Annotated in this window: 59 protein-coding genes and 2 pseudogenes (2 of these 61 running past the window's edge); 14 read left to right on the top strand and 47 right to left on the bottom strand. The window is 68.0% G+C overall.

Going from position 1 to position 56096, the window contains the following annotated elements:
* Positions 1-1055, bottom strand: partial view of a transglycosylase domain-containing protein gene (locus QF034_RS26480; protein WP_307177291.1) — the beginning only. The gene continues 1243 nt to the left of window position 1, outside the view; only the first 1055 of its 2298 coding nucleotides appear in the window; it begins with the start codon at positions 1053-1055; its stop codon lies off the left edge, out of view.
* A gap of 261 nt (positions 1056-1316) precedes the next feature.
* On the opposite strand from QF034_RS26480, the gene QF034_RS26475 reads away from it, so the two are divergent.
* The 5 genes from QF034_RS26475 to QF034_RS26455 all read left to right on the top strand — a co-directional run bounded on the left by QF034_RS26475 (position 1317) and on the right by QF034_RS26455 (position 6153).
* Entirely contained in the window at positions 1317-2252 is a 936-nt protein-coding gene (locus QF034_RS26475) for an SPFH domain-containing protein (protein WP_086563190.1), read from the top strand.
* Positions 2249-2494: a type II toxin-antitoxin system antitoxin gene (locus tag QF034_RS26470; RefSeq protein ID WP_307177290.1), complete on the top strand. Its 246-nt coding sequence runs from the start codon at positions 2249-2251 to the stop codon at positions 2492-2494. Before QF034_RS26475 ends, QF034_RS26470 begins: the two co-directional genes overlap by 4 nt.
* 112 nt (positions 2495-2606) lie before the next feature.
* A complete protein-coding gene (locus QF034_RS26465) occupies positions 2607-3131 on the top strand; it encodes a PadR family transcriptional regulator (protein ID WP_307177288.1) in 525 nt (174 codons plus the stop codon).
* Entirely contained in the window at positions 3128-3817 is a 690-nt protein-coding gene (locus QF034_RS26460) for an ABC transporter ATP-binding protein (protein ID WP_307177287.1), read from the top strand. The genes QF034_RS26465 and QF034_RS26460 overlap by 4 nt, the downstream gene beginning before the upstream one ends.
* Complete coding sequence (locus QF034_RS26455; RefSeq protein ID WP_307177286.1) at positions 3814-6153, top strand: ABC transporter permease; 2340 nt, start codon at positions 3814-3816, stop codon at positions 6151-6153. Before QF034_RS26460 ends, QF034_RS26455 begins: the two co-directional genes overlap by 4 nt.
* Positions 6154-6179: 26 nt before the next feature.
* Here the strand turns inward: QF034_RS26455 and QF034_RS26450 are convergent, their stop codons facing one another.
* Positions 6180-7130 carry a LysR substrate-binding domain-containing protein gene (locus QF034_RS26450; RefSeq protein ID WP_307177285.1) on the bottom strand — a complete coding sequence of 317 codons (951 nt, stop codon included), beginning with the start codon at positions 7128-7130 and terminating at the stop codon, positions 6180-6182.
* A gap of 133 nt (positions 7131-7263) precedes the next feature.
* On the opposite strand from QF034_RS26450, the gene QF034_RS26445 reads away from it, so the two are divergent.
* Together QF034_RS26445 and QF034_RS26440 are read left to right on the top strand one after the other, a co-directional pair.
* The gene (locus QF034_RS26445; RefSeq protein ID WP_020276563.1) at positions 7264-7818 is read left to right on the top strand and encodes a peroxiredoxin; all 555 of its coding nucleotides are present in this window, start codon (positions 7264-7266) and stop codon (positions 7816-7818) included.
* Between the two features lie 6 nt (positions 7819-7824).
* Positions 7825-8358, top strand: coding sequence for an alkyl hydroperoxide reductase (locus tag QF034_RS26440; RefSeq protein WP_307177284.1), 534 nt, complete (start codon positions 7825-7827; stop codon positions 8356-8358).
* A 98-nt stretch (positions 8359-8456) separates the two neighbouring features.
* Here QF034_RS26440 and QF034_RS26435 read toward each other — a convergent pair whose 3' ends face one another.
* The 4 genes from QF034_RS26435 to QF034_RS26420 all read right to left on the bottom strand — a co-directional run bounded on the left by QF034_RS26435 (position 8457) and on the right by QF034_RS26420 (position 13598).
* Positions 8457-9764: an AI-2E family transporter gene (locus tag QF034_RS26435; protein ID WP_307177283.1), complete on the bottom strand. Its 1308-nt coding sequence runs from the start codon at positions 9762-9764 to the stop codon at positions 8457-8459.
* A gap of 139 nt (positions 9765-9903) precedes the next feature.
* A complete protein-coding gene (locus tag QF034_RS26430) occupies positions 9904-10605 on the bottom strand; it encodes an aggregation-promoting factor C-terminal-like domain-containing protein (protein ID WP_306964115.1) in 702 nt (233 codons plus the stop codon).
* Positions 10606-11024: 419 nt separating this feature from the next.
* Complete coding sequence (gene phoH2 / locus QF034_RS26425) at positions 11025-12350, bottom strand: RNA 5'-3' helicase PhoH2 (RefSeq protein WP_307177282.1); 1326 nt, start codon at positions 12348-12350, stop codon at positions 11025-11027.
* A 474-nt stretch (positions 12351-12824) separates the two neighbouring features.
* Positions 12825-13598: an isoprenyl transferase gene (locus QF034_RS26420; protein ID WP_307177281.1), complete on the bottom strand. Its 774-nt coding sequence runs from the start codon at positions 13596-13598 to the stop codon at positions 12825-12827.
* A 706-nt stretch (positions 13599-14304) separates the two neighbouring features.
* Here QF034_RS26420 and QF034_RS26415 point away from each other — a divergent pair.
* Both QF034_RS26415 and QF034_RS41805 read left to right on the top strand, forming a co-directional pair.
* Positions 14305-15414 carry a DNA glycosylase AlkZ-like family protein gene (locus tag QF034_RS26415; protein ID WP_503167805.1) on the top strand — a complete coding sequence of 370 codons (1110 nt, stop codon included), beginning with the start codon at positions 14305-14307 and terminating at the stop codon, positions 15412-15414.
* Positions 15341-15496, top strand: a pseudogene (locus QF034_RS41805) (winged helix DNA-binding domain-containing protein); the annotation flags it as partial. The gene QF034_RS26415 and the pseudogene QF034_RS41805, both read left to right, overlap by 74 nt.
* A gap of 23 nt (positions 15497-15519) precedes the next feature.
* Here the strand turns inward: QF034_RS41805 and QF034_RS26410 are convergent.
* The 10 genes from QF034_RS26410 to QF034_RS26365 form a co-directional block, all read right to left on the bottom strand.
* Positions 15520-16311, bottom strand: a complete 792-nt coding sequence (locus QF034_RS26410; protein ID WP_307177280.1) for a class I SAM-dependent methyltransferase — start codon at positions 16309-16311, stop codon at positions 15520-15522.
* Positions 16308-16763 (bottom strand): GNAT family N-acetyltransferase, encoded by a 456-nt coding sequence (locus tag QF034_RS26405; RefSeq protein ID WP_307177279.1) that lies wholly within the window; start codon positions 16761-16763, stop codon positions 16308-16310. Before QF034_RS26405 ends, QF034_RS26410 begins: the two co-directional genes overlap by 4 nt.
* Before the next feature lie 74 nt (positions 16764-16837).
* On the bottom strand, positions 16838-17716 hold the full coding sequence (locus tag QF034_RS26400) for an LLM class flavin-dependent oxidoreductase (RefSeq protein WP_307177278.1): 879 nt from the start codon (positions 17714-17716) through the stop codon (positions 16838-16840).
* Positions 17717-17794: 78 nt separating this feature from the next.
* A complete protein-coding gene (locus QF034_RS26395) occupies positions 17795-18433 on the bottom strand; it encodes a hypothetical protein (RefSeq protein ID WP_307177277.1) in 639 nt (212 codons plus the stop codon).
* Between the two features lie 170 nt (positions 18434-18603).
* Complete coding sequence (locus QF034_RS26390) at positions 18604-19263, bottom strand: hypothetical protein (protein WP_307177276.1); 660 nt, start codon at positions 19261-19263, stop codon at positions 18604-18606.
* 36 nt (positions 19264-19299) lie between these two features.
* Entirely contained in the window at positions 19300-19965 is a 666-nt protein-coding gene (locus tag QF034_RS26385; RefSeq protein ID WP_307177275.1) for a hypothetical protein, read from the bottom strand.
* Positions 19966-19987: 22 nt separating this feature from the next.
* Entirely contained in the window at positions 19988-21331 is a 1344-nt protein-coding gene (locus QF034_RS26380; RefSeq protein ID WP_307177274.1) for a putative T7SS-secreted protein, read from the bottom strand.
* Entirely contained in the window at positions 21328-21645 is a 318-nt protein-coding gene (locus QF034_RS26375) for a DUF6317 family protein (protein WP_307177273.1), read from the bottom strand. Before QF034_RS26375 ends, QF034_RS26380 begins: the two co-directional genes overlap by 4 nt.
* A 131-nt stretch (positions 21646-21776) precedes the next feature.
* Positions 21777-22826 carry a hypothetical protein gene (locus QF034_RS26370; RefSeq protein WP_307177272.1) on the bottom strand — a complete coding sequence of 350 codons (1050 nt, stop codon included), beginning with the start codon at positions 22824-22826 and terminating at the stop codon, positions 21777-21779.
* A complete protein-coding gene (locus tag QF034_RS26365) occupies positions 22814-23470 on the bottom strand; it encodes a hypothetical protein (protein WP_307177271.1) in 657 nt (218 codons plus the stop codon). The genes QF034_RS26370 and QF034_RS26365 overlap by 13 nt, the downstream gene beginning before the upstream one ends.
* A gap of 319 nt (positions 23471-23789) precedes the next feature.
* On the opposite strand from QF034_RS26365, the gene QF034_RS26360 reads away from it, so the two are divergent.
* Entirely contained in the window at positions 23790-24158 is a 369-nt protein-coding gene (locus QF034_RS26360; protein ID WP_307177270.1) for a DUF192 domain-containing protein, read from the top strand.
* Positions 24159-24692: 534 nt separating this feature from the next.
* On the opposite strand, the gene QF034_RS26355 is transcribed toward QF034_RS26360, so the two are convergent.
* The 18 genes and pseudogenes from QF034_RS26355 to QF034_RS26270 form a co-directional block, all read right to left on the bottom strand.
* The gene (locus QF034_RS26355; RefSeq protein WP_307177269.1) at positions 24693-25412 is read right to left on the bottom strand and encodes a hypothetical protein; all 720 of its coding nucleotides are present in this window, start codon (positions 25410-25412) and stop codon (positions 24693-24695) included.
* Positions 25413-25450: 38 nt separating this feature from the next.
* Positions 25451-25717 (bottom strand): hypothetical protein, encoded by a 267-nt coding sequence (locus QF034_RS26350; RefSeq protein ID WP_307177268.1) that lies wholly within the window; start codon positions 25715-25717, stop codon positions 25451-25453.
* A gap of 400 nt (positions 25718-26117) precedes the next feature.
* Entirely contained in the window at positions 26118-26762 is a 645-nt protein-coding gene (locus QF034_RS26345) for a hypothetical protein (RefSeq protein ID WP_307179978.1), read from the bottom strand.
* A gap of 235 nt (positions 26763-26997) precedes the next feature.
* Positions 26998-27261: a hypothetical protein gene (locus QF034_RS26340; RefSeq protein ID WP_307177267.1), complete on the bottom strand. Its 264-nt coding sequence runs from the start codon at positions 27259-27261 to the stop codon at positions 26998-27000.
* Between the two features lie 145 nt (positions 27262-27406).
* Complete coding sequence (locus tag QF034_RS26335; protein ID WP_307177266.1) at positions 27407-27955, bottom strand: hypothetical protein; 549 nt, start codon at positions 27953-27955, stop codon at positions 27407-27409.
* 671 nt (positions 27956-28626) lie between these two features.
* Positions 28627-29055, bottom strand: coding sequence for a DUF3592 domain-containing protein (locus QF034_RS26330; RefSeq protein ID WP_442480576.1), 429 nt, complete (start codon positions 29053-29055; stop codon positions 28627-28629).
* Between the two features lie 9 nt (positions 29056-29064).
* Complete coding sequence (locus QF034_RS26325) at positions 29065-29658, bottom strand: hypothetical protein (protein WP_307177265.1); 594 nt, start codon at positions 29656-29658, stop codon at positions 29065-29067.
* A 68-nt stretch (positions 29659-29726) separates the two neighbouring features.
* Positions 29727-31253, bottom strand: a complete 1527-nt coding sequence (locus QF034_RS26320) for a hypothetical protein (RefSeq protein WP_307177264.1) — start codon at positions 31251-31253, stop codon at positions 29727-29729.
* Between the two features lie 44 nt (positions 31254-31297).
* Positions 31298-31750 carry a hypothetical protein gene (locus QF034_RS26315; protein WP_307177263.1) on the bottom strand — a complete coding sequence of 151 codons (453 nt, stop codon included), beginning with the start codon at positions 31748-31750 and terminating at the stop codon, positions 31298-31300.
* Between the two features lie 136 nt (positions 31751-31886).
* A complete protein-coding gene (locus QF034_RS26310) occupies positions 31887-32327 on the bottom strand; it encodes a hypothetical protein (protein ID WP_307177262.1) in 441 nt (146 codons plus the stop codon).
* A 213-nt stretch (positions 32328-32540) separates the two neighbouring features.
* Positions 32541-33269 (bottom strand): Imm52 family immunity protein, encoded by a 729-nt coding sequence (locus QF034_RS26305; RefSeq protein ID WP_307177261.1) that lies wholly within the window; start codon positions 33267-33269, stop codon positions 32541-32543.
* Positions 33270-33287: 18 nt separating this feature from the next.
* Positions 33288-33497 (bottom strand): annotated as a pseudogene (locus QF034_RS26300) (hypothetical protein); the annotation flags it as partial.
* 21 nt (positions 33498-33518) lie between these two features.
* Positions 33519-33761 (bottom strand): hypothetical protein, encoded by a 243-nt coding sequence (locus tag QF034_RS26295; protein ID WP_307177259.1) that lies wholly within the window; start codon positions 33759-33761, stop codon positions 33519-33521.
* Between the two features lie 190 nt (positions 33762-33951).
* Positions 33952-34743, bottom strand: a complete 792-nt coding sequence (locus QF034_RS26290) for an Imm52 family immunity protein (RefSeq protein ID WP_307177258.1) — start codon at positions 34741-34743, stop codon at positions 33952-33954.
* Between the two features lie 339 nt (positions 34744-35082).
* Positions 35083-35913 (bottom strand): hypothetical protein, encoded by an 831-nt coding sequence (locus tag QF034_RS26285; protein WP_307177256.1) that lies wholly within the window; start codon positions 35911-35913, stop codon positions 35083-35085.
* Positions 35910-38276, bottom strand: coding sequence for a hypothetical protein (locus QF034_RS26280; RefSeq protein WP_307177254.1), 2367 nt, complete (start codon positions 38274-38276; stop codon positions 35910-35912). Before QF034_RS26280 ends, QF034_RS26285 begins: the two co-directional genes overlap by 4 nt.
* Positions 38277-38707: 431 nt before the next feature.
* The gene (locus tag QF034_RS26275) at positions 38708-38872 is read right to left on the bottom strand and encodes a hypothetical protein (protein WP_307177253.1); all 165 of its coding nucleotides are present in this window, start codon (positions 38870-38872) and stop codon (positions 38708-38710) included.
* A 14-nt stretch (positions 38873-38886) separates the two neighbouring features.
* Positions 38887-39384, bottom strand: a complete 498-nt coding sequence (locus QF034_RS26270; RefSeq protein WP_307177252.1) for an ATP-binding protein — start codon at positions 39382-39384, stop codon at positions 38887-38889.
* A gap of 283 nt (positions 39385-39667) precedes the next feature.
* On the opposite strand from QF034_RS26270, the gene QF034_RS26265 reads away from it, so the two are divergent.
* The 3 genes from QF034_RS26265 to QF034_RS26255 all read left to right on the top strand — a co-directional run bounded on the left by QF034_RS26265 (position 39668) and on the right by QF034_RS26255 (position 41652).
* Positions 39668-40522: a helix-turn-helix domain-containing protein gene (locus tag QF034_RS26265; RefSeq protein ID WP_307177251.1), complete on the top strand. Its 855-nt coding sequence runs from the start codon at positions 39668-39670 to the stop codon at positions 40520-40522.
* Between the two features lie 9 nt (positions 40523-40531).
* Positions 40532-40723 carry a hypothetical protein gene (locus QF034_RS26260; protein WP_307177250.1) on the top strand — a complete coding sequence of 64 codons (192 nt, stop codon included), beginning with the start codon at positions 40532-40534 and terminating at the stop codon, positions 40721-40723.
* Between the two features lie 665 nt (positions 40724-41388).
* Positions 41389-41652, top strand: coding sequence for a hypothetical protein (locus tag QF034_RS26255; protein WP_307177248.1), 264 nt, complete (start codon positions 41389-41391; stop codon positions 41650-41652).
* Between the two features lie 117 nt (positions 41653-41769).
* Here QF034_RS26255 and QF034_RS26250 read toward each other — a convergent pair whose 3' ends face one another.
* From QF034_RS26250 to QF034_RS26240, 3 genes are all read right to left on the bottom strand, one after another.
* Complete coding sequence (locus tag QF034_RS26250; RefSeq protein WP_307177247.1) at positions 41770-42384, bottom strand: hypothetical protein; 615 nt, start codon at positions 42382-42384, stop codon at positions 41770-41772.
* 125 nt (positions 42385-42509) lie between these two features.
* Entirely contained in the window at positions 42510-43340 is an 831-nt protein-coding gene (locus QF034_RS26245) for a hypothetical protein (protein ID WP_307177246.1), read from the bottom strand.
* 218 nt (positions 43341-43558) lie between these two features.
* Positions 43559-44938 carry a hypothetical protein gene (locus tag QF034_RS26240; RefSeq protein ID WP_307177245.1) on the bottom strand — a complete coding sequence of 460 codons (1380 nt, stop codon included), beginning with the start codon at positions 44936-44938 and terminating at the stop codon, positions 43559-43561.
* Between the two features lie 742 nt (positions 44939-45680).
* Here QF034_RS26240 and QF034_RS26235 point away from each other — a divergent pair.
* Positions 45681-46307 (top strand): hypothetical protein, encoded by a 627-nt coding sequence (locus QF034_RS26235; protein ID WP_307177244.1) that lies wholly within the window; start codon positions 45681-45683, stop codon positions 46305-46307.
* 87 nt (positions 46308-46394) lie between these two features.
* On the opposite strand, the gene QF034_RS26230 is transcribed toward QF034_RS26235, so the two are convergent.
* The 10 genes from QF034_RS26230 to QF034_RS26185 form a co-directional block, all read right to left on the bottom strand.
* Positions 46395-48767, bottom strand: coding sequence for a hypothetical protein (locus tag QF034_RS26230; protein ID WP_307177243.1), 2373 nt, complete (start codon positions 48765-48767; stop codon positions 46395-46397).
* Positions 48768-49257: 490 nt separating this feature from the next.
* Positions 49258-49902 carry an OmpA family protein gene (locus QF034_RS26225; RefSeq protein WP_307177242.1) on the bottom strand — a complete coding sequence of 215 codons (645 nt, stop codon included), beginning with the start codon at positions 49900-49902 and terminating at the stop codon, positions 49258-49260.
* 11 nt (positions 49903-49913) lie between these two features.
* Positions 49914-50489 (bottom strand): hypothetical protein, encoded by a 576-nt coding sequence (locus tag QF034_RS26220; RefSeq protein ID WP_307177241.1) that lies wholly within the window; start codon positions 50487-50489, stop codon positions 49914-49916.
* 31 nt (positions 50490-50520) lie between these two features.
* Entirely contained in the window at positions 50521-51132 is a 612-nt protein-coding gene (locus QF034_RS26215) for a pilus assembly protein TadG-related protein (RefSeq protein ID WP_307177240.1), read from the bottom strand.
* The gene (locus tag QF034_RS26210; RefSeq protein ID WP_307177239.1) at positions 51132-51329 is read right to left on the bottom strand and encodes a Flp family type IVb pilin; all 198 of its coding nucleotides are present in this window, start codon (positions 51327-51329) and stop codon (positions 51132-51134) included. Before QF034_RS26210 ends, QF034_RS26215 begins: the two co-directional genes overlap by 1 nt.
* 236 nt (positions 51330-51565) lie before the next feature.
* Positions 51566-52672 (bottom strand): response regulator transcription factor, encoded by a 1107-nt coding sequence (locus QF034_RS26205; RefSeq protein ID WP_307177238.1) that lies wholly within the window; start codon positions 52670-52672, stop codon positions 51566-51568.
* Positions 52673-52726: 54 nt separating this feature from the next.
* The gene (locus tag QF034_RS26200) at positions 52727-54154 is read right to left on the bottom strand and encodes a sensor histidine kinase (RefSeq protein ID WP_370880853.1); all 1428 of its coding nucleotides are present in this window, start codon (positions 54152-54154) and stop codon (positions 52727-52729) included.
* A 7-nt stretch (positions 54155-54161) separates the two neighbouring features.
* Complete coding sequence (locus tag QF034_RS26195) at positions 54162-55049, bottom strand: DUF5936 domain-containing protein (RefSeq protein WP_307177237.1); 888 nt, start codon at positions 55047-55049, stop codon at positions 54162-54164.
* Between the two features lie 36 nt (positions 55050-55085).
* Positions 55086-56027 (bottom strand): type II secretion system F family protein, encoded by a 942-nt coding sequence (locus QF034_RS26190; RefSeq protein WP_307177236.1) that lies wholly within the window; start codon positions 56025-56027, stop codon positions 55086-55088.
* Positions 56028-56037: 10 nt separating this feature from the next.
* Positions 56038-56096, bottom strand: partial view of a TadA family conjugal transfer-associated ATPase gene (locus QF034_RS26185; protein ID WP_307177234.1) — the 3' end only. The gene runs 1279 nt beyond the window's last position; only the last 59 of its 1338 coding nucleotides appear in the window; its start codon lies beyond the right edge, outside the window — the gene reads right to left on this strand; its stop codon occupies positions 56038-56040.

Below are 56096 nucleotides of genomic sequence, written 5' to 3'. Positions count from 1 at the left end.
AGCTGCTGCTTGACGGACTTCTCCAGGGCCGCCTGCTTCTTCTTGTCGATGTTGAGCGTGACGGTCCAGCCGCCGGCGTTGACCATCGCCTCGGCTTCCTTGGCGTCGCTCGCGGTGCCCTCGGCGACGAGCCGCTTCTCCAGTGCCGTGTTGGCCGCGTTGACCAGATAGCCCTTCTGGCCCTCCATGCCGGGGGCGGGCCTGGGCTCCTTCGGCACCGGGAACTTCATGCCGGCGCGCTCGGACTGGCTCAGCCAGCCTTCGTCGACCATGTTGTCCAGGACGTAGTTCCAGCGGGCCTTCACCAGCTTCTTACCCGCCGGGGAGGCGACCGCCCAGTCGTACTGGCTCGGGGCCTGGAGCAGCGCGGCGAGGTAGGCGCCCTGCGCGACCGTGAGCTTCTCGGCGTCGGTGCGGTAGTAGGCCTGGGCGGCGGCCTGGATGCCGTAGGCGTTGCGGCCGTAGTAGCTGGTGTTGATGTAGCCGGCGAGGATGTAGTCCTTGGACTTCTCCCGGTCCAGCTTCAGGGAGATGACCAGTTCCTTCAGCTTGCGGGAGACGGTCTGTTCCTGCGTCAGGTAGTAGTTCTTGACGTACTGCTGGGTGATCGTCGAACCGCCCTGCGCGCCCCGGCCCGAGAGCGTGTTGAACAGGCCGCGGGCGGTGCCCTTGAGGTCGACGCCGGCGTCCTTGTAGAAGGTCTTGTTCTCGGCCGCGACGAAGGTGAGCCGTACGCCCTTGGGGACCCTGGACAGATCGACGACCTCGCGGTTGACCTTGCCGTCGCGGGCCATGATCGCGCCGTCGCTGTACTTGTAGATGTTGCTCTGCCGCTTGGCGTCGGCGTTGCCCTCGGGGATGCCGATCATCATGTACAGCACGATGAAAGCGCCCATGCCGAGCAGGCACAGGCCGAAGAAGGTGCCGAGGATCTTCTTCCAGGTGAAGAGCCTGCGTATGCCGCTCTTCCCGGCCGCGCCCGACGAACGGCGGCGCTTGGGTGCCGCCCGGCGCCCACCGCGCTGTCTGGCGCGTCTTTCTTCCGCTCGTCCCATGGGTCCGATCCGCTCCGCTTCGTTCATGTGTGCTCACAGGTCACACAGGTTCGCCGCTCAGGTCAGCTCAGAAAGCTAACACCGGGAGATAAGAGAGAGGGCTGCCGATCCGGCCCTTTACGGACGTGACAATCAGCACCCATCCCAACGGAACCGACGTTCGAGACACGCGTAGGGTTGCCAGGACCGGGAAAAGTGATATCACTTAGATAGATGGAAGCTAAGCAGGAGTGGCTTCCCGGGAGGAACGGGGGATCATCCATGTCCACACACCAGCCGCAGGTCACCGCCGACGTGCCCGAGATGCCGGCGCCCCGCGTACGGGAGTTCGCCGCGCACAGCATCGGCGGCGGACTCGCCCTGCTGCTCGGCCTGGTCGGTCTGCTGGCCGGCGCCGGGCTGATCGCGGCCGCCACGTCGGTCGACGGGGGCGGGGCCAAGGCCGCCCTGATCATCGGCGGCATCCTGGTCGCGCTCGCGGCGTTCCTGGCCATGTGCGGGCTGAACATGGTGGCGCCCGGCCAGGCCCGGGTCGTCCAGCTTTTCGGCCGCTACCGCGGGACGATCCGGCAGGACGGCCTGCGCTGGGTGAACCCGCTCACCTCGCGCACCAAGATCTCGACGCGCGTGCGCAACCACGAGACCGCCGTCCTGAAGGTCAACGACGCCTACGGCAACCCGATCGAGCTCGCCGCGGTCGTGGTGTGGCGGGTCGAGGACACCGCCCAGGCCATCTTCGAGGTGGACGACTACGTCGAGTTCGTCTCCACGCAGACCGAGGCGGCCGTGCGGCACATCGCCATCGAGTACCCCTACGACGCCCATGAGGAGGACGGCCTCTCGCTGCGCGGCAACGCCGAGGAGATCACCGAGAAGCTCGCCGTCGAACTGCACGCGCGCGTGGAGGCGGCCGGGGTGCAGATCATCGAGTCGCGCTTCACGCACCTCGCCTACGCCCCCGAGATCGCCTCGGCGATGCTCCAGCGGCAGCAGGCGGGAGCGGTCGTCGCAGCCCGGCGGCAGATCGTCGACGGGGCGGTGGGCATGGTGGAGGCCGCGATCGCCCGGATCACCGAACGGGACATCGTGGAGCTGGACTCCGAGCGGAAGGCGGCGATGGTCTCCAACCTGATGGTGGTGCTGTGCGGGGACCGCGCCGCGCAGCCGGTCCTCAACACCGGGTCGCTGTACCAGTGACGGAGCTGCCCGAAGGTCCGGGTTCCCGGCGCCGGCCGCAGCAGCAGCGCAAGCAGGTGCTGCTGCGGCTGGACCCGGCGGTGTACGAGGCGCTGGCGCGGTGGGCCGGGGACGAACTGCGGTCGGCCAACGCGCAGATCGAGTTCCTGTTGCGCAAGGCGCTGGCCGAGGCGGGGCGGCTGCCGCGGGAGACCGGGCCGCTGCCGCGGCGTGGCAGGCCGCCCGGAAGCTCGGAGCAATAGCCTGTTGCACAACCGTGACAACACCCATCGACCTGCGCAGCCGCACCGCCCGCCATGAGCTGCACACTCGGCGTATACATCCGGCGTATACACGGTGTGTAGAGTGCTCGGCATGTCCATCGGTCACACTCTCCTGGGGCTCCTGGAGTCCGGCCCGCGCCACGGTTACGACCTGAAGCGGGCCTTCGACGAGAAGTTCGGTCACGACCGGCCGCTGCACTACGGCCAGGTCTACTCGACGATGTCCCGGCTGCTGAAGAACGGGCTCGTCGAGGTCGACGGCATCGAGGCCGGCGGCGGGCCCGAGCGCAAGCGGTACGCGATCACCGAGGCCGGCATCACCGACGTCGGGCGGTGGCTCGCGACGCCGGAGAAGCCGGAGCCGTACCTCCAGTCGACCCTCTACACCAAGGTCGTCCTCGCGCTGCTCACCCACCGCGACGCCGGCGACATCCTCGACACGCAGCGCTCGGAGCACCTGCGCAGCATGCGGATCCTCACCGACCGCAAGCGCAAGGGCGATCTGGCCGACCAGCTGATCTGCGACCACGCCCTGTTCCACCTGGAGGCGGACCTGCGCTGGCTGGAACTGACCGCGGCCCGGTTGGACAAGCTCCGTGAGGCGGTGACCCGGTGACCATTCCCGCTGGTTCGCTGCTCACCGCCCAGGACCTGCGCAAGGCGTACGGGCCGACCACCGCGCTCGACGGTGCCGAGTTCTCCATCCACCCGGGCGAGGTCGTCGCCGTGATGGGTCCGTCCGGGTCGGGCAAGTCGACGTTGCTGCACTGCCTCGCCGGGATCGTGAGGCCCGACGCGGGCTCGATCACGTACGACGGGCGTGAGGTGACGGCGATGAGCGACGCCGAGCGCAGTGCGCTCAGGCGCTCGGAGTTCGGGTTCGTGTTCCAGTTCGGCCAGCTCGTGCCGGAACTCACCTGCGTGGAGAACGTGGCGCTGCCGCTGCGTCTGAGCGGGTCGTCCCGCAAGGAGGCCGAGCGGACGGCGCTGGCGTGGATGGAGCGGCTGGAGGTCGACGAGCTGCGCAAGAAGCGGCCGGGCGAGGTGTCCGGCGGTCAGGGGCAGCGGGTCGCCGTCGCCCGCGCGCTGGTGACGAACCCGCGTGTGGTGTTCGCCGACGAGCCGACCGGCGCGCTCGACTCCTTCAACGGCGAGCGCGTGATGGAGCTGCTCACGGACGCCGCCCGGTCCGCCAACACGGCCGTGGTGCTCGTGACGCACGAGGCCCGGGTGGCCGCGTACTCCGACCGCGAGATCGTCGTACGCGACGGCAGGTCCCGGGACATGGAGCGCGTCGTATGAGCGCTTCGCAGTGGGGGCGGGATCTGTCCATGGGGGTCCGGTTCGCCTTCGCGGGCGGACGCGAGGGGTGGATCCGGGCGCTGCTGACTGCCGTCGGCGTCGGGCTCGGAGTGGCTCTGCTGCTGCTCACCACCGCCCTCCCGAGCGCGCTGGCGGAACGGGACCGGCGCGAGGAGGCGCGCAGCGACCACACCTTCAGCCAGCAGGAGATACCGAAGTCCGACAACACCCTGGTCATCCTGGACACGGACACCACGTTCCACGACCGGGACGTGCGCGGCCGGATGCTGGAGGCGGAGGGCCCGCGGGCTCCGCTGCCCCCGGGGGTCGCCAAGTTCCCGGCGGCGGGCGAGATGGTCGTCTCCCCCGCGCTGAAGGAGCTGCTCGCCTCCGACAGCGGGAAACTGCTGCGGGAGCGCCTGCCCTACCGGATCACGGGCACCATCGGCGAGCAGGGGCTCGTCGGCTCCCGGGAACTCGCCTACTTCGCGGGCGGCGAGGGGCTCGTGAAGCAGCTGGAGGGCCCCGCGAGCGGCGCGCGGATCAACAGCTTCGGCAACGACGATCTCGGGTCCTCCGATCCCTGGGACCCGGTGCTGCTCCTGCTGGTCCTGGTGGTCTTCGTGGTGCTGCTGATGCCGGTCGCCGTGTTCATCGCCGCGGCCGTGCGGTTCGGCGGCGAGCGGCGCGACCGCAGGCTCGCGGCGCTGCGGCTGGTCGGCTCCGACAGCGCGATGACCCGGCGGATCGCCGCCGGCGAGGCGCTCGCCGGATCCGTGCTGGGGCTCGTCCTCGGCGCCGGGTTCTTCCTGCTGGGACGCCAACTGGCGGCCTCTTTCGAGGTGTTCCACGTCAGCGTGTTCCCGAGCTATCTGAACCCCTCTCCCCTGCTGGCCGCCCTGGTCGCGGTGGCGGTCCCGACGGCCGCGGTGCTGGTGACGATCCTCGCGCTGCGCGGGGTGGTCATCGAGCCGCTCGGCGTGGTGCGTACGGCCAAGCCCGCGCGGCGCCGGCTGTGGTGGCGGCTGCTGCTGCCGCTGGGCGGGCTCGCGATGCTCTTCCCGATGGTCGGGCAGGGAAACGACGACGGGACCTTCAACCAGTACCTCGTCGTGGGCGGGGTGATGCTCCTGCTCGTCGGCGTCACCGCCCTGCTGCCCTGGATCGTGGAGAGGGTCGTCGCCCGGCTCGGCTCCGGCGGGATCGCCTGGCAACTGGCCGTCCGCAGGCTCCAGTTGACCAGTGGCGCGGCGGCCCGCATGGTCAACGGCATCGCGGTGGCGGTGGCCGGGGCGATCGCGCTGCAGATGCTGTTCGCCGGGGTGGAGGGCAACTACACCGCCGCGTCGCAGTACGACGTCTCCCGGGCCCAGATGAGCGTGGACGTGCCGGACAGCGCAGACACCGCGTCCATGGTCAGGGAGTACCGCGACACCGAGGGCGTGCGCAAGGTCACCGCACTGTCCGACGTCCATCTCGGCGACCGGCGCGGCGAGGCGGACGCCTACGTCCAGCTCACCGTGGGCGACTGCACGGCGCTGCGCGAGGTGGCCACGCTCCGGTCCTGCCGCGACGGTGACGCCTTCGCGGTCAGGGGCTCCGAATACGACAGCGAGAACGACCACCTGACCGAGCCCGGCACCACCTTGTGGGCCGACCCGGGCGATACCCCGGAATCCGGCGACCGCTGGGTCTCCTGGACCGTGCCGAAGGACGTCCGGCAGGCCCAGACCCGCGAGGACCCCACCGGGTACGAGCGCGGCGGCATTCTGCTCACCCCCGGCGCGCTCCCCGAGAAGCTCGCGGCGGCCACCTCCGCAAGCCTCTTCCTGAGCGTGGACCGCTCAGTGCCAAACGCGTACGAGTACGTGCGCAACACGGCCGCGCGGCTCAACCCGACGGTACTGCCGATGACCTGGAACAGCACCGAGAGCAATGAACGCTACGCCACCATCCGCACCGGCCTGTCCGTCGGCGCCGCGTGTGTACTGGCGCTGATCGGCGCGAGCCTGCTGGTCTCGCAGCTGGAGCAGTTGCGCGAACGGCGCAAGCTGCTGTCGTCCCTGGTCGCCTTCGGCACCCGGCGCCGCACCCTCAGTCTGTCGGTGCTGTGGCAGACGGCCATCCCGATCGGGCTCGGCCTGCTGCTCGCCGCGACGGTGGGCATGGCCCTGGGCGCGGTCCTGCTGCGGATGACCAACATGTCGATCCGGGTGGACTGGCCGAGCGTGCTGTCGATGACCGGCATCGGCGCGGGCGTCGTCCTCGTGGTGACGCTGCTGAGCCTGCCGCCGCTGCTGAGGATGATGCGGCCGGACGGGCTGCGGACCGAGTAGGACGGAGCAGCCGCCCGCACCGTCCGTCAGGCGTCCTGGTCCAGCACCCGTACGGGCAGGGGCCGGAGCGCCTGCCGCAGGGCGGCCGCCAGTTCCTCGTACTCGGCGCCGCGCGCGGCCCCCGCCCGCATCGCCAGAGCGACCCTGCGAGTGGGGGCCGGGTCGGTGAAGTACCCGGTGAGGAGCTGGCTGCTGCGGGAGATCTCGACCTTCAGGGCGGTGCGCGGCAGCAGCGTGACGCCGAGCCCGCCCGCGACGAGCTGCACCAGTGTGGACAGCCCGGCGGCGGTCGTGGTCACCGGCGCGTCCTCGCGGCCGGCCTCCCGGCAGATGTCGAGGGCCTGGTCGCGCAGGCAGTGCCCCTCGTCCAGCAGCAGCAGGTTCAGCTCGCGCAGCGCCTCGCGCGGGATGCCCTCGCGTCCGCCGAGCGGGTGGTCGAGCGGGGTGACGAGCACGAAGTCCTCGTCGAACAGCGGCAGTTCGGCGACGCCCGGCACGCCCAGCGGTACGGCGAGCAGCAGCAGGTCGAGCCGCCCGCTGGTGAGGCCGTCGAGCAGGCTGGCGGTCTGCTCCTCGTGCACCTGGAGGTCGAGGTGCGGATACCGTTCGTGGACGAGCCGCAGGACGGTGGGCAGCAGATACGGCGCCACGGTCGGGATGACCCCCAGCCGCAGCACGCCCGTGAACGGGGCCCGCACCGCCTCGGCCTCCTCCATGAGCGCGCCCACCTCGGCCAGCACCGCCTTGGCCCGTACGGCGATCCGCTCACCCTCGGGTGAGAGCAGCACCTTGCGCGTCGTACGCTCGAGGAGCGTCACTCCGAGTGTCTCCTCCAGCGCCGAGACGGCGCCCGAGAGGGCGGGCTGGCTCATGCCGATGGCCCCTGCTGCGTCCCGGAAGTGCAGGTGCTCGGCGACGGCTGCGAAGGCCCGCAGCTGGGCGAGGCTGGGCTGCCTGCGCTTATTACCCACAGTCACTAATAACTACCTCCGATCAACCCGACCGAGTGTAGCTATTTCCGTAATCAATCGACCCTGTGCCAACATCAATAACGTCCAACCCATGGGAAACACCCGCAATCCGGGTGTTTCTTCGCTGCAAGGAGAGCGTGTGCTCACTGTCGGTGACAAGTTCCCCGAGTTCGATCTGACCGCCTGCGTCTCGCTGGAGAAGGGCAAGGAGTTCCAGCAGATCAACCACAAGACCTACGAGGGTCAGTGGAAGGTCATCTTCGCGTGGCCCAAGGACTTCACCTTCGTGTGCCCGACCGAGATCGCCGCCTTCGGCAAGCTGAACGACGAGTTCGCCGACCGCGACGCCCAGGTCCTCGGCTTCTCCGGCGACTCCGAGTTCGTCCACCACGCCTGGCGCAAGGACCACGACGACCTGCGTGACCTGCCCTTCCCGATGATGGCCGACTCCAAGCACGAGCTGATGCGCGACCTCGGCATCGAGGGCGAGGACGGCTTCGCCAAGCGCGCGGTGTTCATCGTGGACCAGAACAACGAGATCCAGTTCTCGATGGTGACCGCGGGTTCGGTCGGCCGTAACCCGAAGGAGGTCCTGCGGGTCCTGGACGCCCTCCAGACGGACGAGCTGTGCCCCTGCAACTGGTCGAAGGGCGACGAGACCCTCGACCCGGTCGCGCTGCTCGCCGGAGAGTGATCTGACATGTCCCTCGACGCACTCAAGTCCGCCATACCGGACTACGCCAAGGACCTGAAGCTCAACCTGGGCTCGGTCATCGGCAACTCGGACCTGCCGGCCCAGCAGCTGTGGGGCACGGTCCTCGCGACCGCGATCGCCTCGCGCTCCCCGATCGTGCTGCGCGAGCTGGAGCCGGAGGCGAAGGCCAACCTGTCGGCCGAGGCCTACACGGCCGCCAAGGCCGCCGCCGCGGTGATGGCGATGAACAACGTCTTCTACCGCACGCGGCACCTGCTGTCGGACCACGAGTACGGCAACCTGCGCGCGGGCCTGCGGATGAACGTCATCGGCAACCCGGGCGTCGACAAGGTCGACTTCGAGCTGTGGTCCTTCGCGGTCTCCGCCATCAACGGCTGCGGTATGTGCCTGGACTCCCACGAGCAGGTCCTGCGCAAGGCCGGCCTCGACCGCGAGGTCATCCAGGAGGCGTTCAAGATCGCGTCCGTGATCCAGGCGGTCGGCGTGACGCTGGACGCCGAGGCGGTTCTGGCCGAGTAATCCCCGGCCGTACGCCCCGCATTGCAGGGCCCCTGCCCATCTGACCGGTGGGCAGGGGCCCTGTTGCCTTGCCAGGCAGGCTTCTCGTCAGGTTCGGGCTACTCCGACGGCGCCTCGCGTTCGGGCTCCGCGCTCATCGCCGTCGCACCCCGCGGGCGGACCGGATGCCGCAACGCCGACTTCCTGGAGTACGCCCGCAGATACCCCGCGACCGTGTTCGTCACGGCGACCAACGGCACGGCCACCACCGCGCCCCCGATCCCGGCGACCATCCCCCCGCACGCCACGGACAGCACCACGGCCAGCGGATGCACCCGCACCGCCCGCCCCAGAATGAACGGCTGCAGGATGTGGCCCTCGATCTGCTGCACCGCCAGCACCACCACCAGCGTCATGACAGCCGTGAACACCCCCTGGGTGACCAGGGCCACGACCACCGCCAGCGCCCCGGACACCACCGCACCCACCAGCGGGATGAACGCGAACAGGAAGATGAACACCGCCAGCGGCACGGCCATCGGCACGTCGAGGAAGTAGATCCCCAGCCCGATGAAGATCGCGTCGATCATCGCGACGATCACCGTGCCCCGCACGTACGCCGTCAGCGTCCGCCACGCCGCCGGCCCGGCCCCGGCCACCCCCGGCCGCGCCGCCGCCGGCACCAGCTTCAGCGTCCACTCCCAGATCCGCTTGCCGTCGTAGAGCAGGAACAGCGTCGAGAAGACCGCCAGCAGAATCCCCGTCAGCGACTCGACGACGACCGTCACGCCCTCCAGCCCCGCCGAGGTGATCTGGTCGGTGTTCGCGCCGACCGCCTCCCGCAGGTTCTTGGCGATCTCGTTGATCTGCTTGTCCGTGACGTGGAAGGGGCTGTTCAGCAGCCAGTTCCGCAACTCGTCGATGCCGTCCTGGATCTGGCTGGAGAGGTCGTCGATGTTCTCCATGACCTGCCAGGTCACGAACCAGCCGATGAGTCCCATGACGACGAACCCGAGGATCGCGGTCAGCGCCGTGGCCGGACCGCGCGGTACCCCGAGCCGCCGCAGCCGCGCCACGGTCGGCTGGAGGATCGCGGTGATGAGCAGTGCGCTCACGAACGCCAGCACCACCAGCTGGACGGCGCTGATGATGCGCGTCAGCACCCACAGCGTGCCCGCGAGGACGAGCAGCCGCCAGCCGGCCTCCGCCGCGACCCGCACCCCCCACGGCACGGCCAGCGCGGGATCGGGCCGGGCGGGTACGTCGGGCGCGTAGTCCGGGGGCGGCGGCACGTGGTCGTCGGACGTTGTCCCGGACTCGGTCTCGTCCCGCTCCCGTTCGGCCTCGGCGCGGCGTTCGTTCCACCGCTCGCTCATCTCGGTCAGTCCGGCACCGAGCCGGCCGAGCCACCCTGGCACTCGCGACATGATCCGTCCTTTTCCCCCGTCTCTCCGCACCACTCCCCCCTGGAGAGTCGTCCGTCAAGACCGTACATGCCGCGAGCCCCTCACCCGTACGACGGTGAGGGGCTCGCGCTGCGGATGGCTGCGGCTCAGGGCCGCGGGCTCAGTACCAGTTGTTGGCCTGCCAGAACGACCAGGCGTCACACGGGCTGCCGTAGCGGTCGTTCATGTAGTTCAGGCCCCACTTGATCTGGGTGGCCGGGTTGGTCCGCCAGTCGGCACCGACGGACGACATCTTGGAACCGGGCAGCGCCTGGAACATGCCGTAGGCCCCGGAGGAAGGGTTGACCGCCTTGTAGTTCCAGTCGGACTCGTGGTCCACGATGTTGCTGAAGCACTGGAACTGACCCGCCGGCACCAACTGCCGCGCCATCGCCTGGATCTGCGCGATGGAGTAGGAGGTCGCGACGGGGAAGTCGGAGATGTCCTTGGAGCGGCTGGCGGCCTCCTTGGCCTCCGCGCGCTCCTTGGCGGCCTTCTCGGCCGCGGCGGCCTTCTCGGCGGCTTCCTTCTTCTTGGCGATGGCCGTCTCGGCGGCAGCCTTGCGGGCGGCCTCCTCGGCGTCCTTCTTCGCGCTCGCGTCGGCGGCGATGGCCTGTGCGTCGGCCTGCTGCGTCAGCGACGCGGTCTGCACCTGGGCCTGCTGGCCCGCGGGGATGTCCGCGAGCAGCGTGGTGCCGCTTGCCGTCGCTTCGGCGTCGTTGTTCTGCGCGGTGCTGCCCGAGGCAACGCCGACGACGCTTCCGACAGCGGTGACCGCCGTGGCCGAGGCCACTGCGAATCCCCGGACCGAGATCCGGCTCACACGGGTTTCCTTCCAGCATCGCCCGCTTCGGTGACCCTCGCGGACGCAATCGTGCCCCTGGCACTGGCCTCCCCAACTGCGGGGTCACGGGAGGCGCGGGCCCGGTGGGCAACTCCCTCACGGGAGTGCCGCGTGGTGCTCGGGCGGCATACGACATCGCTATGCAGTTGACGCTGTGCTTTGAGTGGTGCCGTACCGCTGGGGGTACAGGTGTGTCGTATGCGGGGCCTGACAGGAGTGAGACTCTGCCGCAACAGGACGGGGCAAGGCAATTCCGAGTTGCGTGTGAAAGCTCACAGCCCGTTTGACGCGGGAGATTCACAGAAAAGGCCACACACGAAGACGCCGCCCGGCTAGGCTCTTCGCCTTTCCGGACGGCGCCAACTACTGCGTAACCGCCCCCGTTTGGGGCAGGACGGTCAGATGTGTCCGTCTTCGAGCATTTCGGTCACAAGCGCGGCGATCTGCGACCTCTCGGACCGGGTCAGGGTCACGTGCGCGAACAGCGGATGACCCTTCAGCTTCTCGACGACGGCGACGACTCCGTCGTACCGGCCGACCCGCAGATTGTCCCGCTGGGCCACGTCATGGGTGAGAACCACGCGTGAATTGGCTCCGATACGGGACAGAACGGTAAGAAGTACGTTCCGTTCCAGCGACTGTGCCTCGTCGACGATCACGAACGCGTCGTGCAGCGAGCGGCCGCGGATGTGGGTGAGCGGCAGCACCTCCAGCATCCCGCGGGCGGTGACCTCCTCGATGACCTCCCGGCTGGTGACCGCCGACAGCGTGTCGAACACCGCCTGCGCCCAGGGGCTCATCTTCTCCGCCTCGGAGCCGGGCAGATAGCCGAGCTCCTGCCCGCCCACCGCGTACAGCGGACGGAAGACCATCACCTTCTGGTGCTGCCGGCGCTCCAGCACCGCCTCCAGACCGGCGCACAGCGCCAGCGCCGACTTGCCGGTGCCGGCCCGGCCGCCCATCGACACGATCCCGACGTCCTGATCGAGCAACAGGTCCAGCGCGATCCGCTGCTCGGCGCTGCGGCCCTTGATGCCGAACGCCTCACGATCCCCGCGTACGACACGGACGTTGCCCTCGGCCGTGACCCGCCCGAGCGCCTTGCCGCGCTCCGACTGGATCATCAGGCCCGTGTGCACCGGCAGGTCGGCGGCCTCGGGGACATGGAGGTGTCCCTCCTCGAAGAGGATGTCCACCTGCTCGCCGGTCAGGGTCAGTTCGGACATTCCGGTCCAGCCGGAGGAGTCCGTGATGGCGAGTTCCGCGCGGTACTCCTCGGCGAGGAGCCCGACGGAAGACGCCTTGATCCTGAGCGGGAGGTCCTTGGACACGACGGTGACGTCGAACCCCTCGGCCTGGAGGTTGCGGGCGACCGCGAGGATGCGGGAGTCGTTGTCCCCCAGGCGGTAGCCGCTGGGCAGCACGCTGGGGTCCGAGTGATTGAGCTCGACACGGACCGTTCCGCCGAGGTCCCCGGTGGGGATGGGGGCATCGAGGCGGCCGTACCGCACTCGGTAGTCGTCGAGCAGACGCAGGGCCTGCCGGGCGAAGTAGCCGAGTTCGGGATGGTTCCGCTTGGCCTCCAGTTCCGTCACCACGACGATGGGCAGCACGACCTCGTGCTCGTCGAAGCGGCTCAGGGCGTTCGGGTCGGCCAGCAGGACGCTGGTGTCGAGAACATAGGTGCGCCGGTCGGGCTTGTGGCGCTTTGTGCTGGTCACCACGGAAGGACGTACCCCCTCGGATGAGGTCGGGGAGCGACGGAGTGGAGCTGGACCGGTCGTCGGCCGCCCTGCGCGGGCCGAGAACCGGCCCTCCGCCTCTTCGTCCGTGCTGTGACCGCACGATCGGGCTGGTGCAAAGGGCCTCCCGGGCGGACGGCCCCGTGCCGTCCGCTGAGATCCGACACCCGGGGTTCGGGCGTCGACCTGACTGGCTTATGCCCTCGAACGGGCGTCGCCATGCCACGGCATATGACGGCAGGCCGGTGAATTCCGCGTTACGGCCCCCTTCGGAGGGGTACCGGGGAGGGTTACGACGTGCGGTGACCGCGGTACCGGGAGGCCCGCGGGGTCCCGCGAAGTCTCGCGCCCGGCGGCGTACGCCGGAGCGCGGTCCAGCGGTCGCGGCGGGCGGTGGCGGGCGGCGTCACGCGGTTCAGCCGCCCTGGCCGCCGGTGGCGGGCGGCGTCACGCGGTTCAGCCGCCGTAGCGCCGGTGGCGGGCGGCGTAGTCGCGCAGGGCGCGCAGGAAGTCGACCTTGCGGAAGGCCGGCCAGAACACGTCGCAGAAGTAGTACTCGGAGTGCGCGGTCTGCCAGAGCATGAATCCGGACAGGCGCTGCTCGCCGCTGGTGCGGATCACCAGGTCGGGATCGGGCTGGTCGCTCGTGTAGAGGTGACGTCCGATCATGTCGATGTCGACGGCCTCGGCGAGCTCCTCCATCGAGGTGCCCCGGTCCTGCGCGTCGAGCAGCATGGAGCGCACGGCGTCGGCGATCTCCTGGCGGCCGCCATAGCCGATGGCGACGTTGACCACTATCCCGTCGACGTGCGCGGTGGTCTCCTCGGCCTCCTTCAGCACCGTCTGCATCCCGGAGGGCAGCAGATCCGGCGTGCCCACGTGGTGCACGCGCCAGCGGCCGTCGGCCGCCAGGGTGCGCACGACGTCCTCGATGATGCCGAGCAGGGGGACGAGCTCCTCCTGCGGCCGGTCGAAGTTGTCCGTGGACAGCAGCCAGAGGGTGACGACCTCGACGTCCGTCTCGCTGCACCAGCCGAGGAACTCCTCGATCTTCTCGGCACCGGCCCGGTGACCGTGGACGGTGCTGGAACCGGCGGCCTTCGCCCAGCGCCGGTTGCCGTCCATGATGACGCCGATGTGCTTGGGCACCTGAGCGTGGTCCAGGTGGCCTTCCACCCGGCGTGCGTACAGCCTGACCAGCAGGCTGCGCAGCTTGTCGCGCAGGTTCACGTGATCGTCAGCCCCTCCGTACGGATCGGACGGGCCGCGGCATGCGGCCCGGTCGTGGCCGCGGGCGGTCCCCGCCCGTGTGGCAGTCCCCGGAGGCGAAGCCTACCCCCGCTGCCGCCGTCGGCCGCCCGCGGGTGCGGAACGGAGAATTCCGGCCGGTGTTCCGGGCGGCTCCGGCGCACAAAAAAACGGGCCGGTCCGTGGGGGGGATACGGACCGGCCCGAGGGGGGGTTTCCACCATAACCCTTTGTAAGTGATGCTGCGTGCATCGGCGTGCCACAACTACTCTCCGGAGCCGCCCGGCGACGCGGTGATGTCCGCGGAACCTCTCGCTCACGGCTCGCTGCTGGCCGAAACACAGCCCCTGTACGTCCCCCGCGCGGCCCATACGCAGGGGAATCGTGCGCCCTGAGGCCGGCTCCAGCGGATTTGCCGCACTTGGGGCCCGCTGGCCGACTTCTCCCCGTATCCCCCCAACGGGTGACGTCAGCCACCAACACCCGCTTGACCCCCGCGACACCTCACCCCGAGGCCCTGGCGCCGCGCAGCCCCCTCCACTGCGCGGCACCGCCCGCGCAGCATGGTTTGCTCACGCGAATTACCTTGGTCTGAACCTACGCGAACCGTGGCGCGGAGGCGAGCCGCGGACGGGTGACTCCGCTAACTAGGTCAGTTTCTGTCCTCTTTCGGGTCTAGCGTCGTGCCATGACGACGATCTCGAGGATCACGTGGGACGCGGCGAGCGCACGGCGGGCCGAGCGCCAGTTCCTGGCCGGGCCGGCCGGGGGCGGGACGCCGGTCGCCGAGGTGGTCGGGGCGATGATGGGGGCGCACGCGCAGGTGCTGTCCGCGGCGGAGGTGTCGGTGGGCGTGCGGACGTCCGGGCTGACCCGGGCGGGCGTACGGACGGCTCTCTGGGACGAACGGTCACTGGTCAAGACGTACGGTCCGCGCGGAACGGTCCATCTCCTCCCGGCGCGGGAACTTCCGCTCTGGTCGGCCGCGTTGACGGCGATCCCGACCGGGCCGGGCCCTCACCGGGCCGACGTACGGCTCACCGAGGAACAGGCCGCCCAGGTCGTGGCGGCGATCGGGGAAGCGCTCGACGGCACGTGCCTGACACTCGACGAACTGACCGAGGAGATCGTCGCGCGGACGGGCCCGTGGGCCGGCGACCGCGTGATGCCGGCCTTCCAGGACCTGTGGCCGCGCTGGCGGCAGGTGCTGCACCGGGCGGGCTGGGCGGGCACGCTGTGCTTCGGCCCGAACCGCGGCCGGAAGGCGACGTTCACGCGCCCGCCGATCGCGGGAGCGGCCCCGGCCGGGGGGATGGGCGGGGGCACGGTCGGCGGCCCGGACGGGGCGTTGGGGACGTTCGTCCGCCGGTACCTGTACGCGTACGGGCCGGCGACCCCGCAGCACTTCGCGAAGTGGCTGGCGGCGCCGGCCGGCTGGGCCGGCACCGTGTTCCGGGAGCTGGCCGCCGCGGGCGGCATCGAGGAGGTCGACTTCGAGGGCACGCGGGCGTGGGTGGCCGCGGGTGACACCGACTTCCCGGACGGGCCCGCGCGGGGCGTCCGGCTGCTGCCGTACTTCGACGCGTACGTCATCGCCGCGCAGCCCCGCGAGCGGCTGTTCCCCGGTGCGGCCTACGAGCGTGCCCTGGCGGGGCGGCCAGGCGGGCAACCATCCCGTGCTGCTGGTCGACGGTGTGGTGGCGGGCGTCTGGCACCAGCGGCGCCAGGGCCGTCGTACGACCGTCACCGTCGAGCCTCTCGCCCGGCTGACGGCACGACAGGAACGGGAGCTGGGTGAGCAGGTGGGGCGGGTGGGCGAGGTGCTGGAGGCGAAGGCGGAGTTGGTGGTCGGGGAGGTGAGGGTGGGCCCGCACGCGTGAGCGGGCTTGTGGTGCGGGCCTGATCAGAGCTGGTGGGTTCCCGGCTTGCAGGCGTCGAAGAGGTGTCGGGTGCTGTGGGCCACGAAGGGCCCTTCGTCCTGGATCCGCCGATGCAACGCACGGAGCTGCGGCTCGTACGCCTCGACGGTGAAGCCGGGCACCATCCACACCACCTTCCGCAGGAAGTGCACGACCGCGCCGATGTCGTGGAACTCCATGCGGAGCCGCTCCGCCCGCAGATCGACGACGTCGAGCCCCGCGGCCTCGGCGTCGGCCCGCTCGCGCTCGGGGTGCCGACCGGAGAGCACCTCGTCCGGCTGGGGCCCGAGGAAATGCTCGACGAGCTCGAAGACGCTGGCCGGCCCCACGTGCTGGGCGAAGTACGTCCCTCCGGGCTGGAGGACGCGGGCGATCTCGTCCCAGTGCGGACGGACGGGATGCCGGCTCACGACCAGGTCGAAGGCACCGTCGGCGAAGGGCAACGGGGCGTCCTCGGGCGCGGCGACGACCACGACTCCGCGCGGACGGAGCAGGGCGGTCGCCTTGGCCACGTTCGGCGGCCAGCCCTCGGTGGCGACGGCGAGCAGGGGCCGCTCCGGGGCCTGCGCGAGAGCGAAGTCCAGCACTTCCCCGCCGCCGGTCTGGATGTCGAGCACGGCACTCGCCCGCCCCAGCCGCGCGGCCGCCGACATCGCGTACCCCCAGGAGGGCCGGGCCTCGGTGGCCCGCCCCTCGAACCAGGAGAAGTCCCAGCCTTCGGTGGGGACGGAGGCTCCTTCGGCGACGAGGTCTTCGAAGGTGCGGTGCACTGTCACGTCAGAACGAGCAGGACATGCTCGTCGTCGCCGTACTGGACGGTGCCGGCGGGGCGGAAGCCGTGCTTCTCGAGGAGACGCACGGAAGCGGTGTTACCGCTGAAGGGATCGGCGTACAGGGGCCGGTTCTGCTCCCGCTCCAGGAAGAGCTCCAGGGCTTTGCTGCCGATGCCGCGTCCCCAGTACGCGCGCCCGAGCCAGTACCCGAGGAAGCGGCGGTCCTCCTCCCACCAGGCGACGACGTTGCCTGCGACGTCACCGTCCACGGTCACGGTCTGCACGAAGTTGGAGTCGTCCCCGAGGACCCGCTGCTTCCAGTGCGCCATGAAGGCCTCCCGCGGCCGGGGCGTGAACCTCGACCGCAGGGCTGCCTCGGGATCCTGCTCGTAGGCGCAGAACGCTTCGAGATCGTCTTCCACGACATCACGCAGCCGCACGTCTTCGGTAGTCATGCCGACGAGTGTGGCACCGGCCACTGACAACGACGCCGCGCAAGCCGCACCCCGGGCCTGGGAACCCCAGGGACCTACGGAACGAGCGGCCGTACTTCCTCCGCGGCGAACCGTACGAAACCCTCGGGGTCCGGTTCGTCGCCGGTGGGCTGGAGGACCACCGTGTCCGCCCCGGCCTCAGCCAGCCGCTCGACGGCCTCGGCGACGGCTCCGGCGTCCCCGGCGACACCGAGGTCCGGAACGGATGCGAGCCCCTCGTCGGCCAGCTCGGCACGCAGCCGGTCGGCCGCGTCGGCCCCGGTGGCGGTGAGCAGATACACGACGACCGGGTGCGGCCCGGCCCCGCGACCGGCCGTCTCCCGCCCCTCCCCGATGAGCTGCCGCGCCTTGCGCACGCCCTCCGGATTGGTGGAGGCGGTGAGAATCGTCCCGTCGGCGGCCTCTCCGGTCAGCCGCAGCGAACGCGGCCCGGTGGCCCCGGCCAGCACGCCGCCCCCGCCACCCTCGGGCGGCCAGTCGAGGGCCACGTCGTCGAGCCTGACGTACCGCCCGTCGGTGGTCACCCGCTCCCCGCCCAGCAGAGCGCGCAGCGCGACGAGATGCTCCCGCAACAAGGTCACCGGCGACTCGACCCGCGCCCCCACCTGCCCCATCCAGTCCTGCACGCCATGCCCCACACCGACGATGGCCCGCCCCGGAAACATCCGGTGCAGCGAGGCCACCTCCATGGCGGTGATGGCAACGTTCCGCAACGGCACGGGCAGCAGCCCGACCCCGATCCGCACCCGCTCGGTCCAGGCGAGGGCAGCGGCGGCGGTGGAGATACCACCCTCCCGAAAACAGTCCTCCCAGAGCCAGAGCTCTTCGAGGCCTGCACTGTCTGCCACTTCGCAGACCGATCGCAGGCGCTCGGGGGCGAGTTGGGGTCGGAAGACGGCGCCGAGTGTGGTCATGGAGCCCTTCATACCCAGTCCGAAAGGCGACGAACAACGCCTGCATGAGCTGAGGAGATGGTCCGGTGGACGCCGGCGTCAGGCGGTCAGACGGACTCCGGCACGGCGGGCCCGCTCCAGCGCTTCGGGAGAAGCGCTCCGCTCCCCGTCGGTACGGGCGTTCAGCCCGGCGAGCTGGTAAAGCACGAACAGGCGTTTGGGACCGGGTACCGCGATGACTCCGGCGAATCGTGGGTCACCCGCGAACCAGATGTCGGCCACCTGAGCGGTCTTCTCGGTCTCATAGCCCCGCCCGAGACGACGACGCCACCATGCGGACCGCGCATGACCGTGAAGGATGATGTGAACACCATCGTCAGGCCGGTCCGGGTTGGGGAACGCCAGCCAAACGTCGCCGAGCTTCGCTCCGGGAATCTGCCCGATCCCGCTCTCCGGGGTCTTGTGCGTCTGCCAGGGATACACCTTCAGGATGCGGCGTGCCTGCACAGCCGCAACGATGTACTGGCGCTGCAGAAATGAGCGATAAAGGGCATACGCGACGACGGGCAGCATGACCCACATCGTCCATCGCCCCACCAGAATCATGAAAACGAAAGCACCGATACATACCGCAGGCCAGAGAATCTGGCCGACAACGGCGAAGGTGAACAGCTTCTTCCAAGCACTCTGAGTGGCGGAATCGCCCCAGGCAGAAGCCGAACCGGTGGGGTGATGCACGGTATCCATTTCACGCCTCGCCATGTTCCATTGGCAACAAGTGCTCTGGTTCTCGCAGAACGGAGTCGTTCGGAAGTGAGTTGGGGGCGAAAGACACCGCCGAGTCCCGCCTCTCCATTCTGCTCTCCCTACCCGGGCCAGGAGGAGACGGACAAGGCATTTCACGTCACCTACACATCGATCAACGGCGAATCGAAACTCGTGAGTTCCGCGATCTGCCGCAGGATCTCGCGGTACTGCTCGCGCCGCCCGATCTCCGGCGTGCTCATCATCAGGACCGCCATGCGCTTGCAGTCCGGGTGCGGGAGGTAGGCGGAGATCTGGAGCAATGGGGTCGGCGGAAGGCCGGATTCGGAAGTCGGCGTGCGCACCGTCTCGCCCATGGACGCGGGACCACTGGGCAGGTCCAAGTACTCGATGTGGGAGTGCTGCTCAGCTGTGGCCACTGCCCGTGCCGCGCTCACCGATCGTGGCGACCAGGCGATGTCTCGCCAGGACACCGTGAAGATGGAATGGAGGATTCCGCCACTGCCGCCCTCCACGTCGTCGCGGTGCACGCCCAGGGAGCAATGGACCGTGCCCACCTCACGCAATGCACGGAGGAGTTGCTGACCCGATGCCAACTGGGCGATGAACTGCTGACGGGTGACACCGTCCGGCATGGCTTCGACAAGCGGAGCGAGCGCTTCTCTGAGCCGGTCCGCCTCGGCAGAAGCGGGCGGGGCGAGGAGAACGTCGAGCGGCAGCTCAGTGAAGCCGCCGGGCACGGCGAACCAGATACCCGAGCTGGGGTCGTGCACGGAATCAGCGATGACGACGTGAGATGTCATGTGGTGGCATTTCCGGAGGGTTGGCCTGGTGAAGGGTCAGGGCCGGGCCGAACGGACGCCGGCGCGGCGACCACGTTCGATGTCCTCGGCGGTGGCTCCCCAGTCCGCGACAGATCGGCGGCCTCCGTCCGATCCCGTCTGCTGGCTCAGGAAGCGGAAGCGGCGGGGCGTCGACTCGTCGGAGGTCGGCGCGGCGATCACGCCGATGAAGCGAGGGTCTCCCGCGAGCCACACCACGCCGATCTGGGCCTTCAGTTCAGGCTTCGCGCGAGGGGCCATCCGGCGATTCCACCAGCCCACTCCCCAGTGCCGGGGAAACACCATGGGCAGCAGCTCATGTGGGCGGGCGGGGTTCGGGAACTCGAACCACCCGTTCTGCCTACCGACGACGTCGGACCGGTCGGCAAGGCCGTGCGGGGCGTCGCTGTACAGACGCCACGGGTATTCCCGCAGGACGCGCCTCATCCGAAAGACGGCAGGAAGGACGAAGAGCTGGAGGAACGCGCGGTAGAAGCTGTACAGCAAGAACGGCACGAAGAAGATCGTGTACCCGGGGGAGAGAAACACCACCAAGATCGCCAGCAAGGCGACCCACAGGGCGACCCAACCAAAGAGAGCGAGCGCATTCGCAGCCAGCTGCTTCGACCAGGCACGCCGGGTCGGCGGGTGCTCCCAAGCAACGGAAGCGTCCGTGGGGTTCATATGAGCTCTCTTATCCTCCGGGTCAGAACACGTACTGGGCGAGATCGATCAGGGCGCCGCCATCCAGGATGCTCCGTGCGCCGTCAATGCCGGTACCGGTGTCCTTCACTCCGTCATTTTCCAGTGAGTCGATCGCGCTGGACGCCAGACCGTACCCGGCGGTCAGGACGCCGAGGGAGGCCGAACTGATCTCCACGACCTCTCCGGCACGGGCGGAGTCACGAGCCCCGCGCACCACCAGGTTCAGGGCCGGATTACCGAGGTCGGAGATGGCCTTGGCTTCACCGACGGTCTTGCTTCCCAGCGTTGTCAGCACCTTCCCGAGGCTGACCGCTTCCTCACTGGCTTGCAGGGCGCGCATCGTTCCACGGACACCCATGCCGACGGCGCTCACACCCGGGACGGCTCCCAGCACGTCACCACCAAGACTGACGACGTTCCCCCAGAAGTCGGAGTCCAACTCACCTTTGGTGAAGCCATCTTTGAGCGAGGCGCGCACGGTAGGGTCGGACAGTCGCGCGGTGAGCGCAGCGGCGCTCAATGCGGCTGCCGCCAGCAGCAGGACGGCTGCGGCCATACCTCCCGTGGCCACGAAAAGGGCCACCAAGCCGATGACGCCCGCGGTGGCGCTCAGGATGTCGGGCAGGTTTTCGGAGAACCACTCGCCGAATTTCTCAAGCGCCCCCGGCTCATGCGGCGCGAGTTTCTTCGTGGCATCGCGAATCTTGTCGGCACGGTACCGGGCCTTGGCCTCGTGTTCCTCGGCGAGCTTCTTCGCCTTGCCGATGATTTTGTCGAGCTCTGCCTGGGCTTCTTCTACGGCGGTGTTCGCACTGCTCAGGTTCTTCTCTGCCTTGTCGTGGCGACTGCCCTTTTCTTCGAGGTCGGGGGCGTTCTTCACCTTTTCGGCATGCCCCTTTGCCGCGTCTACGGCGTCCTGCGCGTCCTTGGCCTCACGTTCGAGTTTCTTCGCCCGGCGCTGGAAATCCTCGAGTTCGCTCTCCCAGCGGTCGAGCTGCCGAGCGGCCTTGCGTACTGAGTGCGCGGCGTTCTTCAAGTTGAGCGGGAGAGGTCCGTCCTCCAGCTGCTCGCGGAAGGCGACGGCCGCATCGCCCCTCCAGTAGCTGCCGTCCATGAGTTTGGTGACGAGCCCATGCGTCTCTTCCAGGACCTTGGCGCAGTTGGTGAGTTTCTTACCCAGGTCGCGGACGGTGTCGGTGTCACCAGGTGTGGGGTTGAAGCCCAGATGGGGATAGTTGGGGTTGGGAATCGACGGAGAGGACTTGAGGCCCTGCGGCAGGTCACCATTTCGGGCAGCGGGCGAGTTGACGTAGGGCGACTGTTCGATTCCAGGCGTGGCCGTCACTTCTTGCCCCCCGCCTTACCACTCCTGGCCTTCTTCAAAGCCTCTTCCAACGCCTTGTCAACTTCTTCGTAGCTGTCCTTGCTCTGTCCGATGATCTTGGCAAGGTCCTCAGTCTGCTTGCCGATCTCCTCAGTACCGTACTTCCAGTCCTCCTGGAAGTCCTCGCATGCCGAATCCAGATCATCCGTGCCCAGACCGGTGACGGTGGCGTCACTCAGGGCCTTGCGAAGACCCTTCAACGAATCGCTCGATTTCTTCAAAAGCTTCATGAAATGCGCTAGTTCGCCGCCGTCCACAGCCAGCCGGTCAGCCATGTACCGCTACCTTCTCCCCATTCGGCACCGCGTCTATGAGCCAGTGACTTTACCCGTGTCACCTGCGAAGCAAGGCGGCGGGCGACCGCCTCCTGAGGAGAGTGATCGCCCGGCCTGGGGTCTGAAGGCCGTCAGCGGTTGACGGACTGGATCTCCTGGACAACGACGTCCTGGTCAGCGCCGAACGTCCCGTCGGGCAGACGTTGTTGTCCCTGGACACCGGTCCCTGTCCAGTGAATCTTCCAGGTGACGGTTGCCCTGAGTTTGTACGAGCCGTCACCGGATGAGCGCAAATATTTCACTCCACACGGTGGAGTCTGGTCAGCCTTGCCCTTTGCGTACCGTTCACCGATCGAGCCATCCGCGTTGATCCGGCACTCGCCCGAGGCGGGATAGGTGACGGCGTCAGCCGTGCCCGGCTCTATCTTCAGAGAGACCGGTTCAGCGGTGGTCGTCGCCTGGATGTCCAGCAACGGGACGCTGGCCGTCACCGACACCGGCTTGAACTTCGCCGCATCCAGCCAGGCCCAGGTCGGCAGGTTCACCTTCGTGGTTTGCTGGGGTGCGAGTTCGACCGTGGTCGAAGGGACCCGGATCTCGGCGTACGCCAGCTGGGCGAGCATCTCGGGCGTGATGGCCTCCGGGATGTTCGCAGGCGGCGGGTCGCCGTTGTCCACCCAGAAAATCGGCTTGGTGCAGTCGAGTGAGCCCGGGGCACCGACCTGGCTCTCGGGGACGTAGGAGTCCCACCAGTAACCTTCGCCCGTCTTGTCCTTGTTGAAGTCCTTGTACGGATGTCCGTTGACATAGCGGTCACGCTGCTGCGCGTCCCACTGGTACCCCGTCGACTCGGACTCCCAGACGGGCTCCATGGTTTTCTGGAGTTGCTCAGGCGTGTACTTCGGAGCGTAGTAGCAGGGGGGCGGGGTCCACGAACTCGTGGAGGTAACACCCCCGGCGGACTCACCCGAGCCGTTTTTTGAACGATCGAAGACGATCACGCCGCTGGCCGACGACGCGAGCGTGTCACCCTTCACAGACCCCGAGGGCTTCGACGTGCTCGTATCGCTTTCGGTGGTGCCGTCGGGAGTGACTTTGGCCCAGGCGCTCGGTGTGCCCAGACCCACAAGGGCCACAGCCAGGGCGAGGCCTCCGAGCGCTCTCCGCTTCACTTCAGGCACTGCTTCGCTCCTGCCGTCGAAACGATCCGGGCGGTCTGCCAGACCCCGTCGCTGTTCTTCTCCAGCCGCGTGTTGTAAAGGATGAAGTCCTCATCGGAGGGGGTGGTGACCTTGGGCTTGTTCGTCTTGAGGTCCTTGGCGTACCCCTTGCTCTCGTCGGCGCAGAACACGACCGAGGCGGCCTTGCTGCCGTCGAGGGTCACAGTCCGGTCGTAGTACCGGATGGTGCCCGTGATGCCGAGGTTGGCCTTCTTGAACTTGTCCACCCAGATCGCGGCTGCCTCCAACGCCCTGCCGGTGTTGTAGAAGTTCAGCGCCTCCGCCTTGGGATCCGTTCCCGCAATCGCCGCGTTGACCGAGCGCATGCGTTCGGCGTTGTCGGCGAGTACGGCGTCCTTGACGGCGTCACCCGTCTTGCCGCCTTCGAAGGTCATGGTCAGGTCGGACGGCAGCTTGATCTTCGGGCGACCGGCGGCCTGCGGGGCCGATTCGCTGGGCGATGCCTTGCCGGCACCGGCATCGGCTCCCGCGATCTTGTCGTTGTCCTTGCCCTTGGAGCTGTCATCGCTCCCGCACGCGGACAGCGTCAGGGCCGCAGCGGCGGTCAGCGTGAGCGCTGCGAGGAGGGTGGGGCGGCGGTTCACGGTCGGCTCCCGGTAAGAGGCGAGGCTTCTCTTGAGCGAACCAAAGCTATACAGCGGCGTAGAGCCGCACCAGGGTGAAGGTTGTCAACTGGCGAGGTGTATGGGGAGGAATCGGCGATTCGTCGAGCAGTTTCAGCAGTAACAGTTGCATAACGCGCCAATCCGTCCGTCAGGGGTGACGACCATGGCAGGCGTTTCAGTCACGAACCAGCAAAGGGCATGGGCCCGTGGGCCCATGTGGGGCCTAGGCCTCTGCGGATACGTTCGGGTTCGTACAGCCCGTTGTAGGTGACAGATGGCGCGGTCGGAGGTGGCCCGTATGGGGCGGCGCTGGGGGGACGGACGCGGGGAGTTGGTCGTGCACGGGGGTGGTGACGGGCCGTCTGTCACTGTTCCTTTGGAGATCGCCACCTCCTATCGCGCCCGGACGAAGGGGCTGTTGGGGCGGGACTCCGTCGACGGGGCGATCCTGCTCTCCCCCGCCAGCAGCGTGCACACCTTTCGGATGCGTATGCCGATCGATGTCGCCTATCTCGACCGTCACCTTCGCGTCATCGACGTGTGCACCATGCGGCCTGGACGGTTGGGGATGCCGCGGCTGCGTGCCCGGCATGTGGTGGAGGCGGAGGCAGGGGCGATGGCGGCGTGGGGAGTACGGGAGGGTGTGTTCGTCGAGGTCATCACGTAACAAAGGTCTCGCCGGTCCGGATCGAGGCCATGACGAGGCTCGACGGCGCCACTACCTGTCAGCCTTTCTGCGGGCGATCTCCGGCAGTTCACTGACACGAATGTGAGGAAGTTGGGCGACCGCGGATCGAGCGCGTCGATCGTGTACACGGGAGGTTCGTCGTCCGACGCGTACAGCCGCGCGCGGACAGACTCTCCTGACGAGGTTGCCAGCCAGTAAGCCGACGCAAGGTCCTCCTCGGCCGGGTAGAGAACGGGAACGCCCAACGCCAGGGCCAGGCGCCGAGCGAGTTCCGGCTCAGCCGGTGCCTCGTCGACCAGGGCGTCCTCCACGTAGATGTCGAGTTCCAACGACAGGTCGCCGCGCAGCGTGATGTAGCCGCACAGGACAGGTGCGGTCCAGTCGCGTCGACTCTGGTCGCCGTCCCGGTCGGCCACATCGACGTCGGCCCGTTCTGTCTTCACTGCCCCGCCAGGGCCTCGGCGAGCGACATGGACGAAACCGGCGGCCCGACCAAGAGGACGTCATAGATCATCAGCGGATCCCGTCGCTCCACCGGTCGAGGAGCATGCCCTGCGCCGCCTCCGCGTTCTCCCAACTCGCCGGACCGTCCGGCTTCACCGACAGGCGCTCCAGTGCCGCCCTGGCCTCTGGGCCACCCATCGCGCCCAGCAGTTCGATGGCCGAGTCGGCACCGATGTCTTCGGCCACGCAACGCTCGGCCAGGCCCACTGCCCAGTCGGCGAAGCGGCCCGGGGCAGGATCGAGAGCCAGCCAGCGGAAGACCGAGTCGGCGATGTCGTCCCGCAACGACGGGATCATGGCCAGCATCACCGCTTCGACGTGCCGCACGACGTGCCGCTGCAGCGGATAGAGCTGCCGTCGGCTCTGCCACGCGCGGACCAACTCGTCCACACCCGACCATGTCACGTCGCTCGTGCGGGGCATGCTCTTCCCGACGGCCTGGTGGAACTCCTCCCACACATGCCACAACAGGCCGGGCGACGGCGGCTGAGGTACCTGCGGAGTCAGTTCCGGGTCGTCCAGGAGTACGGTCACCACCCGCCCGGCTTCCGCCAGTCGCTCGTCGGTGCGGGGCAGTTCGGCGATCCGTCTCCAGTGGCACTCGTCCCAGGGCTGTGGCAGGGACCGCAGCGCGTGGGGCAGGACGTAGTCGCCCTCCGGCTGGCGCCACCGCGCCATCTGCGGGTCCCACCTCTCCTCGGCACTCGGTTCCGTATCCGGCTCGCTCAACTCTGCCGTCCCGCCGCCGTCTCGTCTCCGTCGTCCACTCAGTCGATGCCCAGGTACGCCTTGGCGCTTTCGGGGTCCTTCATCTTCGACCAGTCCATCGTGCCGTTCGCCGTCCGTTCGTCGATGGCACGCTGCATCCTGCCGAGCTGGCCGGCGGACAAGCCTTGGCCCGCCACGTTCACATTCACGTCGTTCTTCGCCATCTCGCCGGCTGCCGTCCGCGTGTCCTTCGCAGGCTTGCCGTTCCGGGCCGGCTTGAACTCGCTGAAGATCGACGTCCAGCGATCCGTCGTCTCGATCTCCACGGTTGGCCTTGCGGCCGGGCTCCTTGCCCGACCATTTCCTGAGCCGCTCGACCTGGTGGCAGAAGTCCGCCTTGCGCGTGGCCGAGCCGGCATACTTTTTCTTGCCACCTACATCGGCGTCCACCTGGGTACCTGGTGCCGCGTCGGCGGCGGCGCGTCGCACGGCGTTGCCCTCCCGCGCTTCCGCCAGTTTGTTGGCGTCGGGAGCGTTCGTGACCTTGCCCTCCAGCGCCGTGGCGGCGTCACCGTTGGCGTTCTTGCGGCGAGCCAGGTCGGCGATGTCGTCAGTGCGGCGGCCGCATCCATCTTTCCGATCTCGCCCTTGCTCGGGCCCGAGTTGTCCTTCCGGTCGACGAACCCGTCGATCTGGACTACCGCCGGTGCGCCTCCGGGGGACGCATCACGGCTGGCACTTGGGACTCCCGCTCTGCGAAACGATCTTCTGGATCACCCAGACACCTTTGTCGTTCTTCTTGAGCGACGTGTGGTAGATGACGTAGCTCTTGGCAGTGACCTTCGTCCTCTTGACCTTGTCGGTCTTGAGGTACTTCACGTATGCCTTGCCCTGGTCCTCGCAGTAACTGAGCGACGCCGTTCCGTCCTTGTCGACGGCCACTTGAGGGGCGTAGAAGCGGTAGGCGCCCGTGACGGCGGCCTCGTGATCGACGTAGTTCTGAATGAACTTCTGCGTGATGGCGGCGGCTTCGTCCTCGTAGTAGTAGAGGTACGGCTTGTCGAGCGCGTCCTGGTTGACGATCGCCAAGTCCACAGCCTTGATGGACTGCTCGCTGTCCGAAAGGATCGCGTCCTTCTCCTTGTCCCCGGTCTCGGGCCAGTCGAAGGTGTAGGAAAGGTCGGACGGGAGGTCGATCTTCGGGCGTTCGGCGGCGGTCGGGGACGCTGAGGTTTCGCTTCCCGGGTCGGCTCCAGCGATCCTGTCGTTGTCCTTGCCCTTGGAGCTGTCATCGCTCCCGCACGCGGACAGCGTCAGGGCCGCAGCGGCGGTCAGCGTGAGCGCTGCGAGGAGGGTGGGGCGGCGGTTCACGGTCGGCTCCCGGTAAGAGACGAGGCTTGTCTTCAGCGAACCAAAGCTATCCGGCGATGGGAGCAACGGCGCCATGAAATGCCCCGTCGGGGGCGGGGAGCGCGAAGAACCACCGCGCTCAGCGTTCCCGGGGGCCGCATCACTCCATGACGGCCCACCTGTCTCACTTATGCCTGATGCTTCTTGGACCGGACCCACATTCCGAACAGGGGTTTCAGGCAGCCGTGCTTCGCTCCTAGTCAGGGAACCCCTCATCGGAACCGGTCACCCCGGCGAACAGCACGACCGGCTCCTCTTTGTCCTCATGACCGACGCTCGCCGCGACCAGACGGTCGCCGACCCGCCAGTACAGGAGGTCGCCGACTTCCCGCAGGACACGGTGGGTCCCCTCGGTCGCCGTCAGCCGCAGATCCACCTGCTCGGAGCCGTAGGTGGCGGCGAGGTGGTAGCCGAAGAGAGCCGGCCAGGTTTCTGTCTGCTCTCCTGCCGGGCCGACCACTCCAGGATCCCTCGCAACTGGGCACGCTTCCCGCGGCCCACGGCAGCCCGGCGGAGGAGGGAGTACAACCCGAACACGCGTTCGTTCGGCCGCCGGGCGGCCCAGACCAGCAGGGCCTTCAGCATGAAGTGCGGAAGGCGTACGGTCATCGGTCCGACACGAGTTGGAGGACGGCCGTTCCGTCCTCCCCGCCCGCCGCCTGGATCACCACCGCGTCCGGCTGGGGACTCGGCCGCCCGGCGGCTCCGAGGCCACCGCACGAGTTTCCGCTGCCGTTGCTGCGGAGGACGGTGATACAGCCCTGCCCCGGGCCACTCGCGCTGCCCTTGGACTGGCCGTTGCCCGACTTCACCGTGTACGCGATGGCGTTCGGGCCGACCTCGGTGACGGACAGGGTGGCCGGGCCGCGCGGACCCTTGAAGGGGATTTTCACCGGCTCGGAGACCACGATTTCGCAGTTGCCGTCCGCGCAGGCGGTGATGTCCCGGCCGTCCGCAGCCGACACCGAGGGCTTGGGCGTGGGCTCGGGACGCTTCGGGGGATCGGCCTTTGACGGCCGCTCACCGGGTGAGGACGGCGACGCCTTCGCGGGCTCGTCCGAGGCGCTGCCGCAGCCGGCCGCCGCCGTCAGGGCAAACAGTGCGGCGAGTACAACTCCGCTTCTGCGCAGTCCGCGTGCTGTCGTCGCGGCCATGGTGTTCCCCCGTGTGCTGTGCTCCGGCGTGCGTGCCTCGGTTCCGGTGTTCGGCAGGCAGTATTCCCTCGAGTCGCTGTCGTCACGCGCCGATGCCCGCGTCTACCTCGTCGAGGATGCATTGACAGTCCTCCCGTGACGGGGACGGAGACATCCTCCTCATGCCCACGGCCCTTCCCGGGAAGCTTGATGGTGCCCCAAACAGCGTGATCCGCAGCGGATTCCAGGTCTTGCGCAGAGTGAGCCCTTCGGTGGCGTGCCAGTCGCTGGCGATTGTGTCCATCCCGGCCATGCCGACCAACAGGCCGCCGTCAGATACCGCGAACCACCGTCTGCCGTCCCAGACCAGCAGCCAGTACGCCAGGCCTCCCCAGGAGCTGCCAGCCAGAGCAGTACCGCGACGGGTCTGGCACCAAGGCCGTTCAGTCTGTGGTGGGTGGGATTGCCCAGGGGCCGTAAGCTGCGGTTTCGCCGGACGTGAGAAGCGGAGCCCCGATAGAACTGGCAGTCGACCAAGAGAATCCGCTCGAAATAACCGGATGCTCCACTGTCCGAACAGCCTGTCCTCAGCCGTGCCGGTCCGGGTAGCCGAAGGCTGCTTCGCGGCAGGCCATCTCGTCGAACTCACCCAGCTTGTGGTACGGCCGACCACAGCGGCAGGGGGTGGGACCTCAGATGAAGCCCCAGTGGCTCGCCAGAGTTCTCAGGGCCACATAGGACATCAGGCCCAGCGGCAGGCCGATCAAGAGTCTCACGTACACCGGTCCCCAGGTGTCGGGGCCCGCGATGGTGGCCCGCTTGCGCGGACGTGCCGGGTCGTAGCAGACACGAACCGGCGCTCCCTGCTCGTAGCCGAAGGCGCCCGGCCGGTCCCTGAATTCGACGGTCTTGCCATCCGCAGTGCGGAAGGCAAAGGTGAACTGAGGGTAGTGGCTGTCGTTGGCGTTGACCGCGAACATCTGGCGTGTGGCGCACCAGCCCTCGGTGCGCTGCCCCCGCAGCACCAGACGGATCACGATCAGCACTCGGCGGACGCACAGAACACAGACCACCGCGCACACCAGACCCGTGATCAAGAAGGCGACTTCCATCACCGTCACGCTGGGCCCCTACTTCTTCGTGTCCTTCAACGCGATGCTGTCGATGATGCCCGAGACGTCTCCTCTGGACAGGGTGCCCTCTTTGGAGTTCACCGTGATGAGGTACGGGCGCTGGCGCGTGTCCACGCCCGTCAGCATCACACCCGCCAGCTCGGTGCCCTTGGGAGGAGTGCCCTTCTTGCCCTTGGAGGTGAAGGTGTAGGTGATCTTCCTGGCCTCCTCCGGCCCGTCGGGCCCGGCCACGTCGATCTCCGTGGTCTTCACCGGAGTGGCACCCAGCTGGACCCGGCTTTCCGCTCCGACAGCCGCCATGTCGGCGGTGTTCATCCCCGTACCGAAATCGAACTCCACGGTCATGGACGCCGTCATGACGCCGTCCTCGGTGAGGGTCGCCCGGGCCACTTCGTACGGGCTGCCCTTCTCTGCGGGGACTTCCTTGAAACCCTTGGGGTAGGCGACGGAGAGCCGCTCGGTGGTCAGAGTGCCCCAGCCTGCTGGAGCGGCGTCCGCCGTGGCGTCGCCACCGCCGCAGCCGGTGAGGAGCAGAGCGGTGACTCCGGCCCCCACCGCCGCCCGAAGGCCACGCTTCGACTTCCAGTCCATCCCTGTTTGCCTCGCTCTTCTCGATCGGCTCTTCCGTCGACTGCCGTGTGCCTGTTGTGCACCCACCCCTATTGCGCGCAGTAGCTGTACGGCACGTAATCACGCTTCCCATTCCGGGGTGCCCCCAGGAACTCCGCGTTGTTAAGCGTTTCGGACTTGTTCTCCATGGTGACGGAGGCACCGATTGACAGGCCCAGGTTCAGCTCGAATCCGTACTCGTGCGCATCGGCCAGGCCATCGTATGTCGTCTTGCTGGACTTGCCCTGGTCGAAGAGCAGCCGGCCGAAGGGGTCCTCGGCGCCCGGGCGGGTGGTGGGCGCGTGGTTGTTCAGCATGTACGAGAACACCGCGCTGCCGTTACCGTTGCCGTCCAGCCACTTCTGGGCGACGGCCCGGTCGGCGTTCCCTTCCTCGCCCTTGGGGAAGGCCAGTGTGTTGGTGTAGATCTCAATCTGACTGGCGCCCGAATTATCCTTACTGGCGGCATTACCACTCTTGCCGTCCTTGCCGTCCTTGCCGTTATGGGTGCCCCCCTTGTCGGAAGTACCGGTGGCGCCGGTCTCCGTGGTCTGGGTGAAGTCGATCCGGACCAGTTCCCCGGTCTTCTGGTCACGAGTGACCGTGATGGTCGCGCTGCGGTTGGCCTGCGCGTGGTCGCCTTTCTGGAAGCCTCCGGCACTCGCGTTGCTGCCCCACTCGCCCTCGCCCTTCACCGTGTAGGTGTAGGACTTGGTGCCTCGGTAGTCGTCCTTGGTGAAGACCACGTCACCGCTGATCTGGGCGTTGCCGTTGATCCCGGCGGAGACAACCCGGTCGTCGCCGGCGTTGACGGACAGCCCGCCGTCCACGTTGCCGTAGGCGCCGATGGAGCCGTAGCTGATGTGGCGGTCCTTGAGCTTGTCCTCGATCCGGTTGCGGAGCTTGTCCTCCTCCACGAGCGGGCCCTTGCCGAAGAGCGCGAGGATGCCGTCACCCATGCTGGCCTCGGCGCCGCCGGGCGAGGTGCGGCGCATCTCGTACATCTTCAGCTTCTCCAGGTCCTCGCGGAACGACTCGGCCTCCTCCTTGCTCTTGAAGACCCAGGTGTCGCCGTTGTTCACCTTGATGCCGCCGCCGAGGTCGACCGAGCCCTTGCCGAGCTTGCCGATCTTCCCGCCGAAACCGCCGGTGGCGCCGATTGACGCGGAGTCGGTGAAGGTGATGTAGATGAGCTGGTCACTGTCGTCGACCTGGCCGTCGCCGTTGACGTCGTACTTGGCCTGGTGGACCTGATCCTGGAAGCCGTATTCGGTACCCCATTTGAGGAAGCCCAGTTTGGCCTTGCTCCCCGCCTTGTCCGTGACGGTGGATATCGCGCACAACAGCGGCTCGTAGTCGGCGTCGCTCAGCGGCTTGTCCGTCGGCCCATTACCGGAGGAGCAGTTGCCGCCGCCACCCAGGACCGAGGCGAACGTGCAGCGGAACCGGTCGGAGACGAAACCGGGCAGGCCCGCGGCGACGAGCGCCAGTACGAGCGCCACCACGACGACAACCGCGCCGAGGTACTCCACAGCAGTGGCACCCCGGTCGGCCTCGGCCCCCGAACGGATCCTCATACGGTGGGACCACCGCGCGACGGCTCTCCGTGCCCGTCGTGTCCTCATCGCTCCCCCTCCTGCAGCCGGTCCACGGCGTAACCCGTAACAGCGCCGACCACCACGACGACGCAGGACATCAGGAAGCCCTCCAGGGAGGCCCGGCCCCAGTGCATGACGATGGTGACGACCTCCGCGAACAGTGGGACCGCGAAGACCGCGGCGAGATGCCGCGGAAGCGAGTCGCGGAACGGTTCCCGGTGCAGCCGCCCCGCGATCCAGGCGGCCAGCGCGACGCACACGGCGTTGGGCAGGTGGACGAGCAGCAGTCGACCGCCGAACGACTCCAGGCGCTCGATGTCGGCGAACGTCTCGTAGTAGTAGGTGACCTGTACGTACTCGCTGATGAACAGCACGATGAGTCCGGCTGCCCAGGCGCGCGTGAGCGCGAAGAACCTCCCTCGTTCAGCGGCCCCGGGGGCTCCACCGCTCCACGGCGGCCCACCTGTCTCACGCATGCCTGACGCCCCTTAGGTCGCTGCCCTGATGTGGTGCGACACCATAGGCATCGGGACACTCGGCCCTCATGGGCCCGGGGACCCATACACGGACCCAAATCCCGAACAGGGGTTCAGTCAGCTGCGCTCCGCGCGCCTATGCGGGAAATCCGTCCGCGGAAGCGGTCACCCCGGCGAACAGCACGACCGGCTCCTCTTTGTCCTCATGGCCGACGCTCGCAGCGACCAGACGGTCGCCGACCCGCCAATACAGGAGGTCGCCGAAGTAGCCGCTCTCGCACAGTTCCCGGAAGAAGGGCGGGAGCTCGTCGTCGTCCTGGTCCAGGAAGGCGTAGGCGTAGTCCTCCATGGAAAGGGACGCATGCGGACCCCACCGGGCGTCCAACGCGGCTGCCAGGTCTTCCAGCTCCGCCTCGAACTCCTCACTGGTCCGGATGAGTTCGTCCCAGTCGTCGTTCGGCGGAGCGAAGTCCCTGCTCTCGCGCAGGGTCACGAGGTGGTAGGCCTCGACGCCGTCGCCGGTCAGGGGACGGGCCAAGAGTTCGTCGATTCGGGCGATGTACTGCTGCACGCTCACAGAGGGGCTCTCACTCTTTCGTCGTTCGCAGCCGGCTCCTGCTCGGCGATCGGGCGGTCCCTGACACCAGCAGCGCTGATCACGGGCACATCGCCGTCGCACTGGTTGGCGGAGAGGCGGCTCCACCTCCGGAAGCTGTCCGGACCGACGGCCGCTGGGCCCCACACCACCAGGTCACCAGTCGGATCTCTAATTGTGCGCCGGCCCGCCTCATTACAGCTTGGCGACCGTCGCCGGTACGGGCATGGGTTCCAGGGCGCCGCTCTCGGCGAGGGTCTTGTGGGCGGCAAGGACCGTTTCGGTGGCCGGAGTCTCGCCGGGGTTCGCCGCAAGGTCCAGGACGAGGCCGCCGTGCTCGGTGGGCAGCCGCCGGGCCAAGAAGTTCCCGGGGACGCGCGCGGCGCGGTTCTCGGAGAGGTAGACCGACCAGCCGCAGCGGGGCGCGGAGGCCGGTAGACCGTAGGTCGCCTTTACGATTTTGAACAGCTCACGATCGTAGGCAAGGCCTGTGTCCGGGTCCCAGGCCTCCGCGAGCGCGGCGAGTGTCTCTGCGACACGGCCCGCGAGCGGAGATTCCGATGCCCGGGGCCCGGGGAAGAGCTTCACGATCGCGAAGAACGGACTGTGCTCGTTCGTACCGCCCGCCGAGATCCAGACCTGGACGTAGCCACCGTCCTGGCGCCGTCCGACCACGTGTGATGTCCAACCGATGATGTCGGCGTCGTCATGCGTGTTTGCCGCCTGGAGCGCCGTCGCGAACTCCCCCGCACTCCGGGGCACCAGTGGGCCGGGGGCGTCATCGTCCACGTCCCAACGCCACTCCGTCAGCTCGCCCTCAGACAGCTCCGTCAGTCGAGCGAGGAGCTCCAGCCAGCGTTCCGCCTGCTCCTGCGGCGTCTCAGGCCTGACCCACCAGTGCACAGCCACCGTCACTGCACTCACGATCCGCACTCCTGTCTCTCACTTCTCCCACGGCGTGTGCTTGACGACCACCTCGATGCCAGCTTCGTCGAAGGCTTCCTCTGCCGCCTCGGCCACCGCCTTGTTGGAGAAGTTCCACTCGACCGGCTTCCCGTTCGCCGCACTCAGTTGCCGCCGCGCCTGCTCGACGAACTTGTTCGCTTGAGCAGGTTCGAGCGTGCCGTCCGCCCGCACCTTGTCGCCGTAGCCGAGCTTCGCCTCGACGCCCGTTCAAGGCGCCCCCTCCAGTTCGACGATCGGCCGGTCGCTGGTGACGGCCACCATGACGAGCGGGGCGTCACCATCACTGTGGCCGACGGATACTCCGGCCCACCGGCCGGGGGCCCGACCTTCGTCCCCGGCCCGCACAGGTCCCCACACCGTCAGGTCACCGTAGGCGTCGTTGCCGCACAGGGCCTGGAACAGCGGCGGCATGGGCTCGCCCGACTGCTTCCGGAACAGCGGCACATGCATGGCCACTCTCCGGTGAGTCCCCCAACGTCGGTCCAACTCCCTCACGAGGTCCGCCAGGTGGGTTTCGGCCGCCTCCACCTCTTCGTTCCACTCGGGTTCGTCGGGACACTCGGCCTCATGGGCCCGGGGACCCATACACGGACCCGAATCCCGAAACGGGGGTTCAGGCAGCTGCACTTCGCGCGCTCTCCTACCGCTTGGCCCGGTCGTACGGTTCAGGGAGCCGCGCCAAGGCGCCTGTCGCTCGCAAAGACCGGTTGACATCAAGGATCGCCTCGATGTCCGGCCGCTCTGTGCCGCCGCCGGTGAGGTCGATCAGCAGTCCGTCGTGGCTGGTACGGATCCGTGCAGGTTTCCCCGGGAGATCCTCAAGGACCAGTTCGGCACGCCTGGCGGAGAGGTAGGCGGCACGACCGCAGCGGGGCTCCGGCGCCTCCAGGTCAAACTCCTCTTCGACGGCTGCGTACTCACCACGGTTGTAGGCCTGGCCCCAGTCGACATCCCAAGAGTCCGCGAGGGCCCGGAGGATCTCCACAGAACGGCGCGCCACCGGTGCCGACTCGTCCAGCTCACGCGAACGCATTCGCACCGAGCAGGAACTGGCAACATGTGGCGAGGGTCCCCCGGCGCTCACACTCACTACCAGTTCCGGCATTCCTGATCCGGCCGTCCACAGCGATGCGGTGTAAGCCGTCCGGGCGACCTCGGATTCAGGGTTCTCCCTCAGGAGATAGTCGGCCAAGGACGCGGCAGAAGGTGACAGCAGGGGAGCCGTCCTGTCGTCGTCCGTGGCTTCGCGCCAGCCCTCGAAGGAAGGCCCGACGATGCCCTCCAGGGTGTTCAGGAAGGCGAGCCACCGCTCAGCGAGTTGCTGCGCCCCTTCCACTCGCAGGCCCCAAGCGCCATTGACGACCAGCCTGAGCACCGTCATCACCTTCCCGTCGCGCTGGCGCACCGAGCGGCAGGAATCCGGTTCTGCCACCTGTGCACCGCTTCTGAGGTGCGGCGGTCGGGCGGTCGCTGACAACAGCCGCGGTGCCATGAGGGCATCGCCGTCGCACTGGTTGATGGGGACCCCGACCCACCTCCGGCAGTCGTCCGGGCCGACGGCCAGCGGACCCCACACCGCCAGATCCCATCAGCTCCTGGTCGCAAAGGGCCTGGAACGGGGGCGGCATGGGGTCGCCGGCGGAATTCCGCCAGATCGGAATGCCCATGCTCACCTTCCCGCCTCGGCTGTACTTCACCCCGAGCGCCCGCCGCATCTCGCACAGTTGCCTGGCCGTGAAGCTCGCATCATCGAGGGCAGCACATAGTGTGGTCACTCCCAGGGAATGCGCTGTGGAATCCGGCTGTTCCACCAAGACGCCGCTTCGCCCTTCCGGCTTTCCTGTGTGAACTCACTCACGACTTCATCGATTTGAGCCACCGCAAGTCGAAGAGTATCGGCATGCTCGCCGACGACCTCTCCCATGAGCCCCGCCAATGCATCCCGTGCCTCCAGGTCACGGCGGAACAAATCCTCCCTGTAACGCCTGGACGGAGCCCAGTCCACCTGCAGCCGACGGGCCAGTCTCTCCCACACGCGCAGGTAGTAACGTACTTGTCCCTCAACGCTCCCCGTCGTTCCCTTGGGGAAGGTCGCGAGAAACGCGTCGGAGACAGGCGTATCGATGATTTCGTGGTCGAGGATCTCTGGGAGAATCTCCACCCTCGCCCGGGGGAGGTCCTCCACTGGTTCCTCCGTCACGGCGACCTGATAAGCCGTCTCCTCATCGCCGTCCAATGCCTCCAGACGACATCTGACCGAACGCCCGCCCGGAGCCGCTACCCAGTAATCACTGGGCAACTGCAGTTCGCCAGGATAGAGAACCGAACTCCGTGTTCTGGCAGCTAGACCGAGTGCGAGCCCAGCTTCCGTAAGGCCGCCGGCCACCCTGTCCTCGATGTAGATATCCAGCTCAAGAGCCAGGTCGCCCGGCGGCAGTCGCCGATAGGAGCACAGGACGGGGGCATCCCAGTTACGCGCGTCCTGAGCCCCGTCCGCATCGGCGACATCGACCAGCCGGCCCGCCAGGTCGAGCAGGTCCGCAAGTGCCTCTCCGAGCTGTGAGGGCTCAAGCTCCGCAATGCTGAACAGATTACCAATCACTTGTACGACCCATCGTACACCTTCTGAGCTTTCTCAACCTTTTCAGGATTGTTCACGAACTTGGGATTACGCTGCAACTGCTGCGACTTGCTGGCGTCACCCTTGTTTCGCGCTATTTCCTTCAGGGCATCGTATTCGATGCGATCCATTTCAACCAGACCCGGCCCGGACTTGGGGAAGACCGTTCCATTCCCCTTTACTTCGTACGTGCGGCCATTGATCTCGTAGGTGTTTCCGTCGTCCAGGAGCGTTCCGCGATTGTTGGCAATCCCCTCGATGTCACTGCGGACAAGATCTTCGTTCCCCCTGAGAATCACGGTGTTGCTCTCCTTGACCTCGCCAGACGCCGCCCCGCTGACGGTGTGACGCTTGTTGGGGAACTTCAGCACCTTTCCCCTGGCAGGTCCGGGAACGTCGTCGCCCGCTTGCCACTCATGTGCCGACCCCTGGCTGGGCTCCTCCTTCTTTGCCTCTTCAGCGGCCTTGTCGGCCTCGTCGGCCTTCTCCCGAGCTTCCTCGGCCCGCTCCTTGGCCTCCTCGTCGCAGCCGTCCTGGGCGAGGATGACGTACGGGGAGTCGGCGGCGCCGGCGGCGAGGACCGTGGTGCCTGTGCCGGGCGAGCCGGTGAGGAGGCCGGGGGTGCTTCCGTGCGGGGAGTCGCCGTACGGGATCCTGCGAGCCGGCGCCGAGATGGTGCAGCCGGTCTGGCGGGCCTCCTTCTCGGCCGCGTCCGCCGCCTCGTCGGCCTCCTTCGCCGCCTTCTCGGCGGCGTCGACGTCGCCGGCCTTGGCTGCCTTCTTGGCGTCCTCCGCCGCCTTCGCGGCGTTCTCGACGTGCTTACCAAGTTTGCCCAGCTTGCCGAGCTTGCCGAGTTTCTGAACGATCTTGGCTTCACCGTAGCCGGGGATGAAGAGCGAGCCGACGTTCCAGACGACGTTGGTGGCCGCGCGGGTCTTCTGGCCGTTGTTCCACTGGTCGCGGACCTCGTCGCCCACGAACATGTCGTCCAGGACCTTGACGCCCGTGTTCCACGACGCGCCGCCCCAGTCGGTGAGGGCGTCGAGGTAGTCGCCGTTCTCCCACTTCTCGCCTGCGTCCTTGGCATCCTCGGACCACTGGTCGCCGAGCGAGCTGCCGTAGTCCTTCAGGCCCTCCCACGTCTCACCCGGGTTGGTGACCGTGTCCCAGATGCCCGTGACGTCACCCCAGATGCCGTCGACGAACAGGCCCTGCCCCACCTGCTTGAACTGGTCCCCCACGCAGCCGAGGAAGGCCCCGACGCCAGAGGTGCAGCCCTCGTCACCGCCTTCCTCACCACTGTCCTCGGCCTGCTCGTCCTCTGCCGCGTCGTTCTTTTCCTCGACGGTCTCCTCGGTGGACGGAGCACCCGTACCCTCCGAAGCGCCGCCGGATCCGCCGTTGGCGCCCTGCGAGGCGGAGCCGTTCCCTCCGTTCTGCCCACCCGAGTCGGATCCGTCGCCGCCCTGGCTTCCGGAGTCGGCGCCGCCGGGCCCGGTCCCGTTGACGCCGCCATTTCCCGTACCGCCATTCCCGGTACCGCCGTTGCCAGTGCCGCCGTCAGCGGCTCCGCCGCCCTCGGTGCCCTGGCCGCCGTTGCCCTGGCCCTGGCCGGCCGCCGCGCCACCGTCGGCCCCCTCACCGTCGGTCCCGTCCGGGCCGTCGCCGGCCTGAACCTCCTCGCCGCCGTTCCCTGCCTCCGCAGGGCACGCCGTACCGGTGACCTTGCACACCGCCGACTGAATACCGGTGAAGATCTGCGTCCCCAGACCGCTGACGAGCAGCGCGACGATGATCGCCGCGACCACGGCCACCAGCCCCGCGTACTCCACCGCCGTCTGACCATCGTCCCGGCGCCAGCGGATCATCCGCGCCAACGAGAACGGGCGACGATCCGCTCGCTCCAGCTCCGGCAGCCGGAACCACACCCGGCTCTCCCGGCGCGTCAGGAACACGACGATCAGGATCGGCAAGAAGAGCTGGGTGAAGCCCCGCCCCGAGCCATCTCCGACGTTGCCCAGTGCGGCGATGATCAGCCATGCCTGCAGGGCGAGCAGGCCCCGCCATACCCACATGCCGCCCGTCCACGACCGGCGCGCGAGCACCCACCCGATCGTGCCGGGCGCCGCCGCGAACGCCACCTGGCCCAGCAGCCAGCCGTCCACGGCGTCCAGCGACGCCGCCGTCAGCAGCAGACCGATCCCGCCGAACACCGTGAACGCGAACAGCGCGTGGACGAGCACCAGCGCAACCGACAGCGGCCTGGGCAGCTCCTGCCGCCGCCCACTCCCCGTCGACGACCATCCGCCGCCCCCGGACACCGGGACGCCCCCGAACGCAGACATGCCACTCCTCAACTCGCCGAGCAGGAGGACGAGTCAGGGAGAGTGAGAGCCCCAAGGATGCGGTCATCCCAGGACGCGGCGCCGAGACGGCAGCGGTTGCAGCGGCTGCAGCGGCTTGCGCGTGACGTCGTGGCCACGTTCGCCCTGGGCCCCGCGCACACGTCATGCAGTCAGGCTCCGTGGGCCTATGAACGCGGACCGTCGCAGCGCTCAGCTACTCCGGACGCCCTCCATCCCCCCTCTTCGAACCAAGCCCAGAGGGTAACGATCGGTCAGCTCCGGCCACATGGGCCCACGGGCCCAACGCGAGGCCCAATTCACCTGGGGTACAGCGCCCTTGGCAGTCGGCACTTCCCGGTACCGGACCGACGGGCTCCAGCCGGGCTGCAAACGGCGGACCGTTGCCTGCGCGGCGCCCGGAGCCGGGCTGGTCAGCGGTTCAGGTCCATGACCCCGGCTCCGAGCCCGGCATTGCGTTCCGGCGCGACGGCGGCCACGAGCCCCCCGTCCGGGAGCGTCGGGTTCGGCCGCGCGGTATGTACGGCTGCCGCGACGCCGAAGCCGAGACCGTCGCGGCACAGCTCGGCAACGGCCACAGGGCTTCCACCCCTCAAGCGCCTGCGTGATACGACCTCGCGCCCTCCCTCGGCAACACCGCCCACATCCGCGTGCCGCCGCCCGGCTCGCGGGCGTCTCCGAAGCCCCAGTCGCCGTGGCAGGACTTGACCACGCAGGACAGCAGCCGCAGGGCCGCGCGACGGCGGGACTCGCAGGCGGCGGCGAGACGCGGGTGGGTGTGGCGACGGTGGCCGTCGTAGAGGACGACACGCAGGGCTCCGTCCCGGTAGCGGAGCGATACGTAGACCTCGGCAGTCGAGGTGAAGCGGCAAGCGCAGGCCGCCAGTTCACTCACCACTTGCAGCGCCGCGTCCGTCACGTCGTCGAGGGCGTGCGCGCGCAGGATCATGCGTGTCGCCGCGCGCGCGATCGCCGGGCTCTGCGGGCCTGCGGGGAGCGTGAGGCTGTAGGTGAGAGCGTCGGGGGCGGGCGGGGTGACGGGTACCTCCGTGGCGGGCGGGGGCGGGCAGGCCGTGAAGGGCGCGGTCATGGCAGCAACTCCCTGGGTGTGCGGTGAACTGGAGGATTCCGATCAGTGGTCCGGTGGCCTGTCTCCCTGACGCGGGCCCACCCCTCCCAGGGCAGGAGGGTGCGGGTGGGTTCGCGTGATGCGCTTCCGGTGCGGCCGGTGTTTCGTAGTCGACCTGTCACTGACTGTAGGCGATTAAGGGGAACGTGTGCCACATCATTCAGAACATTGCCTCCTTCGAGATGGACCCGTGCGGCTTGCCAGGGCAGACTGACCTTCGACCAAGCGGGGAGGAAGATGCCGAATGCCGACACGGCCCACACCGACTGAGCGCCAGCGGCGTCTCGGCGCCGAGTTGCGCAAAATGCGGCTCGCGGCCGGTAAGACCACGGAGTACGCTGCCGGGCTGCTCGGGCTGGACCGCACGAAGGTCTCCAACATGGAGGCAGGGATTCGCGCCATCTCGCCCGAGCGCATTCGCATACTCGCCAGCAACTACGACTGCCCGGACCAGGCGTACGTCGACGCGCTGGTCGCCATGGCCAGCTCCCGCAAGCGGGGCTGGTGGGAGCAGTACCGGGGTAGCCTTCCCCAAGGGCTACTGGACGTCGCTGAGTTGGAGTGGTACGCTACACGATTGCGGACTCTTCAAACCGTGCACGTCCCCGGAATGCTCCAGCTCAGCGGGTACGCCCGCGCCATCTTCGACTCCGCGCTGCCGCCGTTGCCCAAGTCGGAGGTCGAATTGCGGGTGGCACAGCGCGTGCGGCGACAGCAGGTCCTGGAGCGGGTCGACGCCCCGGTCGAGTACGTCGCGTACGTCCACGAGTGGGCCCTGCGCATGCAGTTCGGCGGGCATCGTACGACCCGGGAGCAACTTCAGCACCTGTGCGACATGTCCGAGCGGGAGAACGTCGACGTACGGGTACTCCCCGTCGAGGTGGGCGCCTTTCCGGGAGCTGGTCACGCGGTGCTGTACGCCAGCGGCCTCGTACCCCAACTCGACACCGTCCAGCTGGACTCGGCACATGGCGGAGAGTTCACTCACGCCGAGGCACAGCTCTCGAAGTACCGTGCGCACATGGACTGGTGGCACGCCAAGTCGCTGGATTCGCAGGCGTCACGGGACTTCATCCACGCCATCGCCCGTCAACTCTGAGGAGTCGCCATGGCCGACATCACCTGGGAAGAGCCCTTCTGCGCCGAGGGCAACAACTGCTTCCGCATAGGCACCGACACCGAAGGCAACGCCTACATCGCCGTCGCCGGGCAGGAGGAGCACCACCTGACCGACAGCCGCAATGCCCTACGGGCGCTCATCCGGGACATCAAGGCGGGCAAGGCCGACCACCTGCTGTAGGCCCCCACGGCACGCCGGCCTCCGCCGCCTCGGTCAGAAGGACGGTCGCTTCAGCGACGGCGAAGTTCCGGTCGATGTAGCGCGTGGCGAGGTCCTGGGCCCAGGGGGCGAAGCAGTCCTCGCACCACAGCCATTCGAGCATGCCCTGTGCCAGAAACGCGGCAATGCTGGCGGCCACCGTTCGGCGAACGCCTCGGGGCTCGTGTCCTCCAAGTCGACGCCCAGTCGCCCACAGTGGCCGGGGCGGGTCCAAGGGCCAGCCAATAGGGCAATCGGCGGCCGCATTGGATAGAGTCGCTTTTATGAGTGCCGACTTGTATGGATGGCTGGAATGCAGGCCCCAGCCTGGGCGCTATGGCACTGAACACGTGCTGTGGGAGCCCTTCTCCGAACTCCGGCACCTTCATTGGGCCCGTGATTACATGTCGTGGTCAGCACTCTTTGACGTCCGGAGTGTGGAGCCTGTCAGGGCCCTCTTTCCTGAGCGCGGAGTCCCTGTAGATATTTCGGACACGGTACGAAGGGATGCGGACGACTTCGAGGGCCACAGTCATTCGTGGTTCTCGTGGCGTGAACTGTCGGCTGTCGACTGGAATGCCCCCTGCACCGACGGCCCGTCTCGGTACTGGGTCCGCCGCTGGTCCCGTGCCCATGAAGGATCCCTCGTGCACGACGGATTGGCCGCACTCCCGGATGAGCTGTACGACTCGGCCGCCGCCAAGTTCGGAGAAGGCAACATCGCTCCCTCCCGGTGGCCCGCCGACGGAGAGCTCCTGCTCGGCAACGAGGCGTACCGACCTGTCGTCCCTGCCTACCGCGACCTGGTACCGACCGACGGACCATGGCAACCCGTGTGGAATGTAATGGACACGTTGTCCGAACTCCACGGTGAGGACAACGTCCGCCTCGTCGTCTGGTTCCGTGGCTGAAGGGAAACCTGGGGACACCGGTCGTGCGTCACGCGGTGACGGCTTCCGAGCCGTCACCGTCCTTCTCGTCTTCGCCTCGGCCTACTGTCATTCCAAACCTAGACGCCTGAGCCGTCGTCAACCGAACCAGACGACCAAACGTACGTTGTCGTCCCCGTGCTCGTCGGCGAGGTCCCGCATCGCATTCCAGATCCGGGACCAGGGTGCCTGGTCCGGAGGAGCGAGCATCCGCGCTGTGAGAATCACGGGGCGGTACACGGCGCCGTCCAGGTGGACCTCGCCGCCCTGCGGCCATTCCGCTGGGCTGTACACATCCTCGCCGAAAGCATCGGCCGCGGCCTCATCCAGGCCGGGCGTGGCTGAAGCCCACACGATGTCGTGCTGGACGAGCTCGCCGTCGTCACCAGGCCGCCACAGGCCCGCCCAGTTATAAGCATGCTCGTCGGCGAGCGGGGCGTCCCAGTCGACCGCGGCGACTTCGGCCCAAGTGGCATACGTGTGGCTGTGCTGATAGTCCTCGAATCCGGTATCCCGTACCGGATCCGAGGGGTCGCTCGGCAGCCCGCGGTCGGCGAAGAGCGGACGATCCACAGCCCCCGTCCCGCCGAAGTTGAAGAGACACCCCCACGCCTCATGGTCCCTCCCCAATTGCAGGTCCAGAAGGTCGACCGCCATCTCCCACTGTCCGTCGGCCGAGCGAGTCTCGATCACACCATCTATGTCTGCGCCCACTGAGTTGATACTAAGGCCCAGTGCAGGTGCGCAGGTGTGAGCGTCACCGGCTCATAGCCGTCGGGAGAGGACAGTGAGCAGTTCTGCTCCAAGGGCGTGCCGCGCTCCTTCTCGTCCTCGTGGGCTCACCATGGAACATGCCTTGGACGCCGACACCACCACCAGCGCTCGGCCTTCTCGTCATTCCCGGGCTCGGTGCATGCACGGAAGATGCCGTCCAACTGCGTCACAGAGGATCGCAGGCCGCCGGCGTAGGCGCCGTCGACCTCGCGCACGAGACGCGCCAAAGCGTCCCGGGCCTCCAGATCACGCCGGAAGAGGTCTTCCCGGTACCGGCCAGAAGGGCTCCAGTCGGACTCCAACCGGCGCACCAGCCTCTCCCACACGCGCAGGCTGTAGTGGACACGCCCTTCGATGCTCGCCGCCGTGCCCGTCGGATACGTGGCCAGGAAGGCATCGGAGAGAGGCGTCCCGATGGGCTCGTATTCGAGAGCTTCGGGGAGCCACTCCACCTTCGCGCGAGGGAGATCGGCCACCTTCTCCTCCACCGCGTCGACCCGGTATCTGGTGTCCTCGTCGGAGTCGATCGCCTCCAGCCGGCATCTCACGACGCGTCCATCCGGCACCGCGACCCAGTATGCGGAGTCCAGGTCGATGTCCAGCGAGGGGTAGAGGACCGAGGTCGTCGTACGGACCGCGAGCCCTTGCGCCAAGTCCGCCTCACTGAGAGCTCTGGCCGTTTCGTCCTCGACGTAGATGTCGAGCTCCAGCGCCAGGTCACCGGGCGGCAGCACGCGGTACGTGCACAGAACAGGTGAGTCCCAGCGACGCGCTTCCTGGTCCCCGTCCGTGTCGGCGACGTCGACCGCTTCGCGCGTCACGGCCAGCAACTGAGCCAGCGCTCCGCGGAGCCGCGACGGCTCTGCTTCCGTGACGGTGAAAAGATTCGCGATCACTTGTACGTCCCGTCATATACCTGCTTGGCCTTGGCGACCTTGTCCGGATATCCAACAGCTCGTCCGTCCAGTCGTACCTGGCCGACGGAGCAGCGGCGATCGCTGCCTCCAGTTCTTCGAGAGGGAGGCGGTCCGGTCGTCCTGAGTGTCCGCGTTCTGCTCGTCGTGCGTCATGAGCCCCCCAGGTACTCCATCGCGCTCCTCGGGTCCTCCATCGCTCACCGGCCTCGGTCACCCTCATCTTGGTGGCCTTCGGGATATTGGTCGGGCTGAAGACGCCGTCGCGCCCACTCCTGCGCTGTATTCCTCGTCGTGACCGGCAGGCTCGGGTCGAAGGCCAGTCGCGCCAGGGCTTCACGGCTGCCCGGCACGTCATCCGTGCGGTGGAGGAACCAGATGGCCTCCTGTACCGCGCTGCCGCACCGGGCGCACCGCTCGGCGAGTTCCGCAGCCCAGAGGGCCGTTGCCGACAGAACAGCCGGTTCCTTGTCGCCTGCCGCTCCTCCGCCTTGCGGGAGGTCAGCGAGCCAGCGGAAGACGGCTGCTGTGACCCGGTCAGCGATCCTCTTGCACCAGACCTTGGCGAAGCATGCGGCGTCGATGCCTTGAAGTTCGAACCCCAACAACTGGCACTCGCGCCACGCCTCGTTCATTCGCTCGCGAGTGACCAGCCGTGGGTACGGCATCAGGGCGCGCACCACCTCAGCAATGGCACTGCAGTCCGCCGGAGCGTCACTGCACATCTGCGCGTCATCCGGCACCCGCTCGACAGTCAGACACGCCTCCAGTGCTGAACGCGCCTGGGCGAGGCTGTGGGAATCCGGCGCGGTCGCACCCCAGCCGAAGTCGTTCTGCCAGGAATACGGAAGGCCCTGCAGCCCCTCGGGCAGCAGCGGCTCCTCGTCGCGGGGAACTTCCCGGGCCCGGCCCTCGTACACCGGACGGCGCAGCCCGAGAAGCCGGGAACGCACATACGGCCGGAAGTCCTGGACCTCGCCGTCGTGCACGAGATCCAGCAAAGCTTCTTCGCCCCGTGGACGGCCGAGCGAGACCAGCACGCGCACCGCCACCTCCACCGCCAGGCCGACCCGCACGAACCCACTCGCGAGCAGCGCGGTCTCATCCGCCTCCAGATCGCTCAGCGATCCGGAGACGGTCGCACGCTCGATGAAGGCGAAGGCGTCGTGCGCCAGCGTCTGCCGTACCGAGGCGGCCCACTCCGCCGCCACCCTGTCGATCTGCTGCTCTGTCGGTGGCGCAGACACCGTGGGGATCCCCATGTCGGCCCACACACCGACCACCTGCGCCACCCGTTGCCGGGTGACCTGGGACGTGGTCGGCATGATCCGGGTCAGCCAGGCATCTGCCTCGTCCAAGGTGTGATCATCGCGGTCGTCGTAGAAGTCCCGTAGTTCCTCGTCCCAGTCGTGCACGCTCTGCCGTCGCTCGGGCAGGCAAACACGCAGCACATGCCGAGCCTGCTCACGTCTCTCCTCCGTGGACGCAAGTTCCTCCAGGGCCTGAGATCTGCGGTAGGTCAGGTCGTGCCAAGGCGGTGGTAGCTCGCGCATGGCAGCGGGCAGCAGGTAGATGTCCACCAGTTGTTCTCCGTTCGCGCCCTGACCGAAGTCGTGCCGTCTCTCAGAGCTTGGCCCGGTCGTACGGTTCAGGGGGCCACACCAAGGCGCCTGTCGCTCGCAAAGACCGGTTGACATCAAGGATCGTCTCGATGTCCGGGCGCTCCGTGCCGCCGTCCCCATGAGAGATGACGCTAGGGCACGGACACGCGCCGCTGCGGAGGCCGATCCTGGCCCATCGGCCGCGTGGCACGGACCGGGCCGCGCGCTCAGCTGCGCACCGTTGGTGCCGATCGGGAGCGTCATCCTGAGCGACGGCGGTAAGTCGGTCTCCGCCGCGAGGGCTTTTGACCTTCGCGCTCTTGTTCCGGGCGTGGGGGTCTACCCATTCGAGGGATCCAGAGTCTCAGCAGATCCGCCGAGCACTGGACAACGATGCCTCTCGGGCCGGGCCCCGCCCGGGAGGCACCTCCCTCCCCCTCAGCCGAAGCAAGAACTTCCTGGCGGCGGGTCGAAGAACACCCTTCCGCTTGTCCCAACTCGCCGCGCTGTCCGGCTTCACCGACAGACGCCCCAAAGCCGCCCTGGCCTCCGAACTTCCCGGCGTGCCCAGCAGCTCGATGGCTGAGTCGGCGCCGATCTCCTCGATCAGGCAACGTTCGGCCGACTCCACCGTCCAGCCGGCGAAGCGGCCGGGGTCGGGGTCGGGGTCAATAGCCAGCCAATAGCGCACTCAGCGGCCGCATTGGATAGAGTCGCTTTTATGAGTACCGACTTGTATGGATGGCTGGAATGCAGGCCCCAGCCTGGGCGCTATGGCACTGAACACGCGCTGTGGGAGCCCTTTTCTGAACTCCGGCACCTTCATTGGGCCCGTGATTACATGTCGTGGTCAGCACTCTTTGACGTCCGGAGTGTGGAGCCTGTCAGAGCTCTCTTCCCTGAGCGCGGAACCCCTGTAGATATCTCGGACACGGTACAAGGGCATGCCGACGATTTTGAGGGCCACAGTCATTCGTGGTTCTCGTGGCGTGAACTGTCGGCTGTCGACTGGGATGCCCCCTGCACCGACGGCCCGTCTCGGTACTGGGTCCGCCGCTGGACCCGTGCCCATGAAGGATCCTTCGCGCCCGACGGATTGGCCGCACTCCCGGATGAGCTGTACGACTCGGCCGCCGCCAAGTTCGGAGAAGGCAACATCGCTCCCTCCCGGTGGCCCGCCGACGGAGAACTCCTGCTCGGCGACGAGGCGTACCGACCTGTCGTCCCTGCCTATCGCGACCTGGTACCGACCGACGGACCATGGCAACCTGTGTGGAATGTGATGGGCACGCTGTCCGAACTCCATGGTGAGGACAACGTCCGCCTCGTCGTCTGGTTCGGCGGCTGAACGGAAACCTGGGGTATCAGTCGTGCGTCACGGGTGACGGCTTTTCCTAGCCGTCACCCTCCTTCTCGTCTTCACCCCGGCCTACTGTCATTTCAGACCTAGGTACTCCAACGCCCCCTTGGGGTTGTCGTTCAACCGCTTCCAGTCGATTTCCTCACCTCGGCTGTACTTCGCCTCCAGCGCCCGCTGCATGTCACCCAGCTGCTGGGCCGTGAAGCTCGCATCACCGATACGGGCGTCAACTCCCTTCTCGTTCATGAGCTGGGCAGGAGAGACCTTCTGCCCCTTGATGGGCCGGAAGACCTCAGTCCATTTATCAGGCTTGTCGATCTCAACTCGAGTCGTTCTGCTCGGATTTGCCTTCGTCCACTCGGAGAGTGTGTTGATCTTCCCGACGAATTCCGGCTGACGCGTCGGGTTCACCGTGTTCTTCACTTCGACCAGGTGCACCCTGCCGTCCCGCCCCTTGTACAGGACATCGGCGTCCGGCACGTTCGACACATCCACGGTCTCTCCGGGCGCGACCTCGACCTGACGCCGGTTGTGTTCCGAGCCGACGGCGGTGTGCACGGTGCTGTCGGGTGCCGCGTCTTCCGAGGCGCGCCGCACGCCGCGCACCTCAGCAAGCATCTCCTCGAGCCTGCTGGCGGTACGCGCGTTGGTCACTTCGGAGCCGAGCTTGCTCGCGCCCGCCCGGTCGACGTTCTTGCGTCGTGCGAGATCAGTGAGCTCGTCGAGCGCGGCCGCCGCCTGGTCCTTGCCGATCTCCTTCTTGCCAGGGTTCTTCTTGGCGTTCCTGACGAAGTCGTCAATGTTGCGCTCGTCAATACTGAGCCTGCCCTGCTTGATGGCGGCCTTCGCCGCCTCCGCCTGGGCCTCCAGCGCCTGTTGCTGTGCCTCGTCCGCCTTCTCCCGGGCATCCTGGGCCCGCTCCTTGGCCTCCTCGTCGCAGCCACCCTCGGCGAGGATGACGTACCGGGAGTCGGACGGGCCGGCGGCGAGGATCGTGGTGCCTGTGCCGGAGGAGCCGGTGAGGAGGCCAGTGGTGGTCCCGGGTGGATTGCCGCCGTACGGGATCCGGCGGGCTGGCGCCGCTATGGTGCAGCCCGACTCGCGGGCCTGCTTCTCGGCCGCGTCCGCCGCCTCGTCGGCGTCCTTCGCCGCCTTCCGAGCGCCCTCTGCATCGCCCGCCTTGGCCGCCTTGCGCGCCTTCTCGGCCGCGTCGGCCGCCTTGTCGAGGGATTCACCGGCCTCGGCCAGCTTCTTGAACTTGGTGAACTTCGTGATGGTCTTCGGGCTGAAGATGCCGATGACGTTGACCACGGTGTTGCCGATGGAGGCGCCGTAGTTGCCCTGCTCCCAGTTCTCCTTGTCGACGAACGTGTCGATCGCCAGGTCGGACGCGAAGTCCTCGGGCGAGTTGACCCAGCCCCATACGGAGGAGACGTAGTTCCCCTTGTCCCACTCCTTGCCCAGCTCGTCGGCCTTGTCGCCCCACCAGTTCGTGGTGTAGCCCTTCAGGCCGTTCCAGGTGTCCTTGATCGAGCCGACCGGGTCGCTGACGACGTCCATGGTGCTGGCCAGGAAGCTCTTGGTCGGCGCCACGAAGAAGCCACGGACATGGTCCATGAACGTCCTGTCGTGACGCTCCTGGTCATGTACGTCGTCCCAGAGCGACCTCTGCTCGAAGGGCCCCGGAGCGAGCGGAACGGTGTCGTTCGCCCCCGCGCCGTCATAGGTGATGATCTGGGCCGAGGCGGGGCTGCCGCCGCCGTTGGTGCCGCCCGTACCGCCGTCGGTGTCTGTTCCGGCGTCTGCGGCCGTGCCTTCCTGGCCGTCGGAACCGGCGCCCGCGCTTGTACCGGTACTGCCGCCGTCTGCCCCGTCGCCGCCGTCCGTTCCGGTCCCGCCGTCGGCATGGACCCCGCCGTCCGCATGCGCGTCACCGCCGGGGCCGGCGCCGGTACCGCCCCCGGTGTCAGCATCGGAGCCGCCCTCCCGTGTCCCGTCGTCGCCCTCTGCCGCACCCGTCTCCGTACCGTCGCCCTGCGACGCGGGGCAGGCCATACCCGTCACCGAGCAGACCGCCGACTGGATTCCGTCGGCGATGCGCCCCCCGAGTCCGCCGACCGAAAGCGCGACGATGATCGCGGCGACGACCGCGATGAGGCCCGCGTACTCCACCGCGGTCTGGCCCTCGTCCCGCCGCCAGCGGATCATCCTCTCCAGGCTGAATGTTCGCCGCTCCTCCCTGTCCTGGGGAGCGATCTCGAACCACTCACGCGACCGGGCCCGGCGCAACAGCACGATGACCGCCACCGGCATCGCAGCCTGTGTGATGCCCCGCAGATCACCGTGCATCAGCGTGCCGAACGACAGCCACACGATCCACGCCTGTACGGCGATCAGTGCGCGGCTCGTCCACACCCCGCCCCGCCACAGGCGCCGGGCCAGGTACACCCCCCGCCACGCTGGGCAGCGAGTCGTACACCAGGATCCCGAAGATCTCCCCGGAGTAGTACGTCACCACCGACAGCACGGTGACCACGTACAGCGCCGTCAGCGCGAACTGCACCCACAGCAGTACCTGCGCCCAGCCCAGTTCCCGTGGCAGTGGCACACGCCGGTCCCACGACGGAATGTTCCGTTCCCCCCAAATCCCGGCCGGGGGTATCGAGTTACCGGCTCCGGACATACGTGACCTCGATGCGTGAGCGGGAGATTAAGGCAGACACCCGGCCGAGGTTAATGAGAACCGATCACTGCGACATGGGCCCATGGGCCCAACTCTGGGCCCATGGGCATCAGTCGGAGATGCGCCTGTCGCTGCCGGTCCACGACGAGGCCTTGGTCGCCGCAGGACAGTGAGCCGTCATCCGCTCACAGGCTTGGCCTCCTCCCTGGGAGGAGGCCAACCAGTTGCGACGCCTTCCCCACGGCCGTGGCGGGGTCAGCTCTCCGTGCGCGGGAAGGAGACCTCGACACGGCGGTTCTTCTTGCGGCCCGCCTCCGCGGAGTTGTCGGCGATCGGGTACTGCTCGCCGTAGCCGCGCACCTCGTACGTGATGTTCGAGTCCGCGAGTTCGTCGTCCAGGACACCGTGTACGGCCGAGGCGCGCTGGCGGGACAGGACGTCTCCGTGGGCCGAGGAGCCCAGGTTGTCCGTGAAGCCGAAGACGCGGACCTTCGTCGCGTTCTGCGCCTTGACCTCCTCGGCGATCGCTGCGATGCGGGCCTTCGCCCGGGAGCTGAGCTTTGCACTGTCCTTGCCGAACAGCACCTCGGCTTGCAGCGCGAACTTGACGTCCGTGTTCGTGTCCTCGCGACGCTCCTCGCCCGCCTCGTCCTCGATGACGGTCTTGATGTCGAGGACCTTGGCCTTGGCGAGAGTCGCGCCGTCGACCAGCTTCAGGTCGGGGTCGTTGCCGTCGACCTCTACCGGTGCGCTGGCGCTCGGTTGGGTGCCCGGCGGGTAGCTGGGGCCGTCGGCGTGGGCGGAGGTGGCGCCGAAGACGTTTGTGGCGACCATGACGGAGGCCGCGGCGATGACGACCGCCAGGCGTGGGGTTTGGGTTCGGGTTCGGGTGTGGGTCATGTTTTCCTGCCTCACCCGGAGATCTTGATCGTGGCGGAGGCGAACGTCGGGAGCTGGAAGCTGACCTCGGTCGTGCTCTGGGGCGGCGCGGGGAACTGCATGAAGACGGGGATCGAGTCTCCCGCCTTGATCCTAGGCATGTCAGTCGTCGTTAGCGGCCGGCCCTCGGTGTCACGCAGCACGTAGTACCGCTTTTTGCTCGCCGAGTCCACGAGCGTTGCTCCGCCAAGGGATGCTCCATGCTTAAGGATCTCGGTCTCGTTGCCTTGTGTCCGGACCGGCACTCGGACCGACTCATCGCCGTCGTTCTTAATGTCACCGCTCACGGTGACGAACCCCCCCGAGTCCCTATTGGCAGAGGTGATCTGAAGGAGGAGACCATCCTCACCCTTGAGCTCGGCCAGCGGCTCTTCCGACTCCCCCGTCTGCGCATCCGGCTTCGATCCGCTGTCCTTGGAGGCGGACGCGGAGGCGCCTCCGCTCTTGTCGTCCCCGCTGCTGCAGCCGGCCACACCGAGGGCCAGGCTGACCGCAACAGCCGCTGCGACCATCCCCCTGCGGGCCGTCGTGGTGAACCGAATGCTCATGAGTTCCGCTTCCTTTGTTCGTCGTACTTCGTCAGTCGGCCAGATGGACGTCGAAGAGGTCCTCGGGGCCGGGGAGATCCGAGAGATCGTCCGGGTCGAGGTCCCAGTTCTTGTCCTTGCACTTGAGCTGCGGCAGGTCCTCGTTGTTGCCGTCGTCCTCGTCGGGCAGCGGCGGGATCGAACAGCGCGGCTTGATCACGGCTTTGGCCTTCGCCGTCGCGTACGTCTTTTCCGTACCGGGGACGATGCTGTCGCCGACGGGTTCGTTGGTCTTGACCTCGACCGTGTAGCCCAGCGGGGCCCACTCGGGCTCGCAGCTACCCTCCACGACATGCGCGTCGTTCTCCTCGGCGAGCTCCCGCGCCCGCCAGCACGAGGGTTCGAGCCCGTCCACCTCGCCGTCGAGGATGTCCGCCCAGAGGTCCGGGTTGAGGAGGTTGTCCAACCACCTGCCCGCAATTTGGTCCCGCTTGTCCTGCGCGGCCGCGAGGGCGGCGGCGTCCGCCGCCGTCTGCGCGCCGTTCCGTGTCGCCGCGGCCTGGCCGACCGCAAGGTACGCGAACGCGAGGAAGAGCAGGCCCGCCACCACCGTGATGTAGATGGGGAAGGCCTGCCCTGCGTCGCCGTACTTACGGGGCCTCATCAGCCGCTGGTGACCTCGTCGATCTTGTCCGTGATCGCCTCGAAGATCGACTGACCAATGTCCGTCCCCGTGATCGCCAGAACAATCGCCACGACCACCGCGATGATGCCCAGGTACTCGACCGCGGTCTGCCCCTTGTCGTTGCGGGCGGCGCGGGTCTGCAGGTACGCGACGGTGGTGTTGATCCAGTTGCTCATGGTGGTGTTCCCCTCCGGTACCGGCCGGCCGCCTGTCGGCCGACGTACAAGTCTCTTGGGTGCTACCGGCGTTACCGGCTTCCTCCTTGCCGGTCCCGCTTTCGACACCGGAAACGTACGCCGCTTCCCCGGTCCCACCAGAGGGTCCCAGGGCCCAATCCAGGGCCCAAAGCAGGCTTTGGGCCCTGCCGCCCGCGTACCGGGCCCACGAGCCCAGCCGCCCCCCGTACCCCCGATCAGCCACGTCGCGTGACCCCCCTCCCCGTCCCCGAACCGGGCGCCGTGCCGAGCCACTTGGCCACGGCCTCGCTGCGGCTGGTGCTGTGCAGCTTGGCGAAGATCCGGTTGATGTGGTTCTTGACGGTCTTCTCGCTGATGAAGCAGGTGGCGGCGATCTGCTGGTTGCTCATGCCGGACGCGATGTGGTCCATGATCTCCACCTCCCTGGAACTCAGCCCGAAGCCCTCCCTGTTCGAGGACCTAGACGACGACTCTGCCACATTCGGTTGCAACTGCGAAAGACTTTGTTGCGAACTGAAGCTGGGCACTGCCGGTTGCTCCTGGTAAACAGCGCCCTCTTCGGCGAGTTGGGCAGGCTGCGGTGACGTTACGGAAGAAAAATTGCCGTATGCACTCGCATCCGGCACCGCCCGGCCCAAACCGTCCGGCAGCGACGCGGAACCCGCGCCCGCCCCCTGCTCCTCCCGTACCCGAGCCAGCAGCGCCCCCGCCGCCGTGGGCGTGAAATGGGCCCTGCCCTCCTTGATGTCCCGTACCGCGGCGACGAGCTGGTCCGCGGTGAACTCGCCGTGGACCAGGTAGCCGCCGGCACCCAGCCGGAGGGCCTCGTGGACGATCTCGCTCTCGCGGCTGTAGGTGAGCATCAGGACCGGGGCGATGCGCACCAGGTACGGCAGGGCGGAGATGCCGTCGACGCCTGGCATGCGGACGTCGAGCAGGACGACGTCAGGGCGGTGGTGCTGTGCCGCGTCGTAAGCCTGGTGGCCGTCGGCCGCCTCCGCGACGACGTCGACGTCGTCGCGGCCGGAGAGCAGGACGGTGAGGCCGGCACGGACGACGGGGTTGTCGTCCGCGACGACGACGCGGAGCGGTCGGCGGGCCGGGGGCGCCGGGAAGCCTCCGGGACCCTCGGAGGGGCCCGGACTGCCGGTCCTCCCGGGGGATGCCTGGGCCGGGAGGCCCGGCAGGGTCGACGCGTCGGCGGGCATCGGCGCCCGGGGCGGAGTGTGGTCGGTGCGGGCGACGGAGTGTGCCGAAGTGTGCTGGGAGACGTGAGCGGGCGAATGGACGTACCCGCCGGAGGGGGACTTCGCTTCCGGCATCATCGGCCTCCTCTCGGGGAGTTGGGGGAAGGGGTGCTGGCAATGGCGTCCGGGTCAGGGCGGTCCGGCCGGTGCGGTCGGTGGCGAGGGTGGCTGAGCGGTCAGTGCGGCGAGCGGCATGTCGACGCGGACCTCGGTTCCCCGTACGTGCCGGCCCCTCCCGATGCGGATGCGGGCGCCGACGGAGGCGGCTCGTTCGACCATGCCGACGAGGCCGAAGTGGCCGGCGCGTCTGAGGCTGTCGAGGGTCGTGCCGGGGGGCAGACCCCGGCCGTCGTCGTAGACGCTGATGCGCAGTTGGTCGCCCACGACGCCGGCGGAGACGTCTACCTGTGTGGGGTGGGCGTGGCGGTGGGCGTTCTCCATGGCCTCGGTGGCGATCGTCAGCAGGTGGCGGGCAACGGCCTGCGGGACCGGGGGGACGGAGGTGTCGCCGGCCTGGCGGTAGGTTGCGCGCAGGCCGGTGCGGCGTCCGATGTCGGCGGTGCGGGCGGCGAGTTCGGCTGCGACGTCGACTCCACCGTCCAGGCCCGACTCGCGGCGCAGGTCGGACAGGAGTTCGCGGGACTCGGAGGCGGCGCGGCGGGCGGAGCGGGCGACGAGTTCGGCCTGGTGCCTGACGGTGAGCGGGTCCATGCGGTCGGCCGAGGAGGCGAGGCCGTCGGCGGCCAGGGCCAGCCCGTGCAGGGTCTTGGCGACCGAGTCGTGCATCTCGCGGGCGAGGCGGGAACGCTCGCTCTCCACTGCCTCGTTGACGGCGAGACGTGACTGAACCGTGGTGAGGGCCTGTGTGGCGGCACCGAAGCGCAGGACCAGGCCGCGCAGGGTCACCCCTGCGGCGCCGACGAGCACGCAGAAGCCGGGCATCAGCGCCGACTCGGCGAAGGTCGCGTCCTGCTGCGTGCTGCGGAAGACGACGACGAGGATGGCGGCCTGCAGGCAGGCGAAGAAGGCCGCGCCGCGCCAGCCGTACACCAGGCCGGCCAGCAGCGGCGTGCAGACGCTGACGTAGGCGAGGGTGCTGTCCGGGCCGGCCGCGATGAGGAGCAGGGAGCCTAAGAGGGTGTCCACGGCCAGCAGGGACGGGTGTTTCAGGAGGAATGGTCCGAAGCGTTCCCAGTCGCGGAAGAGGGCGTACGACACCATGAAGGTGACCACGACGGACGCGGCGACCAGGCGGGTGGCGAGGCCGGGTGCCGCGTTGAGCAGGGCTGCCGGGGCGGCCAGGGCGATCATCGCCAGCCGGAAGCCGAAGACCTGACGGCACATTGCCTGAAGGGCGCTGACCTGGATCTTCAGGGCGGCCGTGGGCTCCGCTCCGTTCGCCTTGCCCGTCCTCACCGGGCTCTGGGCTACCGCCTGGGGGGAGAGCTGACCGGCCAGGTGCGGGGGCAGGAACGTGCCCGCCGGCGGCGTGGTGATCTCCGTGGCACCGCCGTTCGTCACGTGTATCGCCCTCAGTCGGGGCATCCGTATGGCCATGGCCGCCTCACTTGCCCGCGATCGAGCCGAAGTCGGTTCCCGAGCCGAGGATGAGGCCGGCGCCCAGCAGGATCATGGTGGCCGGAACCATGAAGGTGGTGATCATCATGGTGGCCTTCGGGACCGCGCGGGCGGCCTTGCGGCGGGCGTTCTGGGCGTCCGTGCGGCGCATGTCGTTGGCGATGGCGACGAGTGTGTCCACGATGGGTGCGCCGAGTTCCTCGCCCTGCTGGAGGGCGGTGACGAACATGGCGACCTGTTCGGAGTCGTTGCGTTTACGCAGTTCGGTGAAAGCCTGGCGGCGGCTCATGCCCATGTCCATCTGGCGCAGGGTGATGCGGATCTCGTCGGACCACGGGCCCTCGTAGTGGCTGGCGACCCGGTCCAGGGCCTGACGGAAGCCGAGACCGGCGCTGACGACGACGGCGAGGACGTCGAGGAAGTCCGGTAGCGTCCGCTCGATCTGGTCCTTGCGGATGCGGACAGCCGACCAGATGCCGACCTCCGTCCAGAAGGCGGCGAAGGCGAACAGCATGAGGGCGACGAGGACATTGCCCTTCATGAGCATGACCAGTCCGCCGACGCCGCCGAGCGCCCCGTACACCGCGCGGCGGGCCGCGTAGCGGTCGATGGTCAGGCCGCCCGGGTTGCCCGCGAGATCGATCTTGCGACGGACCTGGTTGACGCGCTTGGGCCCCATCCACCGCAGGACGGCCGGGGCGTAGCGCATGCCGAGCCGGTCGACGAGCGAGTCCACGGCGCCGGTGCGCGTCGAGCCGACCTCCAGGGCGACGGCCAGATCGCCCGGGAGTTTGGCGTCGGCTCGGTACATGCGGATGCCGTGGAAAGCTCCGTAGACGCCGAAGCCCACCACGAGGGCGAGAAGGATTTCCATGGTGCTTCTCCTGAGTCCTGCGGCCTGGGCCTCGGCCTACACGTCGATCCGGGACATACGCCGGATCAGGATGAAGCCGATCGCATAGAGCGCGAAGGCGACGATCACGCTGATCTGGCCGACACCGGAGCCGGTCATGCGGTCCAGTGCTCCGTCCTTGACGCTGTCCATGAGGAGCAGCGAGCCGACGCCCATGACGGGGACCGCGTACGAGGTCATGCTGACCTGCGACAGCTGGGTACGGACCTCTCGGCGCGTCTCCTTGCGCTCCTCCAGCGTCTCGGTGAGGTTGCGCAGGGCGCCGACGACGGTGCCGCCCGCGCGGTTGGACAGGATGAGTGTGGTGACGAGCACGGACAGTTCGCGGGACGGAAGGCGTTCGGCGAGTTCGCCGAGGGCGTCGTCGATGGAGTGGCCGACGGCGAGCTGGTTGGCGACCTTGGCGAGTTCCTCGCCTGCCGGGGCTTCGAGCTCGTCGGCCGCCATGCTGAGGGCGGTGCGCAGGGCGAGGCCCGCCTGGGTGGCGTTCGCGAGGATCCGGGACAGCTCGGGCAGCTGGTTGATGAACTTCTCGATGCGCTTCTGCCGCTGCCAGTTGAGGAACTGCATCGCGACGTAGATGCCGAGCAGACCGCACAGCGGGCCGAAGAACGCGGCGAGCATCGCCTGACCGGTGATCCACAGGCCGGCGACTGTGACGACCATGCAGACGAAGAACTCTCCGGGCGTCACATCCAGGCCGGTCGCGGCGAGCTTCAGTTCGAGCTTCTTGCCGAACTTGGTACGGCGGATACGGCGGTCGACGCCTTGGAAACGACGTCGGCGGCCGATGGGGATCTGGCCGGTGGTCGACAGCCGGTCGACGAGCGCTTCCCGCTGGGCCTTGCCGGACTCGTAGGCGTGAATGCCCAGAACGATCAGGACGCACGCCAGCAGCGTCACGCCCGTCGTCAGGAGTATCAGGTCGTCCATGTCCATATGGGGGTACCTATCGGGCTTCTCGGGTGGCGAGCTGGTCGGCGGACGCGGCGACTCCGAAGGCCTGCG

It is taken from the genome of Streptomyces africanus, assembly GCF_030816955.1.
Classification (GTDB): Bacteria; Actinomycetota; Actinomycetes; order Streptomycetales; family Streptomycetaceae; genus Streptomyces; species Streptomyces africanus.
The sequence above is the reverse complement of the archived record's forward strand: the minus strand, read 5'-3'. Positions and strand labels throughout refer to the sequence as shown.

Bases quoted from the DNA above. Each gene is read 5' to 3' on its own strand.
- QF034_RS26475 (WP_086563190.1), top strand. From the start codon at position 1,317: ATGTCCACACACCAGCCGCAGGTCACCGCCGACGTGCCCGAGATGCCG.
- QF034_RS26465 (WP_307177288.1), top strand. From the start codon at position 2,607: ATGTCCATCGGTCACACTCTCCTGGGGCTCCTGGAGTCCGGCCCGCGC.
- QF034_RS26455 (WP_307177286.1), top strand. From the start codon at position 3,814: ATGAGCGCTTCGCAGTGGGGGCGGGATCTGTCCATGGGGGTCCGGTTC.
- QF034_RS26440 (WP_307177284.1), top strand. From the start codon at position 7,825: ATGTCCCTCGACGCACTCAAGTCCGCCATACCGGACTACGCCAAGGAC.
- QF034_RS26435 (WP_307177283.1), bottom strand. From the start codon at position 9,764: ATGTCGCGAGTGCCAGGGTGGCTCGGCCGGCTCGGTGCCGGACTGACC.
- QF034_RS26415 (WP_503167805.1), top strand. From the start codon at position 14,305: ATGACGACGATCTCGAGGATCACGTGGGACGCGGCGAGCGCACGGCGG.
- QF034_RS26405 (WP_307177279.1), bottom strand. From the start codon at position 16,763: ATGACTACCGAAGACGTGCGGCTGCGTGATGTCGTGGAAGACGATCTC.
- QF034_RS26400 (WP_307177278.1), bottom strand. From the start codon at position 17,716: ATGACCACACTCGGCGCCGTCTTCCGACCCCAACTCGCCCCCGAGCGC.
- QF034_RS26390 (WP_307177276.1), bottom strand. From the start codon at position 19,263: ATGACATCTCACGTCGTCATCGCTGATTCCGTGCACGACCCCAGCTCG.
- QF034_RS26385 (WP_307177275.1), bottom strand. From the start codon at position 19,965: ATGAACCCCACGGACGCTTCCGTTGCTTGGGAGCACCCGCCGACCCGG.
- QF034_RS26375 (WP_307177273.1), bottom strand. From the start codon at position 21,645: ATGGCTGACCGGCTGGCTGTGGACGGCGGCGAACTAGCGCATTTCATG.
- QF034_RS26360 (WP_307177270.1), top strand. From the start codon at position 23,790: ATGGGGCGGCGCTGGGGGGACGGACGCGGGGAGTTGGTCGTGCACGGG.
- QF034_RS26335 (WP_307177266.1), bottom strand. From the start codon at position 27,955: ATGGCCGCGACGACAGCACGCGGACTGCGCAGAAGCGGAGTTGTACTC.
- QF034_RS26325 (WP_307177265.1), bottom strand. From the start codon at position 29,658: ATGGACTGGAAGTCGAAGCGTGGCCTTCGGGCGGCGGTGGGGGCCGGA.
- QF034_RS26320 (WP_307177264.1), bottom strand. From the start codon at position 31,253: ATGAGGATCCGTTCGGGGGCCGAGGCCGACCGGGGTGCCACTGCTGTG.
- QF034_RS26315 (WP_307177263.1), bottom strand. From the start codon at position 31,750: ATGCGTGAGACAGGTGGGCCGCCGTGGAGCGGTGGAGCCCCCGGGGCC.
- QF034_RS26295 (WP_307177259.1), bottom strand. From the start codon at position 33,761: ATGCATGTGCCGCTGTTCCGGAAGCAGTCGGGCGAGCCCATGCCGCCG.
- QF034_RS26280 (WP_307177254.1), bottom strand. From the start codon at position 38,276: ATGTCTGCGTTCGGGGGCGTCCCGGTGTCCGGGGGCGGCGGATGGTCG.
- QF034_RS26270 (WP_307177252.1), bottom strand. From the start codon at position 39,384: ATGACCGCGCCCTTCACGGCCTGCCCGCCCCCGCCCGCCACGGAGGTA.
- QF034_RS26265 (WP_307177251.1), top strand. From the start codon at position 39,668: ATGCCGACACGGCCCACACCGACTGAGCGCCAGCGGCGTCTCGGCGCC.
- QF034_RS26260 (WP_307177250.1), top strand. From the start codon at position 40,532: ATGGCCGACATCACCTGGGAAGAGCCCTTCTGCGCCGAGGGCAACAAC.
- QF034_RS26235 (WP_307177244.1), top strand. From the start codon at position 45,681: ATGAGTACCGACTTGTATGGATGGCTGGAATGCAGGCCCCAGCCTGGG.
- QF034_RS26225 (WP_307177242.1), bottom strand. From the start codon at position 49,902: ATGACCCACACCCGAACCCGAACCCAAACCCCACGCCTGGCGGTCGTC.
- QF034_RS26220 (WP_307177241.1), bottom strand. From the start codon at position 50,489: ATGAGCATTCGGTTCACCACGACGGCCCGCAGGGGGATGGTCGCAGCG.
- QF034_RS26215 (WP_307177240.1), bottom strand. From the start codon at position 51,132: ATGAGGCCCCGTAAGTACGGCGACGCAGGGCAGGCCTTCCCCATCTAC.
- QF034_RS26210 (WP_307177239.1), bottom strand. From the start codon at position 51,329: ATGAGCAACTGGATCAACACCACCGTCGCGTACCTGCAGACCCGCGCC.
- QF034_RS26205 (WP_307177238.1), bottom strand. From the start codon at position 52,672: ATGCCGGAAGCGAAGTCCCCCTCCGGCGGGTACGTCCATTCGCCCGCT.
- QF034_RS26200 (WP_370880853.1), bottom strand. From the start codon at position 54,154: ATGGCCATACGGATGCCCCGACTGAGGGCGATACACGTGACGAACGGC.
- QF034_RS26195 (WP_307177237.1), bottom strand. From the start codon at position 55,049: ATGGAAATCCTTCTCGCCCTCGTGGTGGGCTTCGGCGTCTACGGAGCT.
- QF034_RS26190 (WP_307177236.1), bottom strand. From the start codon at position 56,027: ATGGACATGGACGACCTGATACTCCTGACGACGGGCGTGACGCTGCTG.